The sequence below is a fragment of the Mycolicibacterium septicum DSM 44393 genome, from assembly GCF_000455325.1.
Lineage (GTDB): Bacteria > Actinomycetota > Actinomycetes > Mycobacteriales > Mycobacteriaceae > Mycobacterium > Mycobacterium septicum.
In genome coordinates this window covers 3,063,682-3,114,759 of sequence record NZ_HG322951.1, presented here as the reverse complement: position 1 = coordinate 3,114,759, position 51,078 = coordinate 3,063,682, and the positions used below count along the sequence as shown (strand labels likewise).

Here is a 51,078-nt window from a genome sequence, read left to right as displayed (position 1 = left end):
TTCATCACCGGGGCCGCGCGCGGCCAGGGGCGGGCCGAGGCCCTGCGACTGGCCACCGACGGCGCCGACATCATCGCGATCGATCTGTGCGAGCAGATCGAGTCGGTGCCCTATCCCCTGGCCACACCCGATGATCTGGCCGCCACGGTCAAGCTCGTCGAGGAGACCGGGGCACGCATCGTCGCCACGCAGGCCGATGTCCGCGACGAGGAAGCTCTGCGCGCGGCGCTGCAGGCCGGGGTGGACCAGCTCGGCCGGCTCGACATCGTCGTCGCCAATGCCGGGATCGCCCCGATGCAGTCGGGCCCCGACGGCTGGCGCGACGTCATCGACGTCAACCTTTCGGGCGTACACCACACCGTCGAGGCCGCGATCCCGATCATGGTCGCCCAGGGCGACGGCGGATCGATCGTGCTGATCAGCTCGGCTGCCGGCCTGATCGGCGTCGGCGGCGGCGACCGCGGCTCACTCGGTTACACCGCAGCCAAGCACGGGGTGGTCGGCCTGATGCGGGCCTACGCCAACTTCCTTGCCCCGCACAGCATTCGGGTCAACTCGATCCACCCCACCGGAGTGGACACCCCGATGATCAACAACGAGTTCACCCGGGATTGGCTACGCCACATCTCCGAGGAACTCAAGGCGCCAACCGATTTCTCCAACGCGCTGCCGGTGCAGGTGGTGCAGGCCGAGGACATCGCCAACGCGGTGGCCTGGCTGGTGTCGGACCAGGCGCGTTACGTCACCGGCGTGACACTTCCCGTGGACGCCGGCATCGTCAACAAGCGATGAGCGATCCCGTCGCCGCGACCGCGATCGGCCCGATGGTGCTTGCCGCCGTCGAGCAGTACGAGCCGGTGCGGCGACGGCTCGTCGACGACGATCTGGCCGGCGCGTTCCTGCCGCCCGCGCTGCGCGCATTCACCCGGACCACACGCTGGTCCGTTGCCCGCAGACTGCTGATCCAGGCCACCGAACGGTCGGGTCCCGGGCTGTGGGCGAACCTGACCTGCCGCAAGCGCTATATCGGCGACAAGCTCACGCAGGCGCTTTCGGATATCGACGCCGTGGTGATTCTCGGTGCCGGCCTGGACACCAAGGGCTACCGGCTGGCCCGGCACAGCCCCATCCCGGTGTTCGAAGTGGACCTGCCGGTCAACATCGAGCGCAAACGCTCGGTGGTGCGCCGGGCGCTGGGAACCGTGCCGGACTCGGTGCACCTGGTGCCGGTGGATTTCGAACGCGACGACCTGGCCGCCGAACTCGCCAGGCACGGCCACCTCGGCACACACCGCACCTTCTTCGTATGGGAGGGCGTGACGCAGTATCTGAGCGCCGACGGCGTCGGGTCGACGTTCGAGTTCCTCCGCTCGGCGGCGCCGGGGAGCCGGTTGGCGTTCACGTATGTGCGCAGCGATTTCATCGACGGCACCAACCGGTACGGGGCCGAATCGTTGTATCGGCGGTTCCGGGTTCGCAGCCGGCTGTGGCAGTTCGGGCTCGATCCGGAGCAGGTGGCGGCCTTCGTCGAGCCCTACGGCTGGCAGTTGACCGAGCAGGCCGGGCCCGATTACCTCATCGAGCACTACATTTCACCGTCGGGCCGGAATCTGACCGCCTCGCAGGTGGAATGGACGGCCTTCGCCGAAAAGCGTTAGCAGGCAACCAGAGCGTCGAGCTCGGCGGCGTCGACGCCGGCCAGTCGCCGGTGCATGGCCTTGGCGATGCGCCCCGCCTGAAGTTTGGCCCGCTCGGCGTGCGGACCCTCGAACAACTCGTCGACGGTCTCGGTCCACAACGTCAGCCACCGCACGAAATGCTCCGCCGACAACGGATGACGGGTGTGCAGTTCACGGTGCACGATCAGCGCGCTGCGCTGGTAGAGCCCGGCACGGAACAGCACGGTCTCCCAGAAGTCACACATGACGGGCAGATGGGATCGCAGGCCTTTCGCGCGCAGTTCGGAGAAGGGCTCGGCGAGCACCGGATCGGACAGCGCCTTGCTGTAGAAGCGCCACAGCAGCAACTCGACATCGTCGTGGCCAGACAGGTCTTCAGCCATCGGACAAGTCCCTTTCCGGATCGGTGGCGCGTGGCCCCTAGTTTCTACAACAGCTGGTTGTATAAACTCTATCCATGATCACCGCGGTCGGGAAACGCCGGGTCGACGTGCTGAGCACGTTGAAGGCCTCGGCCACGCCGATGACCATCGCGCAGATCGCGGCCGAACTCGCAGTTCACGCCAACACCGTGCGGTTTCACCTGGAACACCTCGAGGCCGGCGGACAGGTGGAACGTGTCCAACCTCACCACCGCAGCCCCGGCCGACCCCCGCAGCTCTACCGCGCGGTGCGCCGGATGGATCCGGCCGGGCCGACCCACTACCGGATGCTGGCCGAGATCCTCGCCAACGGACTGGCCGCCGACGACAATCCGGCCGCCAAGGCCCGGGAGATGGGCCGCGCCTGGGGCCGGACGATCCCGCGCCCGGCTGCCGACTCCCCCGTTGACGCCCTCGTACAGACACTCGGCGACATCGGCTTCGCGCCCGAGCCGCCCGAGGATGACCAGCTCCGATTGCGCCACTGCCCATTTCTCGAACTTGCCCAGACCCGCGCCGCGGTCGTGTGCCCGATCCACCTCGGGTTGATGCAGGGCGCGTTGGAAAGCTGGCAGGCGCCCGTTGCGGTCGAGCGGCTCGACGCATTCGTCGAGCCGGATCTGTGCGTGGCCCGATTGGGCCCGAAAGGAGATTCATGATGAATGCCGGTCTGGCTGTCGCGGTCGCCGTGACGTTCTGCTGGCTGGGCATGGTGCTGGCGATCTCGTTCATCGAGGCGCCGCTGAAGTTCCGGGCGCCGGGTGTGACGCTGCAGATCGGACTCGGCATCGGGCGCATGGTTTTCCGTGCACTCAACACCGTGGAAACCGCGTTCGCCGCGGCCATCATCGTGACCCTCGCCATGCACCGCCCGTCTGCGGCAGCGATCACGGCCTTCGTGGTTGCCGTAGCGGCGCTGGCCGTGCAACTGATCGCCGTGCGGCCCAAGCTGACTCAACGCTCGAACGCCGTGTTGGCCGTCGCCCCGGGAGAGGAAGCGGCGGGGCGATCGCAGGCGCACTACGTCTACGTCGCGTTCGAGCTCGTCAAGGTCGTCGCCCTGCTGACCGGTGGGGTCCTGCTACTTGCCGGCTGACTCCAGACTCGGCGTGTCGACCTGAACCACAAGACCATTCGAGTACGGCCGGTGCGGGTCACGGGGATTCGTCTCGGGAAGGATCAGCCGCCAGCCCTGGTACGGATTCTTGTCCGTGGCCACGAGGAACCCACCCCGGGCGCCCGGGCCGGCGAGTTCATCGGCACTGCGAATCCGACTACCGGCGAACAGGTCTCCGGCCTGGGTACGGGCCGCCGGATCCGAAGCCGACCGTCCGAGCCACGACACGATCGCATCGTGCACGTAAGCAGCCTGCGCGTCGGGTAGCCGTGCGTCGATCAGAATCGCGGTCTCGGCATCCCGAAATCCGGCCGGGTAGACGTCGCACAGGACCCCGCCACGCATCACCCGGGCGTAGAAGCGACGCGCCAGGATGGGGAACCCGACTCTGGGCACCAGCACCGCGACGGTGAAGAGGGCCACGGCGAACACGATGGTGATCGTTGTGTCGAGGTCCCGGTCCCGGTTGACCAGGGCATACATCGCCCACGCGAACACAAGCGCGAACATGACGGTACCCACGGTGAGCAGACCACGGAGAAAGTACGGGTACGCCACCGCGCGCTTTACCTCGTCCACCGAGTTCAACGGGGGAATCGGACGGCGTCGCTCGAATGGCACCTGCGGTGCGGGACGGCTCACCGATCCAATCTAACGGCACCGCCGAGTCGCTCGGTGCACCAATTCGACTAGATCTCGATGACGGTCGGAACGATCATCGGCTGGCGCCGGTAGGTCTCGCCCACCCACTTGCCGACCGTGCGCCGGACGGCCTGGGCGATCCGCGTCGGGTCCGTGATGTTGTCGGCGGCAAGGCTTTCCAGTTCCCGCTCGACATTGCGCGCCACCGGCTCCAGCGCCTTGGGATCTTCGGAGAACCCGCGGGAGTACAGATGGGCGGGAGCGGCGGGCTTCCCGGTCTCGCGGTGCACGACCACCGTCACCGCCACGAAACCCGAAGAAAGGATGAGGCGTTCGCCGAGGGTGGCGTCGCCGACATCCCCGGTGATCAGCCCGTCGACGAACATCTTGCCGACGGTCACCGCACCGGAGATCGAGGCCTTACCGGCCACCAGGTCCACACTCACGCCGTTCTCGGCCAGCACGATGTTCTCCGGCGGCACCCCGGTGCTGGCAGCCAGCGCCGCGTTGGCCCGCATGTGCCGCCAGGTGCCGTGTACCGGCATCACATTGCGGGGACGCACCCCGTTGTAGAGGAACAGCAGCTCACCCGCATACGCGTGGCCGGAAACATGCACGCGCGCTTGGGCATTGGTGACCACGCGGGCGCCGATCTTGGCCAGCGCGTCGATGACTCCGTAGACCGCTTCCTCGTTGCCCGGGATCAGCGACGAGGACAGGATGATCAGATCGCCCGCGGTCAGCGTGATGCTGCGGTGCTCGCCGCGCGACATCCGCGACAGTGCCGCCATCGGCTCACCCTGGGTACCGGTGGTGATCAGGACGACCTTCTCGGCCGGCATCATCTCGGCCGCGCCGATGTCGAGGATGTCGGCGTCGTCGACCTTCAGGTAGCCCAGCTCGCGGGCGATGCCCATGTTGCGCACCATCGAGCGGCCGACGTACGAAACCTTCCGGCCGAGCGCCACCGCAGCATCCGTGATCTGTTGCACGCGGTCGACGTTCGACGCGAAGCAGGCGACGATCACGCGGCCCTCGGCTCCGCGGATCAACCGGTGCAGCGTCGGGCCGACCTCGGTCTCGGACGGGCTGACGCCCGGGTGTTCGGAGTTGGTCGAGTCGCACAGGAACAGGTCGACCCCGGCATCGCCGAGCCGCGACATGCCCGGCAGATCGGTCGGACGGCCGTCGAGCGGCTGCTGGTCGAGCTTGATGTCACCGGTGTGCAGCACCGTGCCGGCACCGGTGTGGATGGCGACGGCCAGGCATCCCGGGATCGAGTGGTTGACCGCGAAGTACTCACACTCGAAGACCCCGTGCTGGCTGCTCTGCCGCTCGGCGACCTCGACGAACTCGGGTTTGATGCGGTGCTCGCGGCACTTCTCGCGGATCAGCGCGATGGTGAACTTCGAGCCGACCACCGGGATGTCGGGACGGAGCTTGAGCAGGAACGGAATCGCGCCGATGTGGTCCTCGTGGGCGTGGGTGACGACGAGCGCTTCGACATCGTCGAGCCGGTCCTCCACGTGACGCAGGTCCGGCAGGATCAGGTCGACCCCGGGCTCGTCGTGTCCCGGGAAGAGCACACCGCAATCCACGATGAGCAACTTGCCCAGGTGCTCGAAGACCGTCATGTTGCGGCCGATTTCGCTGATTCCGCCCAGCGCGGTAACTCGCAGACCGCCGGGGGCCAGGGGCTTGGGGGGCGCGAGTTCGGTGCTCACTAGCGCAACACCGCTGCCGCACGCATATCGGCGGCCAGCGCCTCGATCTCAGCAGGGCTGGCAGGGATCTGCGGCAGCCGTGGCAGGCCGGCATCGAATCCCTGCAACCGCAGGCCCTCCTTGGACATGGTCACCCCGCCGAGGTGGGCCTGGGCACGGGCCAGCGGGGCCAGCGACACGTTGATCTTGCGGGCCGTGGCGACATCGCCGGAATTGAACGCGGTCAACATGTCTCGCAGCTGACCTGCGGCCAGATGTCCCCAGACGCTGACGAAGCCGACGGCGCCCATGGCCAGCCAGGGCAGGTTCAGCGTGTCGTCACCCGAGTAGTACGCCAGCCCGGTCTCGGCGAGGATCTGGCCGCCACCGTGCAGGTCACCCTTGGCGTCCTTGACGCCCACGATGTTCGGGTGCCCGGCCAGGACCCGGATGGTCTCCCAGGCGATCGGAATGGAGGACCGCGGCGGGATGTCGTAGAGCAGGTTCGGCAGGCCGGTGGCGTCGGCGACGGCGGAGAAGTGCGCGATCAGACCGGCCTGCGGGGGCCGCGAGTAGTACGGCGTCACCACGAGCAGGCCGTGGGCACCCTCGGCGGCGCTGGCCTTGGCCAGATGCACGCTGTGGGCGGTGTCGTAGCTGCCCGCGCCGGCGATGATGCGGGCCCGGTCCCCCACCGCCTCCAGCACGGCGCGCAACAGCGCGAGCTTCTCGGCATCGGTGGTGGTCGGCGATTCGCCGGTGGTACCCGAGAGCACCAGGCCATCGCAGCCGGCGTCGACGAGGTGATTGGCCAGCCGGGCAGCGGCATCGAGGTCAACCGAGCCGTCGGGCTTGAACGGCGTCACCATTGCGGTCAACACCGTGCCCAACTGCGCCGTTACATCGATTCCGCTCGTACTCACGCGCCAAGATTACCCGGTGGTCTCAAGCCTCCGTCGCCAGCGGGGAGGTTGCCACCTCACTACCATCTGCCAGCGTCGAAATCTCGAAATCGGAGAACACCGCCGGAGCTGCTTCTACGAGCTCACGCAGACAGGCGATCGCCAGCCTGCGAATCTCCACATCGGCGTGTTCACTGGCCCGCATCGCGATGAAATGGCGCCAGGCGCGGTAGTTGCCGGTGACCACGATGCGGGTCTCGGTGGCGTTGGGCAGCACCGCACGGGCGGCCTGTCTGGCCTGCTTGCGGCGCAAAACGGCGTTCGGCTGGTCGGCGAACTTGGCTTCGAGGCGAGTCAGCAGTTCGGCGTAGGTGGCGCGGCTGGCGTCGACGGCGGCGGTGAAGATCTCCACCAGCTCCAGGTCGTCCTCGAACCCGGGCGGCACCACCACCTCGGCGTCGTTCTCGGGCACATAGCGCTGTGAGAGCTGGGAGTAGGAGAAATGCCGGTGCCGGATCAGCTCGTGGGTGGCCGACCGCGAGATACCGCTGATGTAGAAGCTGACACTCGCGTGCTCCAGGACGGAGAAATGCCCGACGTCGATGATGTGACGGATGTAGCTCGCGTTGGTCGCCGTCCTCGGATTGGGCTTCGACCAACTCTGGTAACAGGCCCGGCCTGCGAACTCGGTGAGCGCGGGCCCACCATCGGCATCAGTGCTCCACGGCACGTCAGGCGGCGCCTGGAATTCCGTCTTGGCGATCAGCTGCACGCGCAGCGGCGCGATCTCGGCCACTCGCCCACCCTACTGTCGAGCGTTCGAGGGGCTGAACCACCTGACTCAAACTCGTCCCGCTTTCGATGAGGTGAGCAGGATGGATCACGTGAAACCCGTCGAATACGACATGGTCCGGCTCCGGCGGCCGCTGCCCGGCCACGGTCTCGCGGCCGGGGCGCAAGGGACGGTCGTCATGGACCACACCAAGTACGCCGGGCCCGATCTCCCGCCGGCCTATGAAGTGGAGTTCACAGATGGCGAGGGCAGGACCGAAGCCGTCGTCACCGTGCCCGGGGACTACCTGGAAGTCGTCCAACGCCCGCATCCTTGACAGACCGCCTGACGGTGGATCGCCTCAATTCACCACCTTGGGCTGGGATTACGCCGCCTACAATCGCGTGATGTCCCGCGCCGTCCCGTTCGCACGGGCACACCAAGACGGTTCGCAGTGCTGATCGGCGTGGCCGCCGCGCTGCTCGCGTGCGTCGGTTACGGCACAGCCTCGGTTCTGCAGTCGTATGCCGCACGGCATTCCGTCGGGGCGGCAGAGACCGCGCAGGCCGGCCCGACCCTGCGGTCGACCATCGCCGCCATGCTCGCGCCGATCTTCATCGTGGGAATGGCGCTCGACCTCGTTGGTTTCGCGGGCAGCCTGGTCTCGGCCCGGTTGATCCCACTGTTCCTGTCGCAGACGATCATCAGCGCCAACCTCGTGGTCACCGCGGTGTTGAGCATCTTCGTGCTCCACGTCCGGCTGCATCGGCGCGACTGGACCGCGATTGCCATAGTTCTTGTCGCGCTGTGCATCCTGGGGGCCACCGCGGGACGCCTCGGTGACCGCGACCCCGGCGCGATCATGCATTGGGGTGTGCTCGTGGTCTCGGCGGTCATCCTGGGCCTGGGCGCCACGCTGGTCCGGCTGCTCGGGCGGAATGCCGCCGTGCCCGCGGGCCTGATCGCCGGTGTGCTCTATGGGGCGATGGCGGTTGCGGTGCGAGTCGTGGATGGTCTCGAGCCCCTCGACGTCGGTGTGTTGATCGCCGACCCGGCGTTGTGGGCCATCCTGGTCGCCGGTCTCGGTGGGTTCTATCTGTTCACCGTCGCACTGCAGGTCGGGTCGGTGAACGGGGTCGCGGCGGCATTGGTGGTCGGCGAAACCGTGGTCCCCGGCATCGTCGGGGTGGTTCTGCTCGGCGACGTTTCACGACCGGGATACGGCTGGCTGGTGACCATCGCCTTCATCGCCGCCGTGGCCGGTGCCGTGGCGCTCGCCTTCTCCAGTGCAGCCGAGTACGACCGCGCCCAGAGTTCCTGAGACAGTCCTCTCCGCACATGGCGCAGCGGCCATTTCGTCCCCGCTGTCCCCCGATCGGCGGATCCCGGACTGGCCCTGACGCAGGGCCGATCAGCGGACAGACGCCGAACGCCGATTGCACCACACTGGGAGGGCCGACAGGCCGGCGACCCGGTGAACATCCCGCCGAAATCACTGCGGCACAACCTATCTCCACGATACCGAACGACAGCGAACACGAGAGGAGCGACCGTGCACTACGAGATGCTGGATCTGGTCCGAGAACGCGCAAATGAGAAAGACTGGGACTTGATCTTCGACAGCGGACCCAACGCGGAGTACCGCACCATGGTGTGGGAGCACCCTCTGCTCAGCGCGACAGGGGTGGCGACCGAACTGGAGATCGGGTTCAGCCCCGACGGCCGCATCATCTTCTCCGAGCGGCGCCTCGGCGGGGTCGCCCACAAGCGCATCAAGCCCACCAATGCCTTCGCCTCGACCGATCTCTACCTCGCGGCACTGCAGATGATCTGATCCGCGGCTCGGGTTACGCCCAAATCGATCCTTGACTCAATTACGTGACACATCGTAACTTAATGGTGTGTCCTCGCTCACAGGCCCCGGACGGCCGCGTGATCCACAAACCCAGCGCGACATCATGGGCGCCACCCGCCGCCTGTTGGCGGGTGACGGCTATGACCAGCTGTCGATCGAGGCCATCGCGCGCGAGGCGGGTGTCAGCCGGCCGACCATCTACCGGCGTTGGCCGTCGAAGGCCCACCTGGTCTTCGACGCCGCATTCGGCCAGCCGCCCGGCGGCGAACTCCTCTCGGTATCAGGAGATTTCGAGACCGACCTGCGTGCCTTCGCCAGCGCGGTACTCACCTTCTGGCGCGACCCGGTGGTCGAGGCCGCCGCACTCGGCATCCTCACCGAACGCCGCCGCGACCCAGAACTGCACATCCGAACCCAGCAACTGCTCGATGCGCGGACCAAGGACGCCTTCCGGTCTCTGGTCTCCTCCGGCGTGGAACAGGGCCGGGTCCACCCCGATGTCGACGTCGACATGGTCTATCAGGCAGTACTCGGTACCGCGTTCTACACCGCCCACATGGAACCGGATGTCGACGTCGATGCCACCGCAGATCGACTGTGCTCCTTGCTGATCGAAGGAGCCGGACGTACCCACCCCCGAAGGAAGGACCAAGTATGACCGACACGACCGAGCTGTCCGCGGCGTTCAACGGGCTGCTCGACGAGGTGCGCGGCATCGAGCAGAAACTGCTCGATGCCGACCCAGCGCTCAGTGAGCCCGATCTGCTCGACGGATACCGGCTGGCGTTCAGCGTGCTGCGCGTCGCGGTCGACGCGTACGTGTGGGGCGATCGCGACAAACCGATCCTGGTCGACGTCATCAGCCCCTACCTCAAATGGGGCGGCGACAACTCCGACGCCTTCTATCAGCTCGCCCCGCTGGACCCGACCCGCACCTACCGTGTCGTCGGTAACCGCGGCGACGCGGTGTACCTGTCGATGACGGTCTACGGCGGACCGGGTGAAGGCCGCTACAGCGACCGCATCGTCGGCACCATCAACAATCGTGATCTCGAGTTCGACGAGGACGGGAACTTCGAGTTCGTCATGAGTCCCGACCCGCAGCCGGGTGCCTGGCTCAAGCTCGACGCCGATACCGAATTCGCCTTGACCCGCGACTATCTGAACGATCCCACCACCGGGCGCCGGCCACAGTGGCGGATCGAGACGCTCGACCCGCCGGCCCGGCGCTCCGACAGCGCAGCCGAGCTGGCCCGGCGCTTCCAGTACGCCAGAAGCTGGTTGCACGAACAGGTTTCGTTCCTGCCCACCAAGGTGGAGCCCGCCAACCAGCTGCACCCGCCGTTCCCGGTCCCCCAGAATGCCTACGGGTGGTCGGCCGCCGACGCGGCCTACGCGATGGGTGCCTACGAACTGGCACCCGATCAGGCCCTGATCATCGAGGGCACCTCACCGGACTGCGTGTTCTGGAACCTGTGCCTGTGGAATCCGTTCCTGCACACCTACGACTACACCCACGAACGCGTCACGATCAACGGCGCCCACGTCACCTACGAACCGGACGGATCCTGGCGCATCGTCATCAGCGACAAGGATCCCGGTCACCCGAACTGGGTGTCGACGGCGGGGAGATCCAAGGGACTCATCTGGCTGCGCTGGTTCCTGCCCGAGGAAACCCCGGCGCATCCGCAGTGCCGGGTCGTCGACGTGGCCGAGGTCGCGGCCCTGTGACCACCAGCATGCAACGTCCGGCGCCGATCCGGTTCGATGATCTGACCAATCCGGTGTATCCCCCTGCAGCCCAACCCATCCGCGATGGGCTGGCCGCCTACGGCGCGAATCTGGATCTCGATCCGGGCGCGCTGCTGGCAGCCGCAACCGAGCGCACCGGGCTGGAGGATTTCGGTGACCCGGCGTTCCGGGAACGTCTCGACGTGCTCTGTACCGCGTTGCGCGACGAGGCGGGCCTGTCCGATACGGGACTCGCGATCGCGTTCGAGCAGTTGGTGGGCAACCTGGTCAACCGGCTGCGGCTGGAGGCGCTGATCGCCGATCATCCCGAGATCGAGGACATCGCGATCGAACGACCGATCATCATCTGCGGTCTCCCCCGTACCGGCACCACGCATCTGCACAACCTCCTCGCCGCCGATCCCGCTCTGCGCTACCTGCCCTATTGGGAGAGCCTCGAACCGCTCCCCGGCCCCGGCGAGGACACACCCGAACCGCGCCGCGATCGCTGTGCCGCCGGCCTGGAACTGGTGAACACCTCGATGCCGGAGTTCCGCCGCATGCACGACATGACCGTCGAGCACGCGCACGAGGAGATCCAGCTCCTGGCCAACGACATCTCGGGCATGCTGTTCGAAACCACCTATTACGTGCCGAGTTTCACCACTCACTACAAGGCACACGACCAGTCGGCGTCCTATGCCTACGTCAAGCGCAGCCTGCAGGCGATGCAGTGGCTGCGCGGCGGAACCCGCTGGGTGCTCAAATCACCACAGCATCTGGAGCAGTTCCCGACCCTTGCCGGCGCGTTCCCGGATGCGACTTTCGTTGTCACCCATCGCGATCCGGTCGAGGTCACGCTGTCGATGATGACCATGATCTGCTACGCGACCCGCATGGCCGTGACGCAGCCCGACGTGGCGAAGCTGACCGGGCACTGGCTGAACCGCATCGACGATCTGCTCGCCGGCTGCATCCGCGACCGCGATGTGCTGCCCGCCGGGCAATCCATCGACGTCCGGTTCGACGACTTCATGGCCGACGAGCGGGCCACGCTGGCCGACATCTACCGACTCGCCGACCAGCCGTTCGGTGACGGCGTACGTGCGGCGATGACCGACTTCCTCACCGAACACCCGCGCGGACGCTACGGCGGGGTCATCTACGACGCGGCGAACCTGAACCTCGATCCGGCCGCCCTTGCCGAGCGATTCCGCGACTACCGCGAAAGGTTCCTCGGCTAGGCCGGGCCTCCGGCGCGCCGCATCGCGGCCGTGATGTGTTCGAAGTCGATCGCCAGGTGTGCGCGCGCCAGCGCTTCGGCGTCGTCCCCGCGACGCCCGGCGATCGCATCGATCAGATGTTCGTGCTCCCGTAGGGCCCGCAGCTCCATCTCGCGCATCGTCGCCGATTCACCCCAGAGGTGGGCCGGTGCGGCGATGCTCACGGAGGCCTCCAACTCGAGCAGCATCTGTTTGAGCACGGTGTTGCCGGCCGCGTCCATGATCGCCAGGTGCAACGCGCTGTCGGCCTGCTGGGCGGCCAGACCGCTCTCGGCGCAACGGTAGGCCTCAAGCCGTTCCCGCAGCGTGGACAGATCGCGATCGGTGCGCGACTCCGCGGCGGCACGGCACACCGCACCGTGGATGCGGCAGATGGCGTCGCAGCGGTCCCGCAGTTCATCGAGCCGCATGGTCAGGGTGCGCCCGACGGCGGCGGTCGACGATTCCGGCCATTGCTGCAGCACATAGGTGCCGCCGCCACGGCCGCTGCGCCGGGTCTCCACCAAGCCCAGCTCGACCAGCCTGGACAGGGCCGCTCGTACCGTCATCCGCCCGACCCGCAGGGACGCCGCGAGTTCACGCTCGGCAGGCAGGCGGGATCCGGGCAGGTATTCGCCGATCGCCAATGCGGTGACGAGACGGTCGGTGATCTCGTCCACCCGCGAGGAGGATTCGAGTTCGCGCTCGAGCAACCCGGGCGTGGTGCCCACGGGCTCTGTCGTCTGCGGCTCGGGATTCCCCATGGGCACACAATATCGACGGCTCACATTAAATTCTGATTAATGGTCTTGTTACGAGACCATTATTGGTCCATGCTGTCCGCCATGCCTTGTTCCACCCGCACGGTGGCCTTCCGCGGCCACGAGACCTGGGTCCAGATCACCACCCCGGAATCCGCACGCCCCGGCGCCCTTCCTCTGTTCGTCCTGCACGGCGGCCCCGGCATGGCCCACAACTATGTCGCCAACATCGCCGCCCTGGCCGACGAGACCGGCCGCACCGTCATCCACTACGACCAATTGGGTTGCGGTAAGAGCACACACCTGCCCGACGCCCCTGCCGGTTTCTGGACACCGCAGCTCTTCGTCGACGAGTTCCACACCGTCCGCGAGGCCCTCGGGATCGACCGGTATCACGTGCTCGGTCAGTCGTGGGGCGGCATGCTCGGCGCCGAGATCGCCGTCCGTGTCCCGGAGGGACTGGCTTCGCTGTCGATCTGCAACTCCCCCGCCTCGATGCAGTTGTGGGTCGAGGGCGCCGCCGAACTTCGCGCCCAACTGCCCCCGGAGGTCCAGTCCGCGCTGGATCGCCACGAGGCCGACGGCACGGTCACCGATCCCGAATACCTGGCCGCCACGGAGGAGTTCTACCGGCGCCACGTCTGCCGGGTCGAGCCGATGCCCAAGGACTTCGCCGACACCGTGGCCCAGATGGAGTCCGAGCCGACGGTGTACCACACCATGAACGGCCCCAACGAGTTTCACGTCATCGGAACTCTGCGCGACTGGAGCATCATCGACCGGCTGCCGTCGGTCACCGCCCCGACACTCGTCATCGCCGGCGAGTTCGACGAGGCCACCCCGGCGACCTGGCAGCCCTATGCCGACCTCATTCCCGACGCCCGCAGTCACGTGTTCCCCGACACCAGCCACTGCACTCATCTGGAGAAACCCGAGGAATTCCGCTCGGTGATCGCCGAGTTCCTGCATCAGCACGATCTGGCCGCTGCCGCCCGGGTCTGACCTACATCCCCTCGACTCCGACCCTTCGACTCCGACAGGAACGCCATGGCAACCGAAGCGGCCGCCGCCCATCTCACCACCGGTGAAGGGCAACGCGATCTCGAATCATTCGGCTACAAGCAGGAACTCAGCCGCTCCGTCTCCACGGCCGACCTCATCGTCTACGGCCTGGTCTTCATGGTGCCCATCGCACCGTGGACCATCTTCGGGACGGTCTACAACAGCGCGTCGGGCATGGTGCCGCTGGTCTACCTGATCGGGCTGATCGCGATGGTGTTCACCGCGCTGGCCTACTCCCAGATGGCCAAGTCGTTCCCGTTGGCGGGATCGGTGTACGCCTATGTGGGCCGCGGGATCCACCCCGGCCTGGGCTTCTTCGCCGGCTGGGCCATCCTGCTCGACTACCTGTTGATCCCCACACTGCTCTACGTCTTCGCCGCCGAATCGATGGTCGGACTCTTCCCGGACACTCCGCGCTGGGTGTGGGCGATCGTCTTCGTGGTGGTGAACACGATCATCAACCTGCTCGGCGTGGGATCGCTCAAGCTCGTCAACCGCGTATTTCTCGCCGTGGAGCTGGTTTTCGTCGTGCTGTTCGTGATCATCGCGGTACGCGCCATCAACGGACAGTCACTCCCCGATGTCGGGTGGAGCGTGCTGCCGATCTGGAACTCCGAGGTGGTCACCGCACCGTTGATCGCGGCCGCGCTGTCGATCGCGGTGCTGAGCTTCCTGGGCTTCGACGGCATCTCGACACTGGCCGAGGAATCGACCGGTAAGAAGAACCCGGCCGGCCGGGCGATGATCGTGGCCCTGTTCGTGGTGGCGTTCCTGTTCATCACCCAGACCTGGCTGGCCAGCCTGCTGGCCGGCGGCCGCGAATCGTTCAGCGACGACGAGGTGGGCAACGCGTTCTTCCTGCTGGTGCAGGCCGCGTCGAGCACCGGCTGGATGAACGCGTTCTTCGTGGTCAACGTGCTGGCCGTCGGTTTCGCCAACGCGATGGCCGCCCAGGCCGCCACCAGCCGGTTGCTGTTCTCGATGAGCCGCGACCGCCAGCTGCCCGCATTCCTGTCCACGATCAGCTCCCGCAAGGTGCCGATCGCAGCCATCCTGGTGGTCAGCGCCCTGAGCCTGGTGCTGGTGCTGTTCTTCGTCGGTCAGATCGGATTGATCTCGTCGCTGGTGAATTTCGGTGCGCTGTTCGGCTTCTGCCTGCTGCACGCCTCGGTCATCTGGTACTACCTGGTGCGCCAGAAGTCGAAGAACTACCTGCTGCACCTCGTGGTGCCGACCATCGGCTTCCTGATCATCGGCTACGTGTTGATCAACGCCGACGCGCTGGCCAAGATCGGCGGCATCGTCTGGCTCGTGATCGGCGCGATCATCTTCGTCACCAACATGATCCGAGGACGCGGGGTCCCCGAGCTAGCTGAGGAACCGGCGACGTAACGGCTCGGCGAGGTCGCCACGGCCCCCCACCTCGACCTCGCCCACCCCCAGCCACGACGCCATCGTCCTCAGCTCGACGGCCAGGGCCTCCGCCACCCGCGCGGGGTCCTGGCCGTTCTCCATGAACGCGCCAGGCACCTGCAGCGCCGCGTCGGTTCGTTTCAGGTCCACCCGCGCCACCAGTTCACCGTCCAGCAGGAACGGCCATACGTAGTAACCGAATTGGCGTTTGGGCGCGGGTGTGTAGATCTCGATCCGGTAGTGGAAATCGAACAACCGCTCCACCCGGGGGCGGAAGAAGATCAACGGGTCGAACGGGCACAGCAGCGCTGTCCCGCGGTCACGGCGCGGCACGGCCTGGCCCGCGCGGAGATACGCCGGGGTTCCGTCGATGTCGACGGGCTCCAGCTCGCCGTCGGCCACCAGTTTGGCGATGGCCGGCTTGACCTGTCTGGCCCCCATCCGGAAGTAGTCACGGATGTCGGCCTCGGTGCCGACGCCCAGCGCGGTGGCGGCCCGGAGCGCGAGCTCGCGCACCGCCTCCTCGTCGCCGACCTCCCGGGCCAGTACCTCCGGTGGCAGCACCCGTTCGGTGAGGTCGTAGTGCCGGGCGAACCCCACGCGCGTCGCCGCCGTCAACACACCCGACGACCACAATGCCTCGGCCACCCACTTGGTCTCGCTGCGGTCCCACCACGGTCCCTTGCGGCCGCGCGGCTCCGATTCCAGGTGGGCCTCGATCTGTCCGGCGGTCGACGGCCCGAGTTCGGCGACGGCGGCGACGATGTCCTCGGCCAGCTTGGGGTTCTTCCGAACGATCTCGGTGCCCCACCGGCCGTGGGTGTACTCACGCATGCGCCACCGCAGCAGCGGCCAATCCTCGACGGCCATCAATGCGGCCTCGTGTGCCCAGTACTCCACCAGCAGCCGGGGTGAACGCGCGCTGTGCGACCACGCCGCCCGGTCCAATGCGTCGCGGTCGTACGGTCCCAGCCGGCTGAACACGGGAGCGTAGTGCGCCCGCACCGCCACCGATACCGAATCCAGCTGCAGCACCTGAATCCGGGAGATCAGCTTGCGCAGATGCGCACGGGTGACCGGCCCGCGGGGTTTGGATTCGTGAAAACCCTGCGCGGCGATGGCGATGCGGCGGGCCTGCGTCGTAGTCAGTGTGGCCACCCCGCCATCGTTCCCTAAGGGCCCGACAAGTAGCGGAGCGGATTGGAGCGAAGGCACCGACAAGTAGCGGAGCGGATTGGAGCGAAGGCACCGACAAGTAGCGGAGCGGATTGGAGCGAAGGCACCGACAAGTAGCGGAGCGGATTGGAGCGATACTGGTCCGCGTGGCGTTCGACTGGGAAGCGTTCGAGACGGATTTGAGCCTGGCCGCCGCGACGGCGGTCCGGGAGATGGTCGAAACGGCCGACGCCGAGACGCCGTATGCAGCGGCGTTCAGCGAGTTCTACGCCGAGACCACCGGGGTGATCTACCTCCCCAACCTGGCGCTGGCCACCGAGGAGTCGGTCGATGACCCGGACTGCCGGTTCAGCCCGCCCGACTGGGAATACCAGCACTACGAGTGGGCCGACACCGATTCGCAGTGGGGTGAGCGGCTCAGCGCAGCCGTCACCGGGCTGCCCCGCGCGCAGTGGGAACAGGAATGGGACCGGTTCGCCGTGGCGATGCTCAACATCGCCGCCCGAACCCGCACGACGCTGATCGCCGACGGAACCCTGCCCGCCGATGCGGTGGTCTACCTCGACGACGAGGACGCGGACCTTCTCGTTCGTTCATTGACCGCCGACGAACTGCGGCGGCACTTTCCCGAGTACGTCGCAGCGGCCGAGACCGAACGAACCGTACTGGCCATGCCGGTTGAGCAACGGGTGAACGCACTGGCGGCAGCAGCCGGTCTGGCCCCCGGGCCGCCCACCGAACTCGGTCGGGAGCGCGCGACCGAGCTCCTGCTCGACACCGGTACCGCTGCGGTGCCGGTCGGAATTGCGGCACTCGGCCACCCCGAGACCGCCTGGACGGGCGCCAAACTCCTCGCGGACCTGAACATCGCGACGCCCGAGGTGTTGGACGCACTGTGGGCAGCGCTACCGCTGCGCGGCAACGCCCACGACTGGGTGTCGACTGCCCTGGGCCGCCTCGGCGTCGGCCTGGAGGTGTTGGCCCGCACCGAACTGCCTGCCGGTAGCAGGTCGGCCGCGGTCGCCGCGCCGTACCGTTCGTTCCGCGATCACGGGCGGGGGCACCCGCCGCTGGACTACACGCTGCTGGCCGCCGGGCTCGCCGATCCGGCCGTCGCGGCGATCGTGGCAGAGGACCTGAAGCCGGGGCGCGGATATTGCACGCTCGACCTCGCCGACCTCCCCGGCGTCCGGCCGGGGCTCGAGCATGCCGAGCCGGTGATCCGTCGCCACGCGGTCATCGTCATCTGCGATCTGATCGGCCCCATGGGCCCGGGCAACCTCGACAGCGACGAGGTGAAGGCCCTGGAGAAACGGATCGACAAGCTGGCCGCGGAAGACCCCGACAGCGAGGTACGCCGGCTCGCCGGCTACCGCGCCCGCACGTAGCTGCAGAACCGGTACCGAAGTCCCGAGCTGCTGGTCATCCACTCCCCGGTGGTCTTGGTCCACGAGTCGTCGAGCATCGGCGCCAACGCATCCCCCTCGACGGCCGGCAGGTCGACGTCGATCTCGGTCACCTCGCACCGGACGGCGTGCGGAAGCGCCTGTGCATAGATCTGGGCCCCGCCGATCACCCAGCCCCGGAAGACGTCATCGAGTCCGGTGAGCACCTCGGCGCCTTCCGCCACGTACCCGGGGTCGCGGGTGATGACGACGTTGCGCCGCCCAGGCAACGGACGGACCTTGGCGGGCAACGATTCCCACGTCAGGCGGCCCATCACCACGGTTTGCCCGAGGGTGAGTTGCTTGAACCGGGCCTGATCCTCCGGCAAGTGCCACGGGATGTCGTTGTCCCGGCCGATGACACCAGAGGTCGACTGGGCCCAGATCATCGACAGGGCTCGAAGATCATCGGTCATACAGCGACAGGAGCCTTGATCGCCGGGTGCGGATCGTAGTTCACGATCGCGATGTCATCATAGGTGTAGTCGAATATCGAATCCCGCTGCGCCAGAACGAGTTCCGGATATGGCCGGGGCTCGCGGCCGAGCTGCAGGGCCACCTGCTCGACGTGGTTGTCGTAGATGTGGCAGTCGCCACCCGTCCAGACGAACTCGCCGACGCCCAGCCCGGCCTGCGCCGCCATCATGTGGGTCAGCAGGGCGTAGCTGGCGATGTTGAACGGCACACCCAGGAAGAGGTCTGCGCTGCGCTGGTAGAGCTGGCAGGACAGCTTCCCGTCAGCCACATAGAACTGGAAGAAGGCGTGGCACGGCGGCAGCGCCATCTGCGGGATCTCGCCGACATTCCAGGCCGAGACGATGTTGCGCCGCGAATCGGGATCACGCTTGAGCAGATCGAGGGCGTTGGAGATCTGGTCGATGTGTTCACCTGACGGAGTCGGCCACGATCGCCACTGCACGCCATAAACCGGGCCGAGATCGCCTGTCTCGCTGGCCCATTCATCCCAGATCGTCACGCCGTGCTCCTGCAGCCACCGCACGTTGGAATCTCCGCGCAGGAACCACAGCAGCTCGTAGATGACCGATTTGGTGTGCACCTTCTTGGTGGTGATCAACGGAAAGCCCGCGGCCAGGTCGTAACGCATCTGGTGCCCGAACAGACTGCGGGTGCCGGTACCGGTGCGATCGGATTTCACCACCCCCTGCTCGGTCACCTTCCGCAACAGGTCCTCGTAGGGGGTCTGGATCGGCACACCCTCAGCTTACGTGCCGTCACGGGGAGTAGAACGGTAGCCATGCCGACCACCACAGACACGATCACCACCGCTGATGGCACCTGCCGCGTCACCGTCGCCACGCCGGAGGGAGACGGCCCCTGGCCTGGGGTCGTTTTGTTCCCGGACGCCGGCGGCCTGCGACCCACCATGGAAGAGATGGCGGCCGAGCTGGCCGGATTCGGTTACGTCGTGCTGGTACCCGACGTCTACTACCGCACCCCGGGCTGGGGACCGTTCGACCTCAACACCGTGTTCACCGACCAGGAGCAGCGCAAGCAGCTCTTCGAGCTGATGAGCACTCTCACCCCGGAGGTCTTCGCCGCCGACGCCGAGGCGTTCTTCGACTACCTCGCGGCCCGGCCGGATGTCACCGGGGAGAAGTTCGGCACCACGGGCTACTGCATGGGCGGGCGGGCCTCCCTGATCGTCGCCACCCGGGTTCCGGAGCGGGTCGCGGCCGCGCTGTCGTTCCACGGCGGCCGGCTGGCAGTCGCCGACGACCCGGACAGCCCCCACCTGCTGGCCGACAAGATCCAGGCCGTGGTCTACGTGGCCGCAGCCGAGAACGACGCCTCCTTCACCGAGGACGACGGCAAGAGGTTGGAGGACGCGCTGTCCGGCGCCGCCGTCGACCACACCATCGAGTTCTATCCCGCAGCACACGGCTTCGCGGTGCCCGATCATGCGGCGGTGTACGACGAGGCCGCCGCAAAGCGGCACTGGGAGAACACCGAGCGGGTGTTCGGGGCCGCTTTCGCCCCGGCATAGGCCGTAGGCGACGATTGACGGCGTGTATGACCAGCCCTTCTCCGATGAGTCCCATCCCACCGAGCCCGGATTTCGCATCGACCCGGTACTGGCCCGGAGCTGGTTGCTGGTAAACGGCGCACAGTATGAGCGGTTCGCTCCCGCGGCACGCTCCCGCGCCGACATCGTCGTCCTCGACATCGAGGATGCGGTGGCCCCCAAGGACAAGGTCGCCGCGCGCGAGAAGGTGACGCGGTGGCTGGCCGACGACAACAGCGACTGGGTCCGGATCAACGGCTTCGGCACCCCGTGGTGGGCCGATGACCTGGAGATGCTGGCCGGCACATCGGTCGGCGGCGTCATGCTGGCCATGGTCGAGTCGGTGGACCATGTCACCGAGACCGCCCGCCGCCTGCCCGATGTGCCGATCGTCGCCTTGGTCGAGACCGCGCGCGGCCTCGAACGGATCACCGAGATCGCCTCTGCCAAGGGAGCATTCCGGCTCGCGTTCGGCATCGGCGACTTCCGGCGTGACACCGGTTTCGGCGACAACCCGGCAACTCTGGCATACGCGCGGTCACGGTTCACCATCGCAGCCAAGGCCGCCGGGCTTCCCGGCGCCATCGACGGCCCCACAGTGGGGTCCAGTGCCCTGCGGCTGTCGGAGGCCACCGCGGTCTCGGCCGAGTTCGGCATGACCGGCAAGATCTGCCTGACCCCTGACCAGTGCCCGACGGTCAACGAGGGCCTGGCACCGTCTCAAGACGAAATCAGCTGGGCCAAGGAGTTTTTCGCCGAATTCCAGCGCGACGGCGGGGAGATTCGCAACGGGTCGGACCTACCCCGTATCGCCCGGGCCAACAAGATCCTCGATCTGGCCAGGGCGTACGGCATCCACGAACCCGAGTACAGCGACGATCCGGATCACGTGCCGGCCCCGTCCGACACGTACCACTACTGAGGTTCGCTCAGGCCCGCGGTTTCTCGTCGTTGCGGTGCAGGTAGGTGTTGATCGCCCGGGCGATACCACGGCCCGCGTAGATGGCTGCGGCCACCGAAACGATGATCATCACGACGAAGGTCAGCGTCCAGTTCGGCCGGCTGTGGCTGACGTTCCACCAGATGAACGTGAACAGCAGCGCACAGACGAACACCAGGATGTCGCGCCAGTTGCCGCGGTAGGACATCGCGGCCTCACGGATTTCGCGGGTGCGGTCGCCGGCATCGATGAGTTCGTCGATGCGGCGGTCGATGCTGGCCTGGAACCGGGCTCGCCGCTCGGTCTGCTCGGGCGGGATCTTGGCCAGCAGGTCGAAATCCTTGGCGATCAAACCGCGGACGTCCGGTGGCTTGAGATTGCCTGCGGCCGCTCCCAACAGCGCACCACCGGCGATGGGCGCCGCCCCCAGCGCGAGATCAGCGATTCCTGGCATTACGTCCCTCCATCACTCCATCAGGGTTGCCGCCAGGGTGCCGCCCAGCTCGTAAGCCCGTTCCCGGACTCCGGCGTCGACCACACCCGTAACTTCAAGCACGTCAGCCGCTTTGACCAACGCCAGCCCGGTCACGATCTTGTCGACCGCACCCGCCGCACCGACGGTGTCGTTGTTGCCGTGCACCCACAGCCCGTACGGACGCCCGGCCACGTGATCGAGGCTCGGGTAGTACACGGTATCGAAGAAGTGCTTGAGGGCACCGCTCATATAGCCGAAATTCGCTGTGGTACCGAACAAATAGCCGTCGGCGGACAACATGTCCGTGACGGTCGCAGCTAACGCGGGCTTCGATTCGATCGTGACGCCCGAGATGTCCGGATCGCGCGTTCCGGCCAGCACTGCTTCCAGGAGCTCTCGCGTCGCCGGAGACGGCGTGTGATGCACCACCAGCAGTGTCTTCGTCATGCCGACGCCTGCTCCTGCAACCGCACTGCCGTGCGCATGGTCTCGCGCGCGCGGCCACGGTCACCGGCGAAGTCATAGGCCCGGGCCAGTCGGTACCAGCGAACCCAATTGTCCGGGTCGGCTTCCAGTTCGGCCTTGACGGTCATGAACAGTTCATCGGCCGCATCGCGTTCGATGCGCCCCGACGGCCGCGTCGGCAGCTCACTGACATCCAGTTCCATGCCCTGCTCACGCGCGAGCCGGGCCAACCGTTGGTGCGCCAGGCCGGCGCGCAGTGTGGTGACCAGCACCCAGACCCCGATCAGCGGGAATGCCAACAGCGCCACGCCCAGTCCGATCGCGGCCGGCTCCCCCGAGCCGATGAACACGAACGCTGCGCGCCCCAGCATCAGGAAGTAGGCGATCAGCGCCAGGCACATGAAGCCGATCACCAGTTGGATGCGCAGCGACCGCGCGCCGTCACTCACGACAGATCGAGCAGCGGTTCAATGCCGATGGTCAAACCCGGCCGCTCGCCGATCTTGCGCACGGCCAGCAGCACACCCGGCACGAACGAGGACCGGTCCAGGCTGTCGTGCCGGATGGTCAGGGTCTCGCCCTGGGTTCCGAACAGCACCTCCTGGTGAGCGACCAGCCCGGCCAGTCGCACCGAGTGCACCGGCACGCCGTCCACGTCGGCGCCGCGGGCGCCGTCGAGGCCGGTGCTGGTGGCGTCCGGGTTGGGCGGCATGCCTTTTCGCGCCTCGGCGATGAGCTTGGCGGTGCGGGCGGCCGTACCGGACGGCGCGTCGGCCTTGTGCGGGTGGTGCAGTTCGATGATCTCGACCGATTCGAAGTAACGGGCCGCCTGCTGGGCGAAGTGCATCGAGAGCACGGCGCCGATGGCGAAGTTCGGCGCGATGAGCACCGCGGCCTCGGGCTTCTCCTTGAGCCAGGCCTCGACCTGTTCGATGCGCTCCCAGGTGAATCCGGTGGTGCCGACGACGGCGTGAATGCCGTTGTCGATGAGGAACTTCAGGTTGCCCATCACCACATCGGGATGGGTGAAGTCGATGACCACGTCGGTCTTGGTGTCGGTGAGCAACGTCAACGGATCACCCACATCGACCCCGGTCGAAAATGTCAGATCCTCCGCGGATTCGACCGCGTGCACCATGGTCGCGCCGACTTTGCCCTTAGCCCCGAGAACGCCAACTCGCATGGTTGGGAGCCTACTGCCCAGCACTGTCGGCGATGTCCGGGCCGGTCCGAGAAAACTTTGACCTCTCTTGTCACTGCAGGCTCAAATCGGCCAAAGCTGTCAGAGTATCGAACTAGTGTTCGATTTATGGAATGCGGGGTGACCGACAAGCTCGCCGCGTTGACGGCCGCGGTCGCCGACCTGCAGGAGCTGCCGTTCACCGCGTTGTCCCCCGCCGAATTGCTGGATGTCTGCTCAGGCCTACAGCACGTCCGCAACGTGATCCCCACCGTCGAACACCCTGCGATCGCGGCATTGGCCGAGCAGAGCACTCCGGCCCGGGTCGGAGCAAAATCCTGGCCCGAAGCCCTGCGTATCCGCCTGCGGGTGTCGGGGACCGAGACCCGCAGGCGCTACCGCGACGCACTGAACTTCGCTCCCCGGACATCGATCTCCGGGGAGCCATTGCCGCCGCTGCGGGCAGCGACCGCGGCCGCCCAGGCCGGCGGCTGGGTCAGCGCCGACCACATCGAAATCCTCGAGTCGTTCTTTCGCAAATGCCCGTCCTGGGTCGATGCGCCCACGCGGTCCCGGTTCGAGGAGAAACTGGTCGCCGTCGCCGCCGAGAACGCCCCCGAGACCCTGCAGCAATCGGTCAACGAGGCCCTCTACCTGCTGAATCAGGACGGGCCTGAGCCCGCCGACGAACAGTGCGCCCGACGCCGCGGGATCATGATCGGCCCCCAACAGCCCGACGGATCCTCCCGCATCTCCGGCTGGATCAACCCCGAGCTGCGCGCCGGCCTTGACGCGGTCAACGCCAAAACAGCGGCACCGGGCATGTGCAACCCTGACGACGAAAAACCCTGCACCAGTGGCAGGCCCACGCAAGAACAGATCGACGCCGACACCCGCAACCCCGCCCAGCGCACCCACGACGCTCTGCTCACCATGACCCGCAACGCGCTGATGTCTGGAGACCTCGGCCAGCACAACGGGCTACCGGTCTCGATCGTGGTCACCACCACCCTGCAAGAACTGCACGCCGGGGCCGGGACCGCAGTGACGACCAGCGGCACCAGAATGTCCATCCCCGATGTGATCCGCCTGGCCGCCCACGCCTGGCACTACCTGGCCATCTACGACAAACACACGAACCTGCCGCTGCACCTCGGCAGAACACGACGTATCGCCACCCCGGCCCAGCGGTTGATGCTGTTCGCGCGGGATCGCGGCTGCACCCGCCCCGGCTGTACCGCACCCGCGAATCGATCCCAGGCCCACCACGCCCAACAAGACTTCGCCAAGGGCGGGCGCACCAACATCGACGAACTCGCCCTGGGCTGCGGGCCCGACCAACGACTGGTCGGCCCCGGCAAATGGACTACCCGCATCAACAGCCACGGCCAATGCGAATGGATCCCTCCGCCATTACTGGACACCGGCCAATCCCGCATCAACAACCACCACCATCCCCAGAGATATCTGGCCGACGACGATCCTGCCGAGGGAGACGACGAAACCGACTGTCAGGAAACCTGATTGCGAGCGCCCAACCCGTGGACTCATCCGCCATCTACGGTTGACCCATGCGTCTGATCCCGCTGGTGCCGTTCGCCGTCGCTGTCCTTCTGTTCATGGGGTGTTCCGACAACGCGGCTGCCGACGCCGACGACCTCAACGGCCGCACCTTTGTCTCGGTCCAGGTCGAGGGCGACCAGATCCCCGGCGGTGGGCCGTTGACCGTCGGATTCGACGGGACGCAAATCAGCACCTTCGCCGGCTGCAACCACGGCTCGGGCACCGCGAATCTGGCCGACGGGCGGGTCACCACGCAGCTGGCCATGACGATGATGGCCTGCGCGCCACCGGTCGGCGATTCCGACGCTTGGGTATCGAAGTTCTTCGACGCCAAGCCCACCTGGTCGCTGTCGGGCGATGCCCTCACGTTGCGCACGGACGCCGCGACCGTCACGTTGCGGGACAAGAAGGTGGTCGACCCCGATCGCCCGCTCACCGGCACCACCTGGCAGGTCACCAGCCTGGTGTCCGCGCAGGCGGTCACCAGCTCGGTCGCGCTCGAGCAGTCCAAGCCCACGCTGACGATCGGGGACGACGGTGCCGTGAGTGGTTCGACCGGATGCAACCGGATCACCGGCCACGCAACGGTTTCCGGGTCGCCGGCAGTCATCGAGTTCGGCCCGCTGGCCACCACCAGGATGGCCTGCGCACCGGAGGTCGGTGAGGTTGAGCAGGCCGTGCTGCGGGTCCTCAAGGGCACGGTCCAGACCGCCATCGACGCAGACGAACTGAAGCTCTCCGGCACCGACGGTAACGGGCTGGTACTGCGGGCGCAGTGACGTCTGAGGGGTGACGTCAGAGGGGTGACCTCAGAGCGGTGACGCTCCCCGCAGATGCTCGAAGATCAGCGACGTCTGCGTGCCCGCGACATCGGCGTCGGCGTTGAGGTGCTCCACCACGAACGCCCGCAGATCATCGGTGTCCCGAGCGGCCACATGCAGGATGAAGTCGTCTCCCCCGGCCAGGAAGTACACGTCCATCACCTGCGGCAGCTTGCGGATGTGGGCGATGAAATTGCGGATCTTGCCCCGCGCATTCGACTGCAGGCTCACCGAGATCATCGCCTGCAGACTCAGCCCCACCGCGGCCGGATCGATGTCCGTGTAGAAGCCCCGGATCACCCCGATCTCCTGGAGCCTGCGCACCCGACCGTGACAGGTCGACGCGGCGACACCGACCGCGTCGGCCAGCGCGCTGTTGGACATGCGGGCATCGGCGTGTAGCGCCAGCAGGATGCGCCGGTCCACTTCATCGAGTTCGTGCCGAACATCCTTCGGCGAACGGGCCGCACGTCCGGGTAATATTGATGATTCTTCCACCACTAGACGAGTGTAACGAATCTTTATCGGAGATATTGCTCAATAACCGAAGGTTCTTCACAATTATTTCAGCATCCCAAACTGTGAAGGAGCGATCATGCTCGTCGGTGTCCCGACCGAGATCAAGAACAACGAGTACCGCGTGGCGATCACCCCGGCGGGCGTGGCGGAGCTGACCCGACGCGGACACGACGTGATCATCCAGGCCGGCGCGGGCGAAGGCTCGGCCATCTCCGACAACGACTTCAAGGCCGCAGGGGCGCAGATCGTCACCACGGCCGACCAGGTCTGGGCCGACGCCGAACTGCTCCTCAAGGTCAAGGAGCCCATCGCCGCCGAGTACTCGCGCATGCGCAAGGGCCAGACGCTGTTCACCTATCTGCACCTGGCGGCATCCAAGGAATGCACCGACGCGCTGCTGGCCTCGGGCACCACCTCGATCGCCTACGAGACGGTGCAGACCGCCGACGGCGCGCTGCCGCTGCTCGCCCCGATGAGTGAGGTCGCGGGGCGTCTGTCCGCCCAGGTCGGCTCGTACCACCTGATGCGCACGCAGGGCGGCCGCGGTGTGCTGATGGGTGGTGTCCCCGGCGTCGCACCGGCGGAGGTCGTCGTGATCGGCGGTGGCGTCGCCGGCTACAACGCCGCGCGCATCGCCAAGGGCATGGGCGCCCACGTCACAGTGTTCGACCTGAACATCAACACGCTGCGCAAGATCGACAACGAGAACAACGGCAGCATCGAGACCCGTTACTCGTCGTCACTGGAACTGGAGGAGGCCGTCAAGAAGGCCGACCTGGTGATCGGCGCGGTGCTGATCCCGGGCGCCAAGGCTCCCAAGTTGGTCACCAACTCGACCGTGGCCCACATGAAGCCGGGCGCGGTGCTGGTCGACATCGCCATCGACCAGGGTGGCTGCTTCGAGGATTCGCGGCCCACCACCCACGACGATCCGACGTTCGCCGTGCACGACACGGTGTTCTACTGCGTGGCCAACATGCCCGGCTCGGTGCCGCGCACGTCGACCTTCGGGCTGACCAACGCCACCATGCCGTACGTGCTCAAGCTGGCCGACAAGGGTTGGAAGGCCGCCTGCGAGGCCGACGAGGCACTGGCCAAGGGCCTCTCGACGCACGAGGGCGCGCTGCTGTCCGAGCAGGTCGCTGCCGACCTCGACATGCCGTTCACCGATCCGGCCACGGTCCTGGCCTGATCTCACGCACTATCGCCCGGCCAGAGTTCGCTCCGGCCGGGCGATGTGCATTTCGACCGGCCACCATTCTTGACACGTGTCAAGTATGGTGGCGTCCATGCTGCAGCAGTTGTTTCCCACCGTTCCGATGACCACGAGTGAGGCGCTGGGCGTCTTCGACGCGGCCGAGGCCGTCGAGCCGGAGTTCATGCTCGGCACCTGGCACGGTGCCGAATTGCCCACCGGACATCCGATGGACGGCCTGCTGGCGGCCAGTGGCTGGTGGGGCAAACAGTTCGTCGACGGCGAGACCGTTCACCCGCTGTTGTTCCCCGCCGGTGACGGCACATCGCTGTGGGCCCTCAACCCGGCACCGGCCTTCGCGGGCCTTGCGGTGTCTACCAGGATCCCTCTGCTTAGGAACCGGTCGATGTCGGCGCCGATCGCGGCATTACGGCCCATACTGCAAACCCGCGCGCCCAAGGCCAGGTTGCGGACCACCCGCTACCGCGGCGTCGATACCGCGACGATGGTCTATGACCAGCTGCCCATCAACGACGTGTTCCGGCGCCTGTCCGACGACGCCGTGATCGGGGCGATGGACCTGAGGAACTCCCACAAGCCCTATTTCTTCGTCCTGCAGCGCGACGACTCCCTGCGGGTGACCTAGCAGCCGCCCGTACGCACGCTGTTCACCACACATTCGACCGGTGGCTCCACGTCGGTGCTTGGATCGAAAGGGCAAGCGTTACAAGGCCTTTTCCTCCGATCGACGTTCCAGGACTGAGGAGTCACCCATGGTCAACCTGCCCGTCGCGCACCAGCCCCGCCCGCTGCTGCCCGAGCTCTCGGAGTTCTTCGCCGGGATCACCCCGTTCGCCAGCCTGCGGCCGATCTTCGAGCGCAACCTCATGCGCATCGAGGACGAGGTCACCGAAGACCACTACGAACTGCGTGCCGAGATCCCCGGGATCGATCCGGCCAACGACGTTCAGATCACCGTGGCCGACGGCCAGCTGACGGTGAAGGCCGAGCGTTCGGAGCGAGCCGACACCACCGCGCGGTCGGAGTTCTCCTACGGCTCATTCCTGCGCACCGTGACACTGCCCGCCGAAGCCGACGAGGACAACATCACCGCCGGCTACGAGCGCGGCATCCTGACCGTGCGGGTGCCGTTGTCGGAGAACCCCGCCGGTGCCCGCCAGATCGAGATCCAGAGCACCGAAAACGGCTCGACGGCAATCGAATCCGCCGAGCACTCAGAGTAGCGACGGCAGCACCAGCGCCGTCAACTCACCGATGAGCGGGCGCAGGTTGTCGGCCTTCGGGTCGTCGGCCTGCGACCGTGACATCACCGCCAACAACAACCGTTGCCCGTTCGGCCCATAGGCGATCCCGACGTCGTTGGTGCTGCCGTAATCCCCGCTCCCGGTCTTGTCCGCGGTGGTCCAGCCCTCCGGAAGCCCCGCACGCACGCTCGAGGTCTGATTGGCCCGCATCCAGTCCTCCAACTGGCGGCGCTGCGGTGGGCTCAACGCGTCACCGGCCAGCACCGCGCGGTACCCGACCGCCAATGCCGCCGGGGTGGAGGTATCCCGGGGGTCACCGGGTATCGCCGAGTTCAGCTCAACCTCCCAGCGGTCCAACCGGGTGCGCTCGTCTCCGATGCTGCGGGCGAAAGCGGTGATACCTGCCGGTCCGTCGATCGTTTTCAGCAGCAGGTTGCCCGCGGTGTTGTCACTGCGCTGCAACGCTGCCTGACACAGCTCCGCCAACGTCATCTCGGCACCGGCATGGGTCTCGGTGACCGGAGAGTTCGGCACGATCGCCTCCGGGTCCACGAACATCCGGTTGTCCAGCGAAATCTGACGGCGCCCGACCATCTGCAGCACCCGCGCGGCGGCATAGCCCTTGAACGTCGAGCACATCGCGAACATCTCGTCGGGCCGGTGCGTGAGAATCCGCCCGGAATCCAGATTGGCCGCGTACAAGCCGATCAGGACGTTGTCACGGCGTTCCAGTTCCGCGATCTGGTCATCGACCGGGGCCGCGAGAGCCGGTGCGGCATTACCCACACCGGCACCGACGGCGGCGGCCGCCACGAGCGAACCGATCAGAACATTGCGTCGCGAGAGTCCCGCCATCGGACCCAGCGTAGCGGGTCAGCCGGCGAGAGCTTGAAGCCGTTGCGGCAGAGTCTTTTTCGAACGGTATGGGCCGAGAACCGCGGCACCGTAGTCACGAGACAGCAACTGGTGAGCCACCGCGTTGACCTCTTCGAGGGTGACCGCCTCGATCTGGGACAGCGTGTGATCGATGGTCCGGTGTTCACCGTAATTGAGCTCGCTACGCCCGATCCGGTGCATGCGCGAACCGGAGTCCTCCAGCCCGAGCACCAGCCCACCACGCAACGAGCCCTTGGCGATGCGGCATTCGTCGGCGGTGATCCCGTCTCTGGCAACGCCTTCCAGAACATCGGTGGTAACCCGGACCACTTCCTCGAACCGTTCCGGCTGACATCCCGCATAGACCGAGAGCGCCCCGCTGTCGGCGAAGGTGTCGACCGTCGAGTACACCGAGTAGGCCAGGCCGCGGGACTCCCGGATCTGTTGGAACAGACGCGAACTCAGGCCACCGCCGAGCGCGGTGTTGAGCACCGACAGCGCCCACCGGTGCTCCCAGTGCCGGCCGGGCGTGCGAACGCCGAGCGACACGTGGCTCTGCTCCCCGTCACGGTCGACCACGAGCAACGACGGCTTGCCGCCGACCCGTCCCGCACCTTTACGCGGAGCCACCGCGGTGCGCCCGGCTTCCAGCCGCGGACCGAAATGCTGTCGCACCAAGGACAACACGACGTCGTGGTCGATGTTGCCCGCCACCGCCACGATCATCCGCTCGGGCGTGTAACGACGGACGTGGAACGAGTGCAGCTGCGCGCGCGTCATCGTCTCGATCGACTCGACGCTGCCGATCACCGGACGTCCCACCGGGTGATCGCCGAACATCGCCGAGAGGAAGACGTCACCGAGGCTGTCCTCGGGGTCGTCGTCGCGCATGGCGATCTCTTCGAGGACGACGTCGCGTTCCACCTCGACATCCTCGGTGGCACAACGACCCCGCAGCACGACGTCGGCCACCAGGTCGACCGCGAGTTCCAGGTCGGAGTCGAGCACGTGTGCGTAGTAGCAGGTGTGCTCGCGCGTGGTGAACGCGTTCAGCTCACCGCCGACGGCATCGACAGCCTGCGCTATCTCGACTGCGCTACGCGTCGGGGTGGCCTTGAACAGCAGGTGCTCCAGGAAGTGGGCGGCACCCGCGACGCTTCGTCCTTCGTCGCGGGAACCGACACCCACCCAGACCCCGACGGATGCGGAACGCACCGACGGGATGTACTCAGTGACCACCCGGAGTCCGCCGGGAAGATCTGTCCGGCGGACATGTGTGGTGTTCAGTGCAGACGCCTTGCTTCGAGCTGAGGTGATCAGGACTCGGCAGCGGCGGCGGCGTCGGCCGTGGCCGGAGCGCCGTCGGCAGCCTTGTCGCCACCGTCGGCCTGCTCAGCCGACTCCTCGTCGACGAGCACCAGCGAGATCTTGCCGCGGTTGTCGATATCGGCGATCTCGACGCGCAGCTTGTCGCCGACCTTCACCACATCCTCGACCTTGGCGATGCGCTTGCCACGCCCCAGCTTGGAGATGTGGACCAGGCCGTCACGACCCGGCAGCAGCGAGACGAACGCGCCGAAGTCGGTGGTCTTGACCACGGTTCCGAGGAACCGCTCACCGATCTTGGGCAGCTGCGGGTTGGCGATGGCGTTGATCTTGTCGATCGCGGCCTGAGCCGCCTCGCCATTGCTGGCGCCGACGAACACGGTGCCGTCGTCCTCGATGGAGATGGACGCGCCGGTCTCCTCGGTGATCGAGTTGATCATCTTGCCCTTGGGCCCGATGACCTCGCCGATCTTGTCGACCGGAACCTTGATCGTGGTGATCCGCGGTGCGTACGGGCTCATCTCGTCGGGCGCATCGATGGCCTCGGCCATCACGTCGAGGATGGTCAGACGCGCGTCCTTGGCCTGGGCCAGCGCACCGGCCAGCACCTTGGACGGGATGCCGTCCAGCTTGGTGTCGAGCTGCAGGGCGGTGACGAAGTCCTTGGTGCCTGCGCACTTGAAGTCCATGTCGCCGAAGGCATCCTCGGCGCCGAGGATGTCGGTCAGCGTCACGTAGCGGGTCTCACCGTCGACCTGGTCGGAGACCAGGCCCATGGCGATGCCGGCCACCGGCGCCTTGAGCGGCACACCGGCGTTCAGCAGCGACAGGGTCGAGGCACACACCGAGCCCATCGAGGTGGAGCCGTTGGAGCCAAGGGCCTCCGAGACCTGACGGATGGCGTAGGGGAACTCCTCGACGCTGGGCAGCACGGGAACCAGGGCCCGCTCGGCCAGCGCTCCGTGGCCGATCTCGCGGCGCTTGGGCGAACCCACGCGACCGGTCTCACCGGTCGAGAACGGCGGGAAGTTGTAGTGGTGCATGTAGCGCTTGCTGGTCTCGGGCCCGAGCGAGTCGATCTGCTGGGCCATCTTGACCATGTCCAGCGTGGTGACACCCATGATCTGGGTCTCGCCGCGCTCGAACAACGCGCTGCCGTGCGCCCGCGGGATGATGGCCACCTCGGCCGACAGGGCGCGGATGTCGGTCACACCACGGCCGTCGATACGGAAGTGGTCGGTCAGGATGCGCTGGCGCACAAGCTTTTTGGTCAGCGAGCGGTAGGCCGCGCCGATCTCCTTCTCGCGGCCGGCGTAGGTCTCGCCCAGGCGCTCGAGCACCTCGACCTTGATCTCGTTGGTGCGGTCGTCGCGCTCGTGCTTGCCCGCGATGGTCAGTGCCTCCGACAGCGCGTCGGTGGCAACCGCGGCGACGGCGTCGTAGACGTCCTCGGCGTAATCCGGGAACAGCGGGTATTCGGCGATCTCCTTGGCGGCCTTCTCGGCCAGCGCGGCCTGGGCGTCGCACAGGGTCGCGATGAACGGCTTGGCAGCCTCCAGGCCCTCGGCGACGACGGCCTCGGTGGGAGCCTGGGCGCCGCCGGCGACCAGCCCGATCACGTTTTCGGTGGCTTCGGCCTCGACCATCATGATCGCGACGTCGTCGCCCACCTTGCGGCCCGCGACGACCATGTCGAAGACAGCCTTCTCAAGCTGCTCGACGGTCGGGAAGGCGACCCACTGGCCGTCGATCAGGGCGACGCGCACGCCGCCGACCGGACCGGAGAACGGCAGGCCGGAGATCTGGGTCGACGCCGAGGCGGCGTTGATGGCGAGCACGTCGTACAGATCCTTCGGATCCAGGCTCAGCACGGTGACCACGACCTGGATCTCGTTGCGCAGACCGCTGACGAACGACGGGCGCAGCGGCCGGTCGATCAGGCGACAGGTCAGGATCGCATCGGTGGAGGGACGGCCCTCACGCCGGAAGAACGAGCCGGGGATCCGGCCGGCGGCGTACATCCGCTCCTCGACGTCGATGGTCAAGGGGAAGAAGTCGAAGTGATCCTTCGGCGTCTTGCTGGCGGTGGTGGCGCTCAGCAGCATGGTCTCGTCGTCGAGGTAGGCGACGACGGAGCCGGCGGCCTGCTGGGCGAGCCGCCCGGTCTCGAAACGGATGGTGCGGGTGCCGAAGCTCCCGTTGTCGAGGGTTGCGGTGGATTCGAACACACCGTCTTCAAGTTCAACTACAGACATAGAGTCCGTTGGCCTCTTTCGAATTCATTCAACTGTTTTCGCGGCGTCACGGTGGCGATACGCCACGGGCCCTGGTTACGGCTACGGCCGTCGATCGAAGCGGCCGGATGGACCCCGCACGGGGTTCCGGCAGCCACTACCGAAGACCGCCCGACCAGGCGGGCCCGATATGACTCGCAGGAACAACGCCCGCGGTTCGCGGGTGCCGCACCTGTGTTCAGCGCAGATTTCCGCCGCTGAACGACCTCATGTTACACGGCAGCAACAGCATGACCGCCATTGCAGACCTGCTTAGGAGACGTCCTCCACGCATACGGTGAACTGGCGTTCCGAGTAGGCGTAGCCCACTCCGCTGGCGCACTGATCGACGTTCGACACCCCGTGGAGGACCTCGGTGGCCCGTTGCCGGTGCGGCGCAGAGGAATCCGCGCAATCCACCCGGTACGGGTCCTTGTCGTTCTCTGGATCGATGCTCATGCAGGTGCCGGTGATCCAGTCGATGTCCAGACACAGCGTCTGCGTCTCGTCATCGAATGCACTGCGCACCGAGTAGTAGGTGTCGACGTCGCCGGGGCACTGGTCGCTGTCGGTGACCGTGGAGATCACCTTGTAGTTCGATGCGTCGCTGCCGCACTCCGCCCGACTGGCGTCCGGGCGTTCGTACGTGCCGCTCATCTTCAGGCAGTCCCCTGCCTTCATGTCCGCGGCCGCCGCGGACGAGCATGCCGTCAAACCGGCGATGAAAAGTATCGCGGCTGCCCCGATAGGGGCAGCCGCGGAAAGTGGTGGCATCGACGCCGCGTCAGCGACGCAGCCCGAGGCGCTCGATCAGCGAGCGGTAGCGCGCCACGTCAACCTGGGCGACGTACTTCAGCAGCCGGCGACGACGGCCGACGAGCAGCAGCAGGCCGCGACGCGAGTGGTGGTCGTGCTTGTGCTGCTTGAGGTGCTCGGTCAGGTCCGAGATCCGCTTGGTCAGCAGGGCGACCTGGGCCTCCGGCGAACCGGTGTCGGTCTCGTGCAGGCCGTAGCTGGTCAGGATTTCTTTTTTCTGCTCGACAGTAAGCGCCACGAAAGTAACTCCATCATTTCAGTCCCGCGAACATATTCTCGGTACAGCCACCGCGGACTGCAGCATGCACCGGATCGGCCGAAAGTCTAGCAGTTTCCGCTGCGCAGCCAGAATCGCGTGCTATTGCGCAGCCAGAATCGCGCGGGCCCGGTCGGTGTCGGCCTCCATGGCCACGACCAGATCCTTCACCGATTCGAACTTCTCCTGGCCCCGGATCCGGGCCACGAAATCGACCGCGACGTGTTGCCCGTAGAGGTCGGCGTTGGTGTCGAGCACGAACGCCTCGACGGTGCGCGTCCGCCCGGAGAATGTCGGGTTGGTGCCGACCGAGACGGCGGCCTCGTACCGCTCGCCGGGGATGACGGTGCCCATCACGGGGCCGTGCCCCAGCACCGTGAACCAGGCGGCGTATACGCCGTCGGCCGGAATCGCCGAGAACATCGGCGGCGCCACGTTGGCCGTCGGGAAGCCCAGTACCCGGCCGCGCCCGTCGCCGCGCACCACGACGCCCTCGACGCGATGCGGACGGCCCAGGGCTTCGGTGGCGGCCACGACGTCGCCGGCATCCACGCAGGACCGGATGTATGTCGACGAGAAGGTGACCCGCTCATCCCGATGCTCGGCATCGAGCGTCTCGGTCACCAGCGACATGCTCTCGACCGCGAAACCGAAGCGTTCCCCGGCCGCGCGCAGCATCGCGACGTTGCCAGCCGCCTTCTTGCCGAAGGTGAAGTTCTCCCCCACGACGACCTCCACCACATGCAGGTCTTCGACCAGCAGTTCGTGGATGTAGCGCTCAGGGGTGAGCTTCATGAAATCCGAGGTGAACGGCATGACCAGAAATACGTCGACGCCGAGCTCCTCGACCAGCTCGGCCCGCCGGGTCAGCGTCGTCAACTGCGCCGGATGACTCCCCGGAAACACCACCTCCATCGGATGTGGGTCGAAGGTCATGAGAACCACCGGCACTCCGCGTGATCGGCCCGCTTTCACCGCATGGCTGATCAACTCCGCGTGTCCACGGTGAACCCCGTCGAACACCCCGATGGTGACTACACACCTGCCCCAGTCCGTGGGGATCTCGTCCTGCCCACGCCAGCGCTGCACGCAATCAGCCTACGACCCGAAGGCGGCACGGTCGCCTCTAGATCCCCCGATCAGGTGATGATTGCCTAAACTTTCCTACTGTGAGTCCCGACGGTAACCACCAAGACCTCTCCACGGTTGCCCAGGACTATCTGAAAGTCATCTGGACAGCCCAGGAGTGGTCTCGCGAAAAGGTCAGCACGAAACTGCTGGCCGAGCGGATCGGCGTGTCCGCATCCACGGCCTCGGAATCGATCCGCAAACTCGCCGACCAGGGCCTGGTCCACCACGAGAAGTACGGCGCGGTGACCCTGACCGACGCGGGCAGGCGCGCGGCGCTGGCGATGGTGCGTCGGCACCGGCTGATGGAGACCTTCCTGGTGCAGGAGTTGGGCTACGGCTGGGACGAGGTGCACGACGAGGCCGAAATCCTCGAGCACGCGGTGTCCGACCGGATGCTCGACCGCATCGACGCCAAGCTGGGCCACCCCACCCGCGATCCGCACGGCGACCCGATCCCGGCGGCGGACGGCCAGGTGCCGACCCCGCCTGCCCGCCAGCTGTCGGCGTGCCAGGACGGCGACGCGGGCACGGTGGCCCGCATCTCCGACGCCGATCCGGAGATGCTGCGCTACTTCGACAGCGTCGGCATCAGCCTCGATTCCCGGGTGCGGGTACTGGCGCGACGTGATTTCGCCGGCGTCATCTCGGTGGCCGTGCAAGGCCCGGGTAACACGGGCGACGCGGCCGCCGGCGGAGACGACGCCAGCGTCCAGGTCGAGCTGGGCAATCCGGCGGCCGAGGCGATCTGGGTCGTCGCGAGCTGACGACACGCCGGAGGGGATCACGGCGATTTTTACCCGTGCGCTCTGGCCGATCCAGTACCAAGATGACCTGTTCGTGACTGTCTCTCTGCACTGGTTCCTTCCCACCTACGGCGACAGCCGGCTGATCGTCGGAGGCGGCCACGGCACGCCCGCGGGCGCCGCCGGTGGTGACCGTGAAGCCTCGATCGACTACCTGGCCTCGATCGTCCGCTCGGCGGAGCGGTTCGGTTTCACCGGCGCACTCATCCCGACCGGCGCCTGGTGCGAGGACGCGTTCATCACCGCGGCGCTGCTCGCCCGCGAGACCACCTCGCTGGCGTTCCTGGTGGCGTTCCGCCCGGGCCTGGTCAGCCCGACCCTGTCGGCCCAGATGGCCGCCACGTTCGCCCGGCACGCACCGGGACGGATCCTGCTGAACGTCGTCGTCGGAGGCGAGGCACACGAACAGCGGGCGTTCGGCGACCACCTGGACAAGGACGCACGCTATGCGCGCTGCGACGAGTTCCTCGACGTGGTGCGGCGGCTGTGGGCCGGCGAGACGGTGACCCACAAGGGTGAGTACATCGACGTCGAGGAAGCCTCGCTGGCACTGCCGCCCACCCCGGTTCCACCGCTGTACTTCGGCGGCAGCTCGCGGGCGGCCGGCCCCGTGGCGGCCCGGCACTCCGACGTCTACCTGACCTGGGGCGAGCCGCCGGCCGCCGTACGGAAGAAAATCGAATGGATCCGGGCACTCGGCGAAGAGCAGGGCCGCAAGCTGCGTTTCGGCATCCGCCTGCACACCATTTCCCGGGACACCTCCGAGGAGGCGTGGGCCCAGGCCGACCGGCTGGTCGCCGCCCTCGACGATGAGACCGTCGCCGCGGCTCAGGCCGGGCTGGCCCGCAGCCAGTCCGAGGGCCAGAAGCGCATGCTGGCGCTGCACGAGGCCAACCGCACCAACGGCACCTGGAGTGACGCCCGCAGCCTGGAGATCGCCCCGAACCTGTGGTCGGGCGTCGGATTGGTGCGCGGCGGTGCCGGCACCGCTCTGGTGGGCAGCCACACCGAGGTGGCCGACCGGATCGCCGAGTACGCCGAGATCGGCATCGACGAGTTCATCTTCTCCGGCTATCCGCACCTGGAGGAGCTGTTCTGGTTCGGCGAGGGGGTGGTGCCGATCCTGCGCGAGCGCGGTCTGTTCGGCGGAGGCGACCAGGCCGCCACCCCGACCTCGATACCGTTCGTCGGCGCACCGCGATGACCGATCTGGCCGGTGCCACCCGCATCTCGTCGACGGAAGCCGCACTGGCCGCCGCGACGCTGCTGTCGAGATCGTTCGCCGAGGGGGCCGGCGCCCGCGACGCGCACCGGATCCTGCCGCACGAGCAGGTGCAAACGCTCAAGGAATCCGGTCTGCTGGCACTGACCGTGCCCGCCGAGCACGGCGGGCTCGACGTACCCATCGCCGTACTCGCCGAGGTGTTCCGCCTGCTGGCACACGGTGATCCGTCCATCAGTCAGATCCCGCACTCGCATTTCACGTTCCTGGAGGCGCTGCGACTGCAGGGCACGCCGGCGCAGCAGGCGTATTTCTACGGGCTGGTGCTGGATGGGGCGTTGTTCGCCAACGCCCAGTCCGAACGGGGTCCGCATCCCATCGACGTGGACACCACGACGCTCACGGTGGCCGACGGCGGCTACGTCCTGAGCGGCCGCAAGTACTACTCCACCGGCGCGTTGTTCGGCGACTGGCTGATCGTGCGGGCCTCGCTTGCCGATGGTTCGGGCCAGGTGCCGACGGCGACCACACCCAAGGCCATCGCGTTCGTTCCGCGCGACGCCCGCGGGGTGGAGGTCGTCGACGACTGGGACGGCATGGGCCAGCGGACCACCGCCTCGGGCACCGTCACCCTCGACGCCGTCGAGGTGCCGGCGGCGCATGTGGTCGAGTTCAGCCCTATCTTCACGCGCCCCACGGTGTACGGGGCCCGGGCCCAGGTGCTGCATGCGGCTCTCGACGTGGGCATCGCCACCGGCGCACTGGAGGAAGCGGTGCGTCAGGCCGCCAAGGCCCGGCCACATTTCGAGGCCGCGGTCTCCAGCGCCGTCGAAGACCCGACCCTCGTGCAGGTGGCCGGTGAGCTGACGGTGACGGTGCGCGGTGCGGAAGCGCTTCTCATCGAGGCGGCCCGCCAGGTCGATGCGGCCCGAGCCGATCTCACCGAGGACAGCGCCGCGGCCGCCTCGATCGCGGTGGCGATCGCCAAGGTGTCCGCCGCGCGGGCGGCAGTGCAGGCCGGCAGCGCACTGTTCGAATTCGGCGGGACCCGCAGCGCGTCGGCATCGGGCAACCTGTCGCGGTACTGGCGTGACGCCCGCACCCACACGTTGCACGACGCCACCCGGTGGAAGGTCCGTCACATCGGCAACTACACCCTCTCGGGCACGAAACCGCCTCGCCACGGCCAGCTTTGAGCCAGGGCCCTACAAGGTGGCCGGGCGCAACACCACGACGTTCTTGGTGCGCGACGAACCGTCCTGCAGGAGCGCGATGACCCGGCCGTCGGGTGCGGTGGCGGCATAGATCCCGTCGATGCCGGCCGGGGCCAGCGCGCGCCCGTGCCGGGTGTCCTCGGTTTCCTCGGCGCTCAGGTCGCGACGTGGAAACCCGATCAAGCAGGCCTCGTCGAGGGAGTAACTCAGCCGAGCCTGCTCGGCGAGGTCGTCCAGGGTGCGCGCCTCGTCCAGGCCGTAGCGGCCAACCTTGGTGCGGCGCAAGGCCGTCAGATGTCCACCGACACCCAGTGCCACACCCACGTCGCGGGCCAGGGCGCGGATGTAGGTGCCCGAGGAGCAGTCCACATCGACGTCCACATCGACGAATTCGTCCACCCGCCGGACCGCGAGGACCTCGAACCGGCCGATGCGCACGGGCCGGGCGGCCAGCTCGACGGTCTGCCCTTCGCGGGCCAGCTTGTAGGCGCGCTGACCGGCGATCTTGATCGCGCTGACCGCCGAGGGCACCTGTTCGATATCTCCGCGCAGTGCCGCCACCGCGCCCTCGATCTGATCGTCGGTGACATGGGCAGCAGAAACCGTCTGCAGCACTTCACCTTCGGCGTCCTCGGTGGACGTGGTCTGGCCGAGCCGGATTGTCGCGGCATAGGACTTGTCGGTGGCGGTCAGGAGGCCGAGGATCTTGGTGGCGCGCTCGATCCCGATCACCAGCACGCCGGTCGCCATCGGGTCGAGGGTGCCGGCATGTCCCACCTTGCGGGTGCCGAACAGCCGACGGCACCGCCCCACCACGTCATGGCTGGTCATCCCGGCCGGCTTGTCGACGATCACCAGGCCGGCTTCTGGACCGCTCACAACACGATCGCCGTCAACGTCACGCCGTCGCGCACCGACCAGCGGCCGTCCAATGCAGTCAGCGGCGGCCCGTGTTCGGCGGCCGGGTCGATCAGGATCTGGGACCGGAACGTTCCGGCCGCGCCCGCGCCATCCACGCCGAACGTGATGTGGGCGTCCTCGAACCCCAGCCAGCGGTGCGTCAGCGGATACCAGGCCTTGTAGGTGGCCTCCTTGGCGCAGAACAGGATTCGGTCCCAGTGCAGGCCGTCCGGCAGCCCACCGAGTTCGGAGCGCTCCAACGGCAGCGAGATCGCGCCCAGAACCCCGTCGGGCAGCACGTCATGCGGTTCGGCGTCGATGCCGACCGACCTCACCCCTCCGACGCGGCCGACCACGGCACCCCGAAAGCCCTGACAGTGCGTCAGGCTGCCGACGATGCCATCGGGCCAGCACGGCTCGCCCTTGTCCCCCTTGAGGATCGGCACCGGGCCCACGCCGAGCTCGCCCAGCGCCTGGCGGGCGCAGTAGCGCACCGTGGTGAACTCGTTGCGCCGCTTGGCCACCGCGCGGGCCACCAGTGCCGCCTCTTCGGGCAGCGCCGTCAGGCCCGGCGGGTCGTCGTACATCTCGGCCGCGGCGAGCTTGTCCGGCATGTCGGGCAACACCTGCCCCAGCAGCGTGTCGCTCATGAGCGCCTCGCCTTGATCCGCTCCTGCATCTGCTGGGCATGGGCGCGCATCTCGGCCGTGATCTGGAAGTGTCCGCCGAACTCGTTGAGATAGCCGGGTGTGTAGTTGGGGTCCGGCAGGATCTGGCGCAGCCAGCGGAAGGGCTTTCGGCGGCGCCACTCCCGCGGATAACCGACCGACACTTCTTCGAAGCGCACGTCGTCGTACCAGGTGGTGCGCGGAATGTGCAGGTGGCCGTACACCGAGCAGATCGCGTTGTAACGGGTGTGCCAGTCCTTGGTGGCCGTCGTGCCGCACCACAGCGAGAACTCGGGATAGAACATCGCGTCACAGGGTTCACGGACCAGCGGGAAATGGTTGACCAGAACCGTCGGGTCCATCCAGTCCATATCTTCGAGCCGCTTGCGGGTGGCCGCCACGCGGTCACGGCACCAGGCGTCGCGGGTCGCGTAGGGCTCGCTGGACAGCAGGAACTCGTCGGTGCCGACGACGTTGCGGTCCCGGGCGATGGCCAGCCCCTCGGCCTTGTTCGAGGCTCCCTCGGGCAGGAACGTGTAGTCGTAGAGCAGGAACATCGGCACGATCGTCGCCGGGCCACCCTGTTCGGTCCAGACCGGGAACGGGTGCTCGGGGGTGATGACACCCATCTGGTCGCACATGTCGACCAGGTAGTCGTATCGGGCCCGGCCGAAGATCTGCATCGGGTCCTTGTTGGTGGTCCACAGCTCGTGGTTACCCGGAACCCAGATGACTTTCGCGAACCGCTTGCGCAGCAGGTCCAGGGCCCACCGGATCTCGTCGGTGCGCTCCCCCACGTCACCGGCGACGATCAGCCAATCGTCCGGCGAGGCCGGGTACAAGGACTCGGTGACCGGCTTGTTCCCGGTGTGCCCGGTATGTAGATCGCTGATCGCCCACAGAATCGGCTGCCGGTCCCTCGACTCGTGATCAATCACAGTTGCACCACCACAACGGACCAGCCTAACCGGGCGGCGGCGCCGCACGCCGTTGACAACTAGAACAGGTTCTCGTTTATGGTCGAGTCCGTTGCAACCGACCGCTACACTCCCCGCAAGCCGGGGAACGTTTTGCCACCAAACTACGAGGGGGTGTGATGGCCGCCAAGTGGCGTCTGCTGTCGGCATCGACAGGCATGGTTGCGGCGCTGGTATCGGCGGTGATCGTGGGGTGGCAGTCGGGCCCCACCGAGGTCGCGGGCGCCGGCCCGCTGCACCTCGATGCCACAGACCTCCCGATGACCAACGTGTCCACGACGATCAAGTGGCCGGTCATCGAGACCACGGACCCGTCACCGTTCGATCCGTGCAACGACATCCCGTTCGACGCGGTCCAGCGGCTCGGCCTGGCCTTCACCCCGCCGGAGCCCGAGGACAGCCTGCGGTGCCACTACGACGCCGGTGACTACCAGATGGCCGTCGAGGCATTCGTCTGGCGCACCTACGAGCAGACCATCCCGGCCGACGCGGTCGAACTGGACATCAACGGCCATCGGGCCGCGCAGTACTGGATCATGAAGCCCACCGACTGGAACGACCGCTGGTGGATCACCTGCATGATCGCCTTCGACACCAGCTACGGCGTCATCCAGCAGTCGCTGTTCTACTCGCCCGTCCACTCCCCGGACCGGCCGGACTGCCTGCAGACCAACCTGCAGCGGGCCCACGAATTGGCGCCGTACTACAAGTTCTGAGGGTTGCCGCGACCGATCCGTAGCCTGGCCAGGTGAGCACATTCGGCCGGTACGCCGGCAAGGCCGTCAGCAGGATCCTGGGGCTACCGCCGCACGAGACCGACTTCACCGTGCGGCACGGGCTGCGGGTGCCGATGCGCGACGGCGTCGAACTGGTCGCCGACCACTATGCGCCCGTCACCGACCGTCCCGCCGGCACGCTGCTGGTGCGCGGACCCTACGGCCGCCACTTCCCGTTCTCCCCGGTGTTCGCACAGGTGTATGCGGCCCGCGGCTATCACGTGGTGTTGCAGAGTGTGCGCGGCACCTTCGGCTCTGGCGGTCAGTTCACCCCGATGGTGCACGAGATGAACGATGGTGCCGACACCGTGGCCTGGTTGCGGAACCAGCCCTGGTTCACCGGGTCGTTCGCCACGGTGGGGCTGTCCTACCTCGGCTTCACCCAGTGGGCGCTGCTGGTCGATCCGCCGCCGGAGATGAAGGCGGCCGTCATCACCGTCGGCCCGCACGATTTCAGCGAATCAGCCTGGGGCACCGGCGCGTTCACTCTCAATGACTTTCTGGGCTGGAGCGCGATGGTGGCCCGCCAGGAGGACCCCGGCCTGGTGCAGGCCCTGAACCGGCAGCTGCGCGGCCCCGCGGAGCTGGCCAAGGCGACTGCCGGCCTGCCGATGGGTGAGGCCGGCCGCCAACTGCTGGGCGACGGCGCCCCGTGGTACGAATCCTGGCTGGAACACCCCGAACGCGACGATCCGTTCTGGGACCGGCTGCGGTTCCACGAGGCCCTGCAGCACGTCGAGCTGCCAATCCTGTTGCTCAGCGGGTGGCAGGACCTCTTCCTGAACCAGACGCTGGAGCAGTACGAGCAGCTGCATCGACGGGGTGTCCCGGTTGCGCTGACGGTCGGGCCGTGGACGCATACGCAGCTGATGACCAAAGGGCTCACCACCGTGGTCGGCGAATCGCTGGACTGGCTCGGTGCGCACCTGGCCGGCGACGGCGAAACCGACCGCAGCACGGTACGGATCCACGTCAACGGCCACGGCTGGGTGGAGCTGGCCGACTGGCCCCCGGTCATGCCCGAACACGAGTTGTTCCTGCAGCCCGCGGGGCGCCTGGGCGAGACGCCGCCGCCGGAATCCGCGCCACCGTCTGGATTCACCTACCACCCCGCCGACCCCACCCCCACGGTCGGCGGACGACTGCTCGCCGCGACGGGCGGTTACCGCGACGACACCCGGCTGGCACGGCGCAGCGATGTGCTGACGTTCACCGGCGACCCGCTTGCGGCCGATCTGTACCTGGCAGGCAACCCGGTCGTCGAGCTGGCGCACAGCTGCGACAACCCACATCACGACATCTTCGTCCGGATCAGTGAGGTGGACGCAAAGGGCCGGTCCCGCAACGTATCCGACGCTTTCCGTCGATTGAACGGCCACACCGGGCCGGTTCGCCTCGAGCTGGATGCCGTCGCACACCAGTTCCGGGCAGGGTCGCGGATCCGGCTGCTGATCGCCGGGGGTTCGCATCCGCGGTTCGCCCGCAATCTGGGCACCGCCGAGCCGCCGATCTCCGGTTCCAAGCTGGTCCGGGCCACCCATACCGTGCATCACGGCGAGGGTGGGGTGTCGCGGCTGGTGCTGCCCGCCGGCCCGGTGCCGCCGTCAGCCGACTGAGGTTCGCACCCGCTCGGCGACGTCGTGCAGCATCGCGTCGTCGTGCACCGGTGGCCCCCAGTCCGCCTGGACCGGCAGGTCGACCCAGCTCTTGCACCCGGCGAATTCGGGTGTGCGGGCCAGCCGGATCGGCGTGCGCAGCGGGCTGACCTGGACGACCAGGACGGTCAGTCGGTGTTTGGGGCGGAAATCGAGCCGGTCGGCCTGCACAGATTCGGCGGTCCAGATGTGCAGATCGGCGAGTTCATCGATGGACTCCGGGCGGTTGACCTCTACTGCGGCAACAACTTTCGCCCCGGCCCGAATCACCACAGCGTCTTCGGTGCTGTCTTGGGCGGCAGCGTCGAGCAGGTCTGCGTGTTGTGGCCGCACCCGTTCGGCATGGCTGTGCGCGATCGTCGGGAACAGGATGAACTCGGGTGCGGCCACCGAGAACCGCTTCTCGTGGATACCGCCCTTGCGCAGCAGCACCGTCTGACGGCCGTCGAGCAACGCGTGTACGGCCGCGCTCCACTCCTTGAGGGAGGGTTGCGTCAGCTCGGGCTTGATCACGTTGCCAGCCGGGCGCGGACCTCCGGACGGCGCAGCGGCGGAACGGTCTTGGGAGGCTGCCTGCGCGGGGCCAGGCCGTCGAGCAGCCGTGTCGTCGTCGCGGTGACCTCGGCGACCGCGGCCTCGAACGCGTCGACGTTGGCGCCGGTGGGCCGGGTGATCCCGCTGACCTTGCGCACGTATTGGCGGGCTGCGGCCTCGATCTCTTCGTCGCTTGCGGCGGGTTCCAGCCCGCGCAGCTCGGTGATGTTGCGGCACATGCCACCCACGATAGGCGCGTTGGGCCCGGCGGCTACGGTGAGCGAATGACCGATCCAGTGCTGCTGATCGATACCACCGACCGCGTCCGGACCCTGACGCTGAATCGGCCCCAGTCGCGCAATGCGCTGTCGACACAGCTGCGCACCGAGTTCTACCGGGCATTGCGCACCGCACAGGCCGATGACGCCGTCGACGTCGTCATCCTCACCGGCGCCGATCCGGTGTTCTGCGCGGGCCTGGATCTCAAAGAACTCGGCGACACCACCGAACTGCCCGACATCTCCCCCAAATGGCCGGCCATGACCAAACCGGTGATCGGCGCCATCAACGGCGCCGCGGTCACCGGCGGCCTGGAACTGGCGCTGTACTGCGACATCCTGATCGCCTCGGAGCAGGCCAAGTTCGCCGACACCCACGCCCGGGTGGGTCTGCTGCCGACGTGGGGCCTGAGCGTGCGACTGCCGCAGAAGGTCGGCGTGGGCCTGGCCCGGCGGATGAGCCTCACCGGCGACTACCTCTCGGCCGCCGAGGCCCTGCGCGCCGGCCTGGTCACCGAGGTGGTGCCCCACGACGAGCTGCTGCCCGCCGCCCGCCGGGTGGCCGCCTCGATCGTCGCCAACAATCAGGCCGCGGTCCGCGCCCTGCTCGCCTCGTATCACCGCATCGACGCGTCCCAGACCGATCAGGGTCTCTGGATCGAAGCGGCCTCGGCGCGCGAATGGATGGCGACGGCCTCCGGTGACGACATCGCGGCCAGCCGCGGTGCCGTGATCGAGCGGGGACGCGCGCAGGTGCGCTGACGCTGCCGCCTCCCTTGCACCGCGAGCGACCGTGTCTGTACGGCAACGCCCGGCGTGTCGCGTACATCTGCGGTCGCTCGCGCGGCAGAGGAGGCAGCGGAGGCGCAGGGTCAGTCGACGAGCCACCCCGTTCCGGCCTTGCCGGTGGCGAGTTCCTCGACACTCATCCCGTCGACCAGCCGGTCGAGCGCACCGATCATCGTGTCGCATTCGCGTGCGGGATGCTCTTTCGGGCAACGCAACGCATGCGTCAGAAACTGTTGCGCCCCTTGCGCTTGCGCGATCACCCGATCCAGCGCGGCGATCTGCTCGCGCACCGTCGCGCGCCACTGCTCACTCGGCGCGTCGAGCACCGCGGCCGCGGTGTCGAGCGGAAGACCCAACCGGTTCACAATCTTGAGCAGTGCGAGCCGGCGAAGCTCCTCGGGCCCGTACATGCGCTTGCCGGCCTGCCGCAGCCGCGGGGACACCAGCCCACGTTCGTCGTAGTACCGCAACGCCGACGGGCTCATCTGCAGCCTCGCAGCGGCCTCGCCGATCGGGATCATGTCCATGCCGCCATTTGACTTCAACCCACCTTGAACCGGCAAGGTCTACCCATGGACGCCGCGCGTGCGATCAATCACCATGCCGACCACCCCGGCTTCTCGGGCGTCACCGGGGTGTTGTGCGGGCTGGTCTTTCTCTTGGTGGGCCGGTCAAAGGCTCGGTTGGCCGCCGATACCGCGCAGCTCTCCTCCGCGGACCACGTCGTCGATGTGGGTTGCGGGCCGGGTACCGCCGCCCGGGTGGCCGCCCGCCGCGGTGCGCGAGTGACGGGCGTCGACCCCGCGTCGACCATGCTGCGCATCGCGCGCCTGGTCACGCCGAAACGCGCACCCATCACCTGGAGCGTGGGCACCGCCGAAGCCCTGCCGGTGCCCGACGGATCCGCGACGGTGGTGTGGGCACTGGCCACCGTGCACCATTGGCAGGATGTCGACAAAGCGGTTGCCGAGGCGCGCCGGGTGCTGGCGCCCGGCGGCCGGTTGATCGCGATCGAGCGTCAATCACCTCCCGACGCCACGGGATTGGCCAGCCACGGCTGGACACGGCAGCAGGCCGAGTCGTTTGCGACGCTGTGTCGCGACACCGGATTCGACGACGTTTCGGTGGCCGAGCGTGGCGGCGGCAAGGGGTCCGTCTGGGTGGTCAGCGGTACGCGAAGGTGAGCGCCGGCCCCGTGAGCGACCGCATTTGTACAGAGAAGGGCGGCGTGTCGCGTACAGACACGGTCGCTCGCGGTGCCAACTAGGCGGTGCCCGGCACCAGCCAGCGACCTGAGAACGCGCGCCAACCGACGAAGATCAGCCGCAGTACCATGAACGTGCTCAGCCCGGACCAGATGCCGAACAGGCCCCAGCCGTAGAGCAGCGACAACCAGATCAGCGGCAGGAAGCCGACCAACGCACTCGTCAGGGTGGCGTTGCGCATGAACTTCGCGTCGCCCGCACCCAGCAGCACGCCGTCGAGCGCGAAGACGATGCCCGCCACGGGCAATTGGGCCACCATGAACCACCAGGGCACCCCGATGGCGGCCAACACCGATCGGTCGTCGGTGAACACCGACGGCATCACCGACGAACCGGCGGCGAAGACGACGGCCAGCACCACCCCGGCCAGGGTGGAGAACAGTGTCACCCGCCAGGCCACGCTCTTGGCATGCGCGAGCTGACCCGCCCCCAGCGCCGCGCCCACCAGTGACTGTGCGGCAATGGCGAGTGAATCCAGCACCAGGGCAAGGAAACTCCACACCTGTAGGACGACCTGATGCGCCGCGACGGAAGCGGCACCGAATCGAGCTGCCACCGCGCCCGCGGACAGGAAACAGGCTTGGAACGCCATCGATCGCAGCAGCAGGTCGCGGCCCATGGTCAGCTGTGCCCGCAGCACCGCGGGCCGGACTCCCAGCGCGACCTTCTCGATCACCAGGGCACGCAGAAACAGCAGCGCCGCGACCCACTGCCCCACGACGTTCGCCACCGCCGAACCGGCCAGCTCCAAACGGGGCAGGCCCAGCCAGCCGTAGACCAACAGCGGGCACAACACCGCCGACACGGCAAACCCGAACACCACGTAGTGCAGGGGGCGCGCGGTGTCCTGCACGCCGCGCATCCAGCCGTTGCCGGCGAGCGACACCAGGATCGCCGGGGCGGCCAGGATCGCGATGCGGAGCCACGGCAGCGCGGCGCCCGCGATATCGGAATGTCCGGCGATCGCCCCGAGCAGTGGCACCGCCGCGGCCTGCACGACCGCGATGATGAGCAGGCCCAGTCCCAGCGCCAACCAGGTGGCCTGCACGCCCTCGCCTACCGCCGCCTTCCGGTCACCCGCCCCGAACAGCCGGGCCGAGCGCGAGGTGGTGCCGTAGGACAAGAACGTCCCCTGCGAATTGACCAGGCCGAGGACCAGGCCGCCGATGGCCAGACCGGCCAGGCTGAGCGCACCGAGGCGTCCGACGATCGCGATGTCGAACAGCAGGTAGATGGGCTCGGCCGCCAGGACGCCCAGTGCCGGGATCGCCAGGCCGGCGATGCGGCGGGTGGTGGCGGGAGTGACCGGAATATCGCCTTCCGGCTCAACCATGGCTAGGCAAGAGCCTGAGCAAGCGCCTGAACGACATCGTCGGCGGGGCCTGCCGCGGAGTACCCGGCCGCGTGTGGATGGCCGCCGCCCCCGAACGAGCTGGCGACCGTCGCCAGGTTGAGCGACTTTGCCCGCATGGAAACCGACCAGTGTTCGGGTTCGATCTCTTTGAACACCGCGGCGACCTCTGCCTGCTGGGTGGTGCGCACGATGTCGACGATGCTCTCCACTTCCTCGGGCCGGGCGTTGGACCATTCGTCATGCGGCACAACGGCATACACGAGCCCGCGGCCACCGACCGCCTCCGGTAGCAGCCGGGCCGAAGCAAGCACCCGGGACAGCATCGGCAGCCACGCAAACGGGTGGGTGTCGAGCAGTGCGCGGCTGATCGAGGCGTTGTCCACCCCGAGTTCGACCAACCGGGCCGCCAACCGGTGTGCCCGGGCAGTGGCCCAGCGGAACGAACCGGTATCGGTGGTCAACCCGGCGTACAGGCAGTGCGCCACCCGCTTGTCGATGGGCTTGTCCCAGGCGTCGAGGAGTTCGGCCACCAGCATCGTGGTGGAGTCCGCCGTCGGATCGACATAGTTGGCGGTGCCGAACAGCTGATTGGACGCATGGTGGTCGATGACCAGCACCGCGCGACCGTTCTCGGCCAGTTCACTCAGCGCGCCGAGTCGGTTGACACTCGGAATATCCACTGTGACAACCAGATCCGCGTCATCCCGGATCGCGCTGGGCGCGACCATCAGATGTCCGCCCGGCAGGGTCTGCAACGACTCGGGCAGCTGGTCGGGAGTCGCGAAGGCTACCTCGACCTGTTTGCCCGCGTCGTCGAGCACCTGCGCGAGCGCCAGCCCGGCGCCGATGGTGTCGGCATCGGGATAGACGTGGCAGACGACGCTGATGCTCGCCGCGTCCGACAGGAGGTCGGCTGCCGCACGCGCGTCGACACGCAGACCGGAAGGGCGCCCATTGGGAGCCCCGGAATGAGCAGTATCAGTCATCCGTTCGATCGCGGTCACCGGCATCCTCTGTGTCTGCCCCGTCGGCAAGCCCGTCCATGTCTTCCGCCCCGCTCACACGGTACGGGTCTTCATCACCGGCGTGCTTGGCGCCCTCTCGAACTCTCGCCAAATCCTCGTCGGCGGCCCGCGCCCGGGCCAGCAGCTCCTCCATCCGGTGCGCCGCATCGGGCACGGTGTCGCGGACGAACGCCAGGGTCGGGGTGAATCGCACCCCGGTCCCGGCGCCCACCTTGGTCCGCAACACACCCTTGGCACTCTCCAGCGCCGCCGCCACACCGGCATAATCCGGTTCCTCATCGAGACTGGTCCCGATGACGGTGTAGTACAGCGTGGCGTCGTGCAGATCACCGGTCATCTTGGCATCGGTGATCGTCACGCCGTCCAGCCGCGGATCCTTGATCTCGTACTCGATCGCCGAGGCGACGATGGTGGAGATCCGTTTGGCGAGCCGCTTGGCCCGTGCGGGATCAGCCATCGGTTATGTACGCACCTTCTCGACGAGTTCGTACGTCTCGATGACGTCGCCTTCCTTGATGTCGTTGTAGGTCAGAGTCAGACCACACTCGTAACCTTCGCGGACCTCGGTGGCATCGTCCTTCTCCCGCTTGAGCGAGGACACCGTGAGGTTCTGTGCGACCACCAGGTTGTCACGCAGCAGCCGGGCCTTGGCGTTGCGACGCATGATGCCCGAGGTGACAAGGCAACCGGCGATGTTGCCGACCTTGGACGACCGGAAGATCGCCCGGATCTCGGCGCGGCCGAGCTCCTTCTCCTCGTACACCGGCTTGAGCATGCCCTTGAGGGCCTTCTCGATCTCGTCGATGGCCTGGTAGATCACCGAGTAGTACCGGATCTCCACACCCTCGCGGTTGGCCAGCTCGGTCGCCTTGCCCTCGGCACGGACGTTGAACCCGATGATGATCGCGTCCGAGGCCGAAGCCAGGTTGACGTTGGTCTCGGTGACGCCACCGACACCGCGGTCGATGACCCGCAGCTCCACTTCGTCGTCGATCTCGATACCCATCAAGGCTTCCTCGAGGGCTTCGACCGTACCGGCGTTGTCGCCCTTGAGGATCAGGTTCAGCTGGCTGGTTTCCTTCAGCGCCGAATCCAGGTCTTCCAGGCTGATCCGCTTGCGGCTGCGTGCGGCCAGTGCGTTGCGCTTGCGCGCGCTGCGCCGGTCGGCGATCTGACGGGCGATGCGATCTTCGTCGACAACCAGGAAGTTGTCACCGGCACCGGGCACCGACGTGAAGCCGATGACCTGGACCGGACGCGAGGGCAGTGCCTCTTCGACGTCGTCGCCGTGCTCGTCGACCATGCGGCGGACGCGACCATAGGCATCGCCGGCCACCACCGAGTCGCCGACACGCAGGGTGCCGCGCTGGATGAGCACCGTGGCCACCGGGCCGCGACCGCGGTCCAGGTGCGCCTCGATCGCCACACCCTGGGCCTCCATGTCGGGGTTGGCCCGCAGGTCCAGGGATGCGTCGGCAGTCAGGACGACTGCTTCCAGCAGCGCCTCGATGTTGGTGCCCTGCTTGGCGGAGATGTCGACGAACATGGTCTCGCCGCCGTACTCCTCGGCCACCAGGTTGTATTCGGTGAGCTGAGCCCGGATCTTGGCCGGGTCGGCACCTTCCTTGTCGATCTTGTTGACCGCCACCACGATCGGCACGTCAGCGGCCTGCGCGTGGTTGATGGCCTCCACCGTCTGCGGCATGACGCCGTCGTCGGCCGCGACCACCAGGATTGCGATGTCGGTGGCCTTGGCGCCACGGGCACGCATGGCGGTGAACGCCTCGTGACCCGGGGTGTCGATGAAGGTGATCGGCCGGACGTTGCCGTCCAGATCGACCTCGACCTGGTAGGCGCCGATGTGCTGGGTGATGCCACCGGCCTCGCCCTCGCGGACGCTGGCGTTCCGGATGGTGTCCAGCAGTCGGGTCTTGCCGTGGTCGACGTGACCCATGACGGTGACCACCGGCGGGCGGACCTCGAGGTCCTCCTCGCCGCCCTCGTCCTCGCCGTAGGTGAGGTCGAAGGACTCCAGCAGCTCGCGGTCCTCGTCCTCGGGCGAGACGACCTGCACCTTGAAGTTCATCTCGCTGCCGAGCAGTTCCAGGGTGTCGTCACCGACCGACTGGGTCGCGGTGACCATCTCACCCAGGTTGAACAGCGCCTGGACCAGTGCGGCCGGGTTGGCGTCGATCTTCTCGGCGAAGTCGCTCAGCGAGGCGCCACGGGCCAGCCGGATGGTCTCGCCGTTGCCCTTCGGCAACCGCACGCCACCGACGACCGGTGCCTGCATGTTCTCGTATTCGGCGCGTTTCGCCCGCTTCGACTTACGGCCGCGCTTGGGGGCACCGCCGGGACGACCGAACGCACCGGCCGCGCCACCGCGCTGGCCGGGACGGCCACCGCCGCCACCGCCACCGGGACGACCGCGGAAACCTCCGGCGGCCGCGCCGCCTGCAGCGCCGCCACCACCGCCGGCGCCACCGCCGCGGTAGTTACCGCCACCGCCGCCGCCGGGACGAGCACCCTGACCGGCACCGCCGGGGCGGGGG

The 51,078-nt window shown here is 67.4% G+C and carries 57 protein-coding genes; 27 read left to right on the top strand and 30 right to left on the bottom strand.

Features of this window, described 5'->3' with window-relative positions; translation table 11 throughout:
• The coding region (locus TX88_RS14725; protein ID WP_084621912.1) for a mycofactocin-coupled SDR family oxidoreductase at positions 1–792 on the top strand (792 nt) is incomplete at its 5' end.
• Positions 789–1,658, top strand: a complete 870-nt coding sequence (locus tag TX88_RS14720) for an SAM-dependent methyltransferase (RefSeq protein ID WP_044517772.1) — start codon at positions 789–791, stop codon at positions 1,656–1,658. The genes TX88_RS14725 and TX88_RS14720, both read left to right, overlap by 4 nt.
• On the opposite strand, the gene TX88_RS14715 is transcribed toward TX88_RS14720, so the two are convergent.
• A complete protein-coding gene (locus TX88_RS14715) occupies positions 1,655–2,062 on the bottom strand; it encodes a group III truncated hemoglobin (protein WP_044517771.1) in 408 nt (135 codons plus the stop codon). The two genes, TX88_RS14720 and TX88_RS14715, sit on opposite strands and share 4 nt — an antisense overlap.
• Positions 2,063–2,136: 74 nt before the next feature.
• On the opposite strand from TX88_RS14715, the gene TX88_RS14710 reads away from it, so the two are divergent.
• Positions 2,137–2,760 (top strand): helix-turn-helix transcriptional regulator, encoded by a 624-nt coding sequence (locus TX88_RS14710; RefSeq protein WP_044517769.1) that lies wholly within the window; start codon positions 2,137–2,139, stop codon positions 2,758–2,760.
• Positions 2,760–3,197 (top strand): hypothetical protein, encoded by a 438-nt coding sequence (locus TX88_RS14705; RefSeq protein ID WP_044517766.1) that lies wholly within the window; start codon positions 2,760–2,762, stop codon positions 3,195–3,197. The genes TX88_RS14710 and TX88_RS14705 overlap by 1 nt, the downstream gene beginning before the upstream one ends.
• On the opposite strand, the gene TX88_RS14700 is transcribed toward TX88_RS14705, so the two are convergent.
• The 4 genes from TX88_RS14700 to thyX form a co-directional block, all read right to left on the bottom strand.
• Positions 3,183–3,860, bottom strand: a complete 678-nt coding sequence (locus tag TX88_RS14700; protein ID WP_162563142.1) for a hypothetical protein — start codon at positions 3,858–3,860, stop codon at positions 3,183–3,185. The two genes, TX88_RS14705 and TX88_RS14700, sit on opposite strands and share 15 nt — an antisense overlap.
• A 47-nt stretch (positions 3,861–3,907) precedes the next feature.
• A complete protein-coding gene (locus tag TX88_RS14695) occupies positions 3,908–5,584 on the bottom strand; it encodes a ribonuclease J (RefSeq protein WP_044517763.1) in 1,677 nt (558 codons plus the stop codon).
• Positions 5,584–6,432: a 4-hydroxy-tetrahydrodipicolinate synthase gene (gene dapA / locus TX88_RS14690; RefSeq protein WP_210741322.1), complete on the bottom strand. Its 849-nt coding sequence runs from the start codon at positions 6,430–6,432 to the stop codon at positions 5,584–5,586. The genes TX88_RS14695 and dapA overlap by 1 nt, the downstream gene beginning before the upstream one ends.
• A gap of 76 nt (positions 6,433–6,508) precedes the next feature.
• Positions 6,509–7,261 carry an FAD-dependent thymidylate synthase gene (gene thyX / locus TX88_RS14685; RefSeq protein WP_044517759.1) on the bottom strand — a complete coding sequence of 251 codons (753 nt, stop codon included), beginning with the start codon at positions 7,259–7,261 and terminating at the stop codon, positions 6,509–6,511.
• A 79-nt stretch (positions 7,262–7,340) separates the two neighbouring features.
• On the opposite strand from thyX, the gene TX88_RS14680 reads away from it, so the two are divergent.
• The 6 genes from TX88_RS14680 (at position 7,341) to TX88_RS14655 (ending at position 12,067) form a co-directional block, all read left to right on the top strand.
• Complete coding sequence (locus tag TX88_RS14680; RefSeq protein WP_044517757.1) at positions 7,341–7,574, top strand: DUF4926 domain-containing protein; 234 nt, start codon at positions 7,341–7,343, stop codon at positions 7,572–7,574.
• A 117-nt stretch (positions 7,575–7,691) separates the two neighbouring features.
• On the top strand, positions 7,692–8,558 hold the full coding sequence (locus TX88_RS14675; RefSeq protein WP_044517756.1) for a DMT family transporter: 867 nt from the start codon (positions 7,692–7,694) through the stop codon (positions 8,556–8,558).
• A 231-nt stretch (positions 8,559–8,789) separates the two neighbouring features.
• Positions 8,790–9,071, top strand: a complete 282-nt coding sequence (locus TX88_RS14670; RefSeq protein ID WP_044517754.1) for a hypothetical protein — start codon at positions 8,790–8,792, stop codon at positions 9,069–9,071.
• Between the two features lie 67 nt (positions 9,072–9,138).
• The gene (locus TX88_RS14665) at positions 9,139–9,750 is read left to right on the top strand and encodes a TetR/AcrR family transcriptional regulator (RefSeq protein ID WP_044517752.1); all 612 of its coding nucleotides are present in this window, start codon (positions 9,139–9,141) and stop codon (positions 9,748–9,750) included.
• Positions 9,747–10,823 carry a DUF1214 domain-containing protein gene (locus TX88_RS14660; RefSeq protein WP_044517750.1) on the top strand — a complete coding sequence of 359 codons (1,077 nt, stop codon included), beginning with the start codon at positions 9,747–9,749 and terminating at the stop codon, positions 10,821–10,823. Before TX88_RS14665 ends, TX88_RS14660 begins: the two co-directional genes overlap by 4 nt.
• The gene (locus TX88_RS14655; RefSeq protein WP_084621911.1) at positions 10,820–12,067 is read left to right on the top strand and encodes a sulfotransferase family protein; all 1,248 of its coding nucleotides are present in this window, start codon (positions 10,820–10,822) and stop codon (positions 12,065–12,067) included. The genes TX88_RS14660 and TX88_RS14655 overlap by 4 nt, the downstream gene beginning before the upstream one ends.
• On the opposite strand, the gene TX88_RS14650 is transcribed toward TX88_RS14655, so the two are convergent.
• Entirely contained in the window at positions 12,064–12,849 is a 786-nt protein-coding gene (locus TX88_RS14650; RefSeq protein WP_044517749.1) for a FadR/GntR family transcriptional regulator, read from the bottom strand. The two genes, TX88_RS14655 and TX88_RS14650, sit on opposite strands and share 4 nt — an antisense overlap.
• A 69-nt stretch (positions 12,850–12,918) precedes the next feature.
• Here TX88_RS14650 and TX88_RS14645 point away from each other — a divergent pair, with 69 nt between their 5' ends.
• Both TX88_RS14645 and TX88_RS14640 read left to right on the top strand, forming a co-directional pair.
• Complete coding sequence (locus TX88_RS14645) at positions 12,919–13,848, top strand: proline iminopeptidase-family hydrolase (RefSeq protein WP_044517747.1); 930 nt, start codon at positions 12,919–12,921, stop codon at positions 13,846–13,848.
• Positions 13,849–13,893: 45 nt separating this feature from the next.
• Positions 13,894–15,300 (top strand): APC family permease, encoded by a 1,407-nt coding sequence (locus tag TX88_RS14640; protein WP_044517745.1) that lies wholly within the window; start codon positions 13,894–13,896, stop codon positions 15,298–15,300.
• Here TX88_RS14640 and TX88_RS14635 read toward each other — a convergent pair.
• The gene (locus tag TX88_RS14635) at positions 15,277–16,479 is read right to left on the bottom strand and encodes a winged helix-turn-helix domain-containing protein (RefSeq protein WP_044517744.1); all 1,203 of its coding nucleotides are present in this window, start codon (positions 16,477–16,479) and stop codon (positions 15,277–15,279) included. The genes TX88_RS14640 and TX88_RS14635 overlap by 24 nt on opposite strands.
• 164 nt (positions 16,480–16,643) lie before the next feature.
• Here TX88_RS14635 and TX88_RS14630 point away from each other — a divergent pair, with 164 nt between their 5' ends.
• Entirely contained in the window at positions 16,644–17,885 is a 1,242-nt protein-coding gene (locus tag TX88_RS14630; protein WP_044517742.1) for a DUF4303 domain-containing protein, read from the top strand.
• On the opposite strand, the gene TX88_RS14625 is transcribed toward TX88_RS14630, so the two are convergent.
• Both TX88_RS14625 and TX88_RS14620 read right to left on the bottom strand, forming a co-directional pair.
• The gene (locus TX88_RS14625; RefSeq protein WP_110917947.1) at positions 17,867–18,358 is read right to left on the bottom strand and encodes a dihydrofolate reductase; all 492 of its coding nucleotides are present in this window, start codon (positions 18,356–18,358) and stop codon (positions 17,867–17,869) included. The two genes, TX88_RS14630 and TX88_RS14625, sit on opposite strands and share 19 nt — an antisense overlap.
• Entirely contained in the window at positions 18,355–19,155 is an 801-nt protein-coding gene (locus TX88_RS14620; protein WP_044517740.1) for a thymidylate synthase, read from the bottom strand. Before TX88_RS14620 ends, TX88_RS14625 begins: the two co-directional genes overlap by 4 nt.
• A gap of 42 nt (positions 19,156–19,197) precedes the next feature.
• On the opposite strand from TX88_RS14620, the gene TX88_RS14615 reads away from it, so the two are divergent.
• Together TX88_RS14615 and TX88_RS14610 are read left to right on the top strand one after the other, a co-directional pair.
• Complete coding sequence (locus TX88_RS14615) at positions 19,198–19,947, top strand: dienelactone hydrolase family protein (RefSeq protein WP_044517739.1); 750 nt, start codon at positions 19,198–19,200, stop codon at positions 19,945–19,947.
• Between the two features lie 22 nt (positions 19,948–19,969).
• Positions 19,970–20,887, top strand: coding sequence for an HpcH/HpaI aldolase/citrate lyase family protein (locus TX88_RS14610; RefSeq protein WP_044517737.1), 918 nt, complete (start codon positions 19,970–19,972; stop codon positions 20,885–20,887).
• Positions 20,888–20,894: 7 nt separating this feature from the next.
• On the opposite strand, the gene TX88_RS14605 is transcribed toward TX88_RS14610, so the two are convergent.
• The 4 genes from TX88_RS14605 to dapB are packed head-to-tail and all read right to left on the bottom strand — an operon-like array spanning position 20,895 to position 23,028.
• On the bottom strand, positions 20,895–21,359 hold the full coding sequence (locus TX88_RS14605; RefSeq protein ID WP_044517736.1) for a hypothetical protein: 465 nt from the start codon (positions 21,357–21,359) through the stop codon (positions 20,895–20,897).
• A gap of 12 nt (positions 21,360–21,371) precedes the next feature.
• Positions 21,372–21,827 (bottom strand): flavodoxin family protein, encoded by a 456-nt coding sequence (locus TX88_RS14600; RefSeq protein ID WP_044517734.1) that lies wholly within the window; start codon positions 21,825–21,827, stop codon positions 21,372–21,374.
• Positions 21,824–22,294, bottom strand: coding sequence for a hypothetical protein (locus TX88_RS14595; protein ID WP_044517732.1), 471 nt, complete (start codon positions 22,292–22,294; stop codon positions 21,824–21,826). Before TX88_RS14595 ends, TX88_RS14600 begins: the two co-directional genes overlap by 4 nt.
• A complete protein-coding gene (gene dapB, locus TX88_RS14590) occupies positions 22,291–23,028 on the bottom strand; it encodes a 4-hydroxy-tetrahydrodipicolinate reductase (RefSeq protein WP_044517730.1) in 738 nt (245 codons plus the stop codon). The genes TX88_RS14595 and dapB overlap by 4 nt, the downstream gene beginning before the upstream one ends.
• Positions 23,029–23,166: 138 nt before the next feature.
• Between dapB and TX88_RS14585 the strand changes: the two genes are divergently transcribed.
• On the top strand, positions 23,167–24,549 hold the full coding sequence (locus TX88_RS14585) for an HNH endonuclease signature motif containing protein (protein WP_244438424.1): 1,383 nt from the start codon (positions 23,167–23,169) through the stop codon (positions 24,547–24,549).
• Between the two features lie 47 nt (positions 24,550–24,596).
• A complete protein-coding gene (locus tag TX88_RS14580) occupies positions 24,597–25,367 on the top strand; it encodes an META domain-containing protein (RefSeq protein WP_110917946.1) in 771 nt (256 codons plus the stop codon).
• Positions 25,368–25,397: 30 nt separating this feature from the next.
• On the opposite strand, the gene aldR is transcribed toward TX88_RS14580, so the two are convergent.
• Complete coding sequence (aldR, locus tag TX88_RS14575) at positions 25,398–25,910, bottom strand: HTH-type transcriptional regulator AldR (RefSeq protein WP_044517726.1); 513 nt, start codon at positions 25,908–25,910, stop codon at positions 25,398–25,400.
• Between the two features lie 94 nt (positions 25,911–26,004).
• Between aldR and ald the strand changes: the two genes are divergently transcribed.
• From ald to TX88_RS14560, 3 genes are all read left to right on the top strand, one after another.
• A complete protein-coding gene (ald, locus tag TX88_RS14570; protein WP_044517725.1) occupies positions 26,005–27,120 on the top strand; it encodes an alanine dehydrogenase in 1,116 nt (371 codons plus the stop codon).
• Positions 27,121–27,217: 97 nt separating this feature from the next.
• Positions 27,218–27,769, top strand: a complete 552-nt coding sequence (locus TX88_RS14565) for a DUF4334 domain-containing protein (RefSeq protein ID WP_044519407.1) — start codon at positions 27,218–27,220, stop codon at positions 27,767–27,769.
• Between the two features lie 127 nt (positions 27,770–27,896).
• On the top strand, positions 27,897–28,367 hold the full coding sequence (locus TX88_RS14560) for an Hsp20/alpha crystallin family protein (protein WP_044517723.1): 471 nt from the start codon (positions 27,897–27,899) through the stop codon (positions 28,365–28,367).
• Here TX88_RS14560 and bla read toward each other — a convergent pair.
• From bla to TX88_RS14530, 6 genes are all read right to left on the bottom strand, one after another.
• Positions 28,359–29,243, bottom strand: coding sequence for a class A beta-lactamase (gene bla / locus TX88_RS14555; RefSeq protein ID WP_044517721.1), 885 nt, complete (start codon positions 29,241–29,243; stop codon positions 28,359–28,361). The genes TX88_RS14560 and bla overlap by 9 nt on opposite strands.
• Before the next feature lie 18 nt (positions 29,244–29,261).
• On the bottom strand, positions 29,262–30,551 hold the full coding sequence (locus tag TX88_RS14550; protein ID WP_110917945.1) for a M16 family metallopeptidase: 1,290 nt from the start codon (positions 30,549–30,551) through the stop codon (positions 29,262–29,264).
• Positions 30,552–30,580: 29 nt separating this feature from the next.
• Complete coding sequence (locus TX88_RS14545; protein WP_044517718.1) at positions 30,581–32,845, bottom strand: polyribonucleotide nucleotidyltransferase; 2,265 nt, start codon at positions 32,843–32,845, stop codon at positions 30,581–30,583.
• Between the two features lie 291 nt (positions 32,846–33,136).
• Positions 33,137–33,637, bottom strand: coding sequence for an LppU family putative lipoprotein (lppU, locus tag TX88_RS14540; RefSeq protein ID WP_409365862.1), 501 nt, complete (start codon positions 33,635–33,637; stop codon positions 33,137–33,139).
• Positions 33,638–33,647: 10 nt separating this feature from the next.
• Positions 33,648–33,917: a 30S ribosomal protein S15 gene (gene rpsO, locus TX88_RS14535; RefSeq protein WP_044517714.1), complete on the bottom strand. Its 270-nt coding sequence runs from the start codon at positions 33,915–33,917 to the stop codon at positions 33,648–33,650.
• A 120-nt stretch (positions 33,918–34,037) separates the two neighbouring features.
• Positions 34,038–35,024 (bottom strand): bifunctional riboflavin kinase/FAD synthetase, encoded by a 987-nt coding sequence (locus tag TX88_RS14530; protein ID WP_044517712.1) that lies wholly within the window; start codon positions 35,022–35,024, stop codon positions 34,038–34,040.
• A gap of 80 nt (positions 35,025–35,104) precedes the next feature.
• Here TX88_RS14530 and mntR point away from each other — a divergent pair, with 80 nt between their 5' ends.
• The 3 genes from mntR (at position 35,105) to TX88_RS14515 (ending at position 38,287) form a co-directional block, all read left to right on the top strand.
• On the top strand, positions 35,105–35,830 hold the full coding sequence (gene mntR, locus TX88_RS14525; protein ID WP_044517711.1) for a manganese-binding transcriptional regulator MntR: 726 nt from the start codon (positions 35,105–35,107) through the stop codon (positions 35,828–35,830).
• A 73-nt stretch (positions 35,831–35,903) separates the two neighbouring features.
• Entirely contained in the window at positions 35,904–37,073 is a 1,170-nt protein-coding gene (locus TX88_RS14520) for an LLM class flavin-dependent oxidoreductase (RefSeq protein ID WP_044517709.1), read from the top strand.
• Positions 37,070–38,287, top strand: coding sequence for an SfnB family sulfur acquisition oxidoreductase (locus tag TX88_RS14515; protein ID WP_044517706.1), 1,218 nt, complete (start codon positions 37,070–37,072; stop codon positions 38,285–38,287). The genes TX88_RS14520 and TX88_RS14515 overlap by 4 nt, the downstream gene beginning before the upstream one ends.
• Positions 38,288–38,296: 9 nt before the next feature.
• Here the strand turns inward: TX88_RS14515 and truB are convergent, their stop codons facing one another.
• Genes truB through TX88_RS14500 form a run of 3 tightly spaced genes read right to left on the bottom strand, consistent with a single transcriptional unit; the run spans position 38,297 to position 40,808 of the window.
• Entirely contained in the window at positions 38,297–39,184 is an 888-nt protein-coding gene (truB, locus tag TX88_RS14510) for a tRNA pseudouridine(55) synthase TruB (protein ID WP_084621909.1), read from the bottom strand.
• Positions 39,181–39,855, bottom strand: coding sequence for a 4'-phosphopantetheinyl transferase PptT (gene pptT, locus TX88_RS14505; RefSeq protein WP_044517704.1), 675 nt, complete (start codon positions 39,853–39,855; stop codon positions 39,181–39,183). The genes truB and pptT overlap by 4 nt, the downstream gene beginning before the upstream one ends.
• Entirely contained in the window at positions 39,852–40,808 is a 957-nt protein-coding gene (locus tag TX88_RS14500; protein ID WP_044519403.1) for an ACP phosphodiesterase PptH, read from the bottom strand. The genes pptT and TX88_RS14500 overlap by 4 nt, the downstream gene beginning before the upstream one ends.
• 161 nt (positions 40,809–40,969) lie before the next feature.
• Between TX88_RS14500 and TX88_RS14495 the strand changes: the two genes are divergently transcribed.
• Both TX88_RS14495 and TX88_RS14490 read left to right on the top strand, forming a co-directional pair.
• Positions 40,970–41,566: a DUF3558 domain-containing protein gene (locus TX88_RS14495; protein ID WP_044517702.1), complete on the top strand. Its 597-nt coding sequence runs from the start codon at positions 40,970–40,972 to the stop codon at positions 41,564–41,566.
• A gap of 32 nt (positions 41,567–41,598) precedes the next feature.
• A complete protein-coding gene (locus tag TX88_RS14490; RefSeq protein ID WP_044517700.1) occupies positions 41,599–43,242 on the top strand; it encodes a CocE/NonD family hydrolase in 1,644 nt (547 codons plus the stop codon).
• Here the strand turns inward: TX88_RS14490 and TX88_RS14485 are convergent.
• Both TX88_RS14485 and TX88_RS14480 read right to left on the bottom strand, forming a co-directional pair.
• The gene (locus TX88_RS14485; RefSeq protein WP_044519402.1) at positions 43,231–43,779 is read right to left on the bottom strand and encodes a DUF1802 family protein; all 549 of its coding nucleotides are present in this window, start codon (positions 43,777–43,779) and stop codon (positions 43,231–43,233) included. The genes TX88_RS14490 and TX88_RS14485 overlap by 12 nt on opposite strands.
• 11 nt (positions 43,780–43,790) lie before the next feature.
• Positions 43,791–44,054, bottom strand: a complete 264-nt coding sequence (locus tag TX88_RS14480) for a DUF2277 domain-containing protein (protein WP_044517697.1) — start codon at positions 44,052–44,054, stop codon at positions 43,791–43,793.
• Positions 44,055–44,099: 45 nt separating this feature from the next.
• On the opposite strand from TX88_RS14480, the gene TX88_RS14475 reads away from it, so the two are divergent.
• A complete protein-coding gene (locus TX88_RS14475) occupies positions 44,100–44,855 on the top strand; it encodes an enoyl-CoA hydratase (protein WP_044517695.1) in 756 nt (251 codons plus the stop codon).
• A 110-nt stretch (positions 44,856–44,965) separates the two neighbouring features.
• Here TX88_RS14475 and TX88_RS14470 read toward each other — a convergent pair whose 3' ends face one another.
• Positions 44,966–45,409: a MerR family transcriptional regulator gene (locus TX88_RS14470; protein ID WP_044517693.1), complete on the bottom strand. Its 444-nt coding sequence runs from the start codon at positions 45,407–45,409 to the stop codon at positions 44,966–44,968.
• Between the two features lie 45 nt (positions 45,410–45,454).
• On the opposite strand from TX88_RS14470, the gene TX88_RS14465 reads away from it, so the two are divergent.
• Positions 45,455–46,066 (top strand): class I SAM-dependent methyltransferase, encoded by a 612-nt coding sequence (locus tag TX88_RS14465; protein WP_044517691.1) that lies wholly within the window; start codon positions 45,455–45,457, stop codon positions 46,064–46,066.
• Positions 46,067–46,145: 79 nt separating this feature from the next.
• Here TX88_RS14465 and TX88_RS14460 read toward each other — a convergent pair whose 3' ends face one another.
• The 4 genes from TX88_RS14460 to infB all read right to left on the bottom strand — a co-directional run.
• Positions 46,146–47,480 (bottom strand): MATE family efflux transporter, encoded by a 1,335-nt coding sequence (locus tag TX88_RS14460; RefSeq protein ID WP_044517689.1) that lies wholly within the window; start codon positions 47,478–47,480, stop codon positions 46,146–46,148.
• 2 nt (positions 47,481–47,482) lie between these two features.
• Complete coding sequence (locus TX88_RS14455) at positions 47,483–48,487, bottom strand: DHH family phosphoesterase (RefSeq protein WP_044519401.1); 1,005 nt, start codon at positions 48,485–48,487, stop codon at positions 47,483–47,485.
• Positions 48,480–48,983 (bottom strand): 30S ribosome-binding factor RbfA, encoded by a 504-nt coding sequence (rbfA, locus tag TX88_RS14450; protein WP_044517688.1) that lies wholly within the window; start codon positions 48,981–48,983, stop codon positions 48,480–48,482. Before rbfA ends, TX88_RS14455 begins: the two co-directional genes overlap by 8 nt.
• A gap of 3 nt (positions 48,984–48,986) precedes the next feature.
• A partial coding sequence (gene infB / locus TX88_RS14445; protein ID WP_244438423.1) for a translation initiation factor IF-2 occupies positions 48,987–51,078 on the bottom strand: 2,092 nt, incomplete at its 5' end.

Coding starts and splice junctions, on each gene's coding strand:
- TX88_RS14580 (WP_110917946.1), top strand. CDS start 24,597: ATGCGTCTGATCCCGCTGGTGCCGTTCGCCGTCGCTGTCCTTCTGTTC.
- TX88_RS14515 (WP_044517706.1), top strand. CDS start 37,070: ATGACCGATCTGGCCGGTGCCACCCGCATCTCGTCGACGGAAGCCGCA.
- TX88_RS14470 (WP_044517693.1), bottom strand. CDS start 45,409: ATGGACATGATCCCGATCGGCGAGGCCGCTGCGAGGCTGCAGATGAGC.
- TX88_RS14495 (WP_044517702.1), top strand. CDS start 40,970: ATGGCCGCCAAGTGGCGTCTGCTGTCGGCATCGACAGGCATGGTTGCG.
- pptT (WP_044517704.1), bottom strand. CDS start 39,855: ATGAGCGACACGCTGCTGGGGCAGGTGTTGCCCGACATGCCGGACAAG.
- TX88_RS14565 (WP_044519407.1), top strand. CDS start 27,218: ATGCTGCAGCAGTTGTTTCCCACCGTTCCGATGACCACGAGTGAGGCG.
- TX88_RS14600 (WP_044517734.1), bottom strand. CDS start 21,827: ATGACGAAGACACTGCTGGTGGTGCATCACACGCCGTCTCCGGCGACG.
- TX88_RS14615 (WP_044517739.1), top strand. CDS start 19,198: ATGCCGACCACCACAGACACGATCACCACCGCTGATGGCACCTGCCGC.
- bla (WP_044517721.1), bottom strand. CDS start 29,243: ATGGCGGGACTCTCGCGACGCAATGTTCTGATCGGTTCGCTCGTGGCG.
- TX88_RS14475 (WP_044517695.1), top strand. CDS start 44,100: ATGACCGATCCAGTGCTGCTGATCGATACCACCGACCGCGTCCGGACC.
- dapA (WP_210741322.1), bottom strand. CDS start 6,432: ATGGTGACGCCGTTCAAGCCCGACGGCTCGGTTGACCTCGATGCCGCT.
- TX88_RS14605 (WP_044517736.1), bottom strand. CDS start 21,359: ATGCCAGGAATCGCTGATCTCGCGCTGGGGGCGGCGCCCATCGCCGGT.
- TX88_RS14560 (WP_044517723.1), top strand. CDS start 27,897: ATGGTCAACCTGCCCGTCGCGCACCAGCCCCGCCCGCTGCTGCCCGAG.
- TX88_RS14625 (WP_110917947.1), bottom strand. CDS start 18,358: ATGACCGATGATCTTCGAGCCCTGTCGATGATCTGGGCCCAGTCGACC.
- TX88_RS14715 (WP_044517771.1), bottom strand. CDS start 2,062: ATGGCTGAAGACCTGTCTGGCCACGACGATGTCGAGTTGCTGCTGTGG.
- TX88_RS14660 (WP_044517750.1), top strand. CDS start 9,747: ATGACCGACACGACCGAGCTGTCCGCGGCGTTCAACGGGCTGCTCGAC.
- TX88_RS14455 (WP_044519401.1), bottom strand. CDS start 48,487: ATGACTGATACTGCTCATTCCGGGGCTCCCAATGGGCGCCCTTCCGGT.
- rbfA (WP_044517688.1), bottom strand. CDS start 48,983: ATGGCTGATCCCGCACGGGCCAAGCGGCTCGCCAAACGGATCTCCACC.
- TX88_RS14640 (WP_044517745.1), top strand. CDS start 13,894: ATGGCAACCGAAGCGGCCGCCGCCCATCTCACCACCGGTGAAGGGCAA.
- TX88_RS14710 (WP_044517769.1), top strand. CDS start 2,137: ATGATCACCGCGGTCGGGAAACGCCGGGTCGACGTGCTGAGCACGTTG.
- TX88_RS14645 (WP_044517747.1), top strand. CDS start 12,919: ATGCTGTCCGCCATGCCTTGTTCCACCCGCACGGTGGCCTTCCGCGGC.
- TX88_RS14705 (WP_044517766.1), top strand. CDS start 2,760: ATGAATGCCGGTCTGGCTGTCGCGGTCGCCGTGACGTTCTGCTGGCTG.
- TX88_RS14650 (WP_044517749.1), bottom strand. CDS start 12,849: ATGGGGAATCCCGAGCCGCAGACGACAGAGCCCGTGGGCACCACGCCC.
- TX88_RS14460 (WP_044517689.1), bottom strand. CDS start 47,480: ATGGTTGAGCCGGAAGGCGATATTCCGGTCACTCCCGCCACCACCCGC.
- ald (WP_044517725.1), top strand. CDS start 26,005: ATGCTCGTCGGTGTCCCGACCGAGATCAAGAACAACGAGTACCGCGTG.
- TX88_RS14480 (WP_044517697.1), bottom strand. CDS start 44,054: ATGTGCCGCAACATCACCGAGCTGCGCGGGCTGGAACCCGCCGCAAGC.
- TX88_RS14720 (WP_044517772.1), top strand. CDS start 789: ATGAGCGATCCCGTCGCCGCGACCGCGATCGGCCCGATGGTGCTTGCC.
- TX88_RS14680 (WP_044517757.1), top strand. CDS start 7,341: ATGGATCACGTGAAACCCGTCGAATACGACATGGTCCGGCTCCGGCGG.
- TX88_RS14545 (WP_044517718.1), bottom strand. CDS start 32,845: ATGTCTGTAGTTGAACTTGAAGACGGTGTGTTCGAATCCACCGCAACC.
- lppU (WP_409365862.1), bottom strand. CDS start 33,637: ATGCCACCACTTTCCGCGGCTGCCCCTATCGGGGCAGCCGCGATACTT.
- dapB (WP_044517730.1), bottom strand. CDS start 23,028: ATGCGAGTTGGCGTTCTCGGGGCTAAGGGCAAAGTCGGCGCGACCATG.
- TX88_RS14465 (WP_044517691.1), top strand. CDS start 45,455: ATGGACGCCGCGCGTGCGATCAATCACCATGCCGACCACCCCGGCTTC.